The sequence below is a fragment of the Asaia sp. Ae19-3 genome (assembly GCF_059801175.1).
In genome coordinates, this window is record NZ_JBCHWF010000001.1 from 1 (window position 1) to 56,684 (window position 56,684).

A 56,684-nucleotide genomic window follows, 5' to 3' on the forward strand; every position below is an offset into this window, starting at 1 on the left:
ACAAAAATCAATGGGTCTTGAGCCTAAAGATCCAGAACGATTGGCCCTTTGAGGCAGCGTGAGACGCAAACCATCATACTTTTTCCGGCTGCTTTCTCACTCGCGCTCAGCACGCCGTCCCGGTGGTCGATCGTGCCCGATTTTACGGCCGTTTCGCAGGAGCCGCACACGCCTTCCCGGCAGGACAGCGCGACGTCAAAACCCGATCTTTCGAGAACATCACCCAGCGACTCACCCGCCAGAACGGTCAGGGTCATGCCGGATCGGGCGCATTCCACTGTAAAGCTGTCATCCTGCGTGCCCCCGGGCAGGGATTTTGCCGCGAAGCGTTCCAGATGAACCGTCTCCGGGGGGAGATGTGCCGTCGCTGCCTCGAAGGAATCAAGCATCCCCTCAGGACCGCAGCAATAGAAATGCGCACCGGGATGCGCCGCGATAAGCGACGGAAAATCGATGCGCTTGCCCGCTTCGGCGCTCATATGCGGCGTGACGGTGGCAAGTGTCTCGAACACGTCGAGAAAGGCGAGATCCGCCCTGTTGCGCACGGAGTAGTAGATGCGCGTGGTGCGGCCTGACCGGGCCAGGCTGAAAGCCATGGACAGGATGGGTGTTGCGCCGATGCCGCCAGCAATCAGCACGGCCTCGTTATTCGAGGTGTCGAGCGCAAAATGATTGCGCGGCAATGATACCTCGAGCATGTCGCCGGGGCGCAGCGTGTCGAAAACATAGCGCGACCCGCCCCGGCTTGCAGGTGCCCGGCCGATGCCCAGAAGATAATAGCCACGCTCCGCCGGGTCACCGCAAAGGGAGTAGCTGCGGCTTATGCCATTCGGAAAATGCAGATCGATATGCGCCCCGGCCTCGAAAACAGGCAGGGGGGCATTATCCAGCGCGCGGAGCTCAATTGTGAGAACCTCCGGCGCCAGCCAGCGCAGCGCCGCAACACGCAGGGTGAGGCGGGCCTCAGACAATGCCTGCATCCGCAAGCTGCTTTTCGGCTTTCTGCTTGAAGTAGCGGCGTAGCCTCACTAGGCCCATATCGTGCTGGTACAGGATTTCGCGCAGATTGGCGCCTGGCTGATAATCCTCAATCAGGACGCGATCCTGCTCAAGCACCTGCCAGTGGCGATATTCCAGCCGGTTTTTGTACAGAAAGCGCCAGGCATCCCGCTGCCAGCCCGAGACCTTGCGCGCGCGCCAGTGGAATACGGCAGTCCAGCCATCCTGCATGGGGGTGTAGCTGCCGATAATCATGAAATTGCCGCCCGGCCCGCCCGTTTTCGGATAAGGGATTTCGAGCTTGAGCCAATGGGCGCCCGTATCGACAAACTCGGTCCAGTCGAAATTCACGCCGCGCTGGCCGTCTTTTTCAAAAACGAAGCCGTTATCGATCTCGCGCACCTTGAAGCTGGCCTGTGTCGAGCCCTCGGTCATGGAATGGGAATGGTGATGCAGGAAAGTGCCATGCATCGGGTCCATGACATTGTCATAGACATAGCGATAATCACCGCCCCACTCGGTGTAGCACAGGAAATGGCTGTAGGTTTCGTCCTCGAGTTCCGGGGCAAGGATCAGCGGACCCGGCTCGGTATTGGGCTTTTCCGACACGAAAAGGAAAATGGCGCCGGCGCGTTCCTGAACCGGAAAGGAGCGCGTGGCGCGCATGCCCTCGAGGCGGCATCCGGGGCTGCCCGGTACCGAGACCGCAACGCCCGTGGCATCCACCTGTACGCCATGATAGGGGCAGGCGATCTTGTCATCCATCGGCGTTCCCTGCGACAGCGGGGCACCGCGATGCGGACAATGATCTTCCAGGGCGATGGCGCGTCCCTTGTCGTCGCGCCACAGCACGATGCGAAACCCGCAACGAAAGATCGAACGGGGAGTCTCGGTGACGAAGCGCGCGGGCAGAACCGGATGCCACATGTCGCGATGTCCGACACGAAGGCGGGTTTCGAGAACGTCGGCAGAAACGGTCATGGCAGTTTCCTCAGAAGGGCGAGCAAAAAATCGGGGCGGGGCCAGGATCAGGGAGCCGGTGTCAGGCGGCCAGGGTCACGCCGAGAGGCGTTTGAGTTCTGCGGCAAAGCTCTCCTCGGTCCAGGTCTCGCGCGGTCCCTCTCCCTCGGGGGAGGGGATGGCGGCCTCGTTCATGAAGCTTACGAGCTCGGGCAGGGTGGTCAGTCCAGAGGCAAAGGCTTTCTCGAGAGCGTCGCCCAGTGCATTTTCATAGGCATTGGGCTCGCGCTCCCGATTCTGATAGGGCTCGTTATAAGCGATGAAGGGTTTCATGGTCGTTGCAACTCCATTTGAGTCGAGACTCTAACCAAATATGGACAATGTGCCTAAATATCGTTACGTTATCGTTCCTGTCCTGTAAAGAAAAATCGTGAGGATACCCCCGATATGAGCGACAGTGAGAGCGATCGATATCTTGTTCCTGCCCTGTTGCATGGTCTTTCGCTCCTGGAATGCTTTGGCGAGGAGACACCTGAGCTGAGTCTGGCTGATATGACGCGACGCACAGGGCTGCCGCGGGCCAGCGCCTTTCGTCTGGTGCAGACACTGCGTCAGGCAGGATATCTCGCGCCTGGTTCGTCGGCGCGTCTTTTCCGCCTTGGCGCGCGCAGCCTGTCTCTCGGGCGCAAGGCCGAGGCGGGGCAGAATCTGATTCAGGCTGCCATTCCGATTCTCGAGGCGCTGCGTGACGAGACGGCCTGTTCTACCCATCTCGCCCAGCGCGACGGGCATGATGTCCTGTACGTTGCGCGCTGTGCGGCCCCTGGCCATGAGCGCGGCAGTGTCGCGACGGGCACGAGACTGCCCGCTCATGCCACGGTTATCGGTCGCGCCATGCTCGCGCAGATGCTGACAGCCGATGTTGTGGCGCTTTATCAGGACTACGCCTTTCCCCGCTTCACGGCGGCGACACCGGGTGATCTGAGCGCGCTTGTGCGTCAGGTCGAGGCGGATAGAAGCCATAAGAGCGTGGCAAGCTGGGGGTATTTCGAGACGGATGTCGTGAGCATGGCCGCTGTGGTGCGCGATCGAGCCGGGCATGTGATCGCGGCCATCAGTGCTGTGTGCGATTACGGGCAGCATGATCGCGCCGTGCTCGAGGATCGTATTCGTCCCTGTGTTGAGGATGCCGCCTGTCATCTCTCCGCTCGCCTCGCCTCGGGAAGCTGAACGCGCCCTTCTCCCTGTCGACGGCGCTGGCACGCCATTGTGATGCGGCGTTCATGCGGCGAGCCCCGCCATAACGGCGCTTGTGAAGCCCGCAGGATTTTCCAGATAGGAGGCGTGGCCTGCATCTGTAATGACCAGGGGCGGTGCCAGTCCGTGATGCGCGGCAAGATCATGGACACGATCTGGCAGGATGATGCGATCCTGAGCAGCCGTGATCATGCCGATACGACCGGCGGGCAGGGTTGCGAGATCGCCAGCAAGATCGCCCGAGGCAAGAAGCGCCACAGCATCGCGATAGCCCGCAATGCTGACGCGCCCCATGGCCTCGGCGGCGTGGGCGACCAGCACTGCATCGGCGTGAGGGGACAGGGTTCGCGCCGCTCTTTTCTGTGCCATGCCCTGCGGGCCGAGTGTGAGAACATCGTTCAGCCGCTCCTGAAGCGCTGGCAGGAGTGGGGCTTCTGGCGTTTGTGCATAGCCACTTGCAGGGCTCGACAGCAGAAGCCGCCCCACGCGCGCAGGGTGCCCGCGCATGAAGCGCGCGGCGGTCAGCGCGCCGAGGGAATGCGCGACAATGTCGCAATCATCTATACCCAACGCGTCAAGGCTTGCGGCCAGAAGCGCAGCGTAACGATCGCTCGTGGCAGGTGGCCCTTCCAGCGTGCTGCTTTGTCCGTATCCCGGCGCATTCCAGGCCAGAACACGCCGAACCGGACTGAGCGCGTCGAGTTGACCGCTCCACGACGCTGCATCCGACCCGATGCCATGCAGCAGGACCAGCGGTCTGCCTTGCCCCTGTTCCAGCCAGACCAGCGCGCCCGGAACGCCGTCTTCCCCCGGTGTCAGACCGGTGAGCTTTAGGCGACGGCTATGAATCATGCCGGTTTAAAGGGCAGAAATGCCGGATCGCCCGGATGTGGGGTGCCAATGGCGCTGAACAGCGTCACCGGGGCAACGCCATCATTGCGAAAATAATGCGCGCGACCGGCTGGGGACAGAAGAACATCGCGCGGGCCGATCTGTCGCTCGGTCCGGTGGCCATTTTCCTCCCAGCCGACGATCAGATGACCCTCAATGACCAGCCAGGCTTCCTCGCAGTCGCGCTGATAGGGCGCGACACCGATGCCGGGCGGAATCAGGAACATTTCCTTGCGAGCCGTCGAGGGCGGTGCGCCGCCTTCTCCCACATAGATCTTTCGGCCAAACCCGGCTTCGGTCCAGTGGGTGGGTGTGTCGTCATAGCGCACCACATGCAGCGCCATGAACCGTTGCAGCGGATGTTCTCCCGTGGCCGATACGGGCAGGACCTGCCCTGGCAGCGCGCCAAAGGCCTGGGCCAGTTCGTCGCCGACTTCCTTGGGGTGATAGGCGTAGCGCGGCGGAAGAGGTTTGCCGACACCGACCATGATGGACATCATGACAGGCTCTACCCCGGCATTGCGAAACCCGTGCGGTATTTCGCGGGCGTTCAGAATGAGGTCCTTTGGCCCGAGATGGACCTCGACCACATGGTTGTGTTCCTCCCACCCTACGGTCAGCACACCCTGAAGCACCAGAAAGGCCTCTTCGATCTCATGCGCATGACAGGCCGCGTATTTGCCGGGGTGCTTGTAGACCAGGCTCAGCGTGAAATGGTCAGGCGCCAGCCTGCCGCTCTCGCCCGCCTTGGGGGAGCCGCCCGAGCCGATGAAGCGCATCTGGGCGCGCTCCAGGTCCGGAAAGCCGGCATTGGAGGGAAAGGCGTTCCAGTCGAAGCTCTTATCCACGAAATATTGGGTATTGGCGTGGAGAGCGTCGCGGAGCGTATCCGATAATGCTTCACTCATGAAACATAGATTCCTCTGTAAAGAGTCGATATGTCTTAACCATCCCATATGATCCTGAAGTCCATGACACTGCAACGGAAATATCGTTTCCAAAACGATTGCATATTCCTTAAACTCGCCTTCGTGCAGGAATAGCGCTTTTGGCCATTTTTGCTTCATATATAAAACAAACAGGTGCGAGGAGTGTCGCATGGCCCTGACTGGAATAGATGCAATCACTTTCGGCGTGCATGACATGGACGCCGCTCATCGCTTTCTGGTCGATTGGGGGCTGACCGAGCGTCTCATCACGCCCGATCGCCTGGAATTTACCACGCGCGATGGGGGGCAAGTGGTTGTGCGCCCCCAGGACGCGGCTGATCTGCCTGCCGCCATCGAGTCGGGCAACACGGTCAGGCAGATCGTATGGGGACTGCCATCCGAGGAGGCGCTTGCGGCGCTCGTGTCGCGTCTGGCGTCTTATCCGGGCTTCGAGGCGGGCGGCCCGCAAGACATGCCTCGCCTGTGTGACCCGAACGGCTTGTCGCTGGCTTTTCGCGTGACGCAGCGTCAGGCTGTACCAACCGACCCGACACTGCCCAATGCGCCGGGCAATGCGCATCGTCTCGACAAGCGCTCACCCGTCTATACGCAGGCAACACCGATCCAGATCGGGCATGTGGTTCTGTTCACTGCCGATTACGCTGCCATGCGCGCATTTTATCTGGATGTGCTCGGGTTTATCGTCAGTGATGAGTATCCAGGCCATGGCTGTTTCATGCGGTGTGCACCGCGTGGCGGTCACCACAACCTGTTTATTCTGAACCGTCCCAACCGCCCCGGGGTCAATCATGTCGCTTTCACGCTCAATGATGTGCATGAGGTGATTGGCGGCGGGCTGGCCATGAGCCGAAAAGGCTGGAAGACCGAAATCGGGCCGGGTCGTCACCCGATTTCCTCGGCCTATTTCTGGTATTTTGAAAATCCCCTTGCAGCGCCGCTCGAATATTATGCGGATGAGGATTATTGTACCGAAGCGTGGCAGTCGCAGATTTTCGAGCGTCGGCCCGAGCTTTTTGCCGAATGGGCGGTTGCGGGTGGTCTGGATGGGACGACACGCCGACAGGTCATCCGTGGCAGCGATAGCGAGCGGGGACATAACTGAGCGGCCCTGTTCGGGTTGCTGCATGTGAAAACCGGGCAGGGAAACCTGCCCGGTTTTTTATTATGCCGGAGAACTACGACATATGCGCCCTGATTGGCGCTGCGGCGGCATATTCAGGGCTCTATAATGTCGGTCAAACAAGGGGCCATAGAGGCCCCTTTTCCTTGGTGGTCTCAGCAGCGCGTGAGATGCTCCTTGCGGGCATGGCGTGGTTCGCGTGCGGACAGGAACACACCGAGTGCCGCTAGGCTGTAAGGCACGAGAAACAGGGTAAATCCGCCCTGGGCATGATTGTGAAACCCTGTCCCTGTCGCGGCAACGAAGAGATACCCGGATATCGCTGCACCCAGATAATAAATGGTCAGCAGCACACCAATGGCAAAAGCGCCGTCCTGTGCCGGGGCCTGCTCGCGAATGAGGGCGTAACAATTGCCGTAAACACCGCTGACCCAGAGCCCCAGAAGCAGCGAGAGCCAGGCGGCAATGCCCGGTGTGAGCGTTGTGCGGAGCAGGACCATACCTGTAACGCCCGTCATGAACACCACGCAGGCAAGGCCGATCTGTCGGTTTGTACGGTCCAGAAGATATCCGATAGGCGTGCTGCCGATCACCGTGCCGATACCGAAACAACCGAGGGCGAATGAAGCGTCATGGGGTGTGATGTGAAAGCTCAGCCGCGCGTAGGTCTGAAAGAGCGACATATAGGCATAACAGCCCACACCGTTCACCAGTGCGACAAACAGGGTGGCGAGCGAGGCAGGGCGCAGCAGCCAGCGATAGGATTGCGGCATGACCTGCTGTGACGGTGCTGTGCGCGCATCGCGTGGTAAAAAGGCCAGCAGCGCCAGCGCGCCTAGAATACCCATGGCGCCAAACAGATAAAACGGGCCGCGCCAGGTCTGGAGCGACGCCTGGAGCGCCACGACAATCATCGGACCAATGAACATGGAGACGCCAAAAACCGCCAGTGTCGCCCCGATTGCGGTGCCGCTATGGCGGGGAAATCGTGACGAAATGAAGGTGAACAGCGCAATGCTGAACACGGCCTCTCCCATGCCGGTAGCAATGCGACCTATCACCAGAACCGCTATTCCGGGCGCGAGACCCGAGAGCACGGTGCCGCCGGAAAACAGCAACATGCTCAGCCCGATGGCAAGCCGCAGACCTGCCCGTGACACGATCAGACCGGCAGGAATCGACATGATGGCGATTCCGAGCGTGAAGATGCTGGCGAGTAATCCTGCGACTCGTGGCGTGAGCGACAGATCGCGGCTTAGTTCCACCAGCTCGACCGGCATGACCTGCCTGTCCCAGCCATACAGCATATAGGCGAAAGCCAGCAGGGCGAAGCTGATGATGAGGGAAGTGGAGCGTGTGGAGCTCCTGACGTCTCGTGGGCGGATCATTCGGTGTTCCTCCGGTATATTCCGTTAACGTAATCAAATCCTGCGTTTCCGGCTGTAGGCGGGCGCTTCGGTGCGGGGAAGCGACTGTAACGAATATTCCGGGAAGCCAGATTTTGTTTTGACGTCGGCTCGATTGGCGATTAGTCATATAAGAACGATGTGGCCGTATATGGTCAACTTAAATCGAGAGGTCAGGATGTCTGCAGTCGCGCACCCTCAAATACCGCCCGGAGCGGTCTCTCTCGCAGGGCGTCGTCTTGTCTTGACGGGTGCCGCGCGCGGCCTCGGTCTGGAAATCGCCCGTTATTGCGCCGCTGCCGGAGCGCGGCTCTGGCTTGCCGATATTCTCGAGGAAGGGCGCGAGGTTGCCGAGTCCCTTGCCGCTGAAGGGGGTGAGGTCAGGTTCTCACGCATCGATCTGTCTAACCCTGCATCCATATCCTCCGTCTGTGAGGAAATCGGGTCTGTCTGGGGTGAGGTGGATGGTCTGGTCAATAATGCGGCCATCGCCACAAATGTTGGCGGCAAGACATTCGAGGAAATCGATCTTGCACTCTGGGATCGCGTGCAGAGTGTCAATGTGCGCGGGACATGGCTTGTGACGCGTGGCCTCAGTCCGCATTTCTCTTCAAGCGGTCGTATTGTGAATGTGGCCTCGGATACGGCACTATGGGGCGCGCCCCGTCTTCTGGCCTATACGGCGAGCAAAGGGGCCGTTCTGGCCATGACACGCTCGCTCAGTCGTGAACTCGGCCCGCGTGGCATTGGTGTCACGGCGGTCGCGCCGGGCATCCTGCGCTGCGAGGCTACTGAATATGTACCACCCGCGCGGCATGAACTCTACGAGTCCGGACGCTCTGTTCCGGGTGCGCAATATCCTGCCGATGTTGTCGGGGTGATCGGGTTTCTTCTCACGCCCGAGGCCCTCGTATTGACGGGGCAAACCCTGCCGGTCAATGCAGGATTCGTGTTTGCATGACTGACACGGCACATCATCACGAAAGAGAGTTTCGACATGTCTGACCAGGCGGCAGAAAACAGCATTTCGCCACCGCTTCATCGTGCGGCGCGGCTGTTGCGTTATATTGGCGACGGTGGGTCCTGCGCCAATATCCGCAAGGTTTGCGAGGAGCTCGACATCAGCCGTTCCACATTGCTGCGCCTATTGCAGGCGCTCGAAATGGAGCGCTTCATCGAGCGTGTCGTTGGGGATGAATACCGGATCGGGATCGGTTTGATCAGTCTGATCGGTGAGAATGCGTCCGGTCAGGATCTTGTTCGTACGGCGCTCCCCATCGTCTCGCAGTTGGCCGAGGAAAGCGGGCTTTCGGCTCATCTGGGCGTGCTTGACCGTCACGAGGTGGTGTATCTCGCCCGGCGCGTGCCGAATGTGCCGCTTGCAAGCAATATCACTGTTGGCTCGCGTGTTGCGGCTCATGCCACAACGCTCGGTCGTGCCATTCTGGCATTCATGGAGCCCGCTCAGGTCGAGGCGCTTTATGCTGACCGTGTTCTGAATTCCTATACCGCACGCACGCCCACTTCTCTGACGGACCTGCAGCGCACACTCCGCCATGAGCGGCAGGTCGGGTTCGCGGAAAGCGACGGTATTTTCAGTGAAGGTGTGAGCTCGATCGCCGCGCCCATTTTCGGTCAGGACCGTGAGGTGCGTGCAGCAATCAACGTGACGGGCCCCACCACACTATTCGATCTCGGTGAGGGGCGCCGTCGCAAGATCGTGTCTCTGGTCGTTGCAGCGGCCCATGAGGTTTCGCTGCGTCTTGGTTATCGCGATACGGCGCTCGGCGCGCAGGATAAGGGCTGAATCCCATGGATTTCGGGCTTGCTGGCAAGGTTGCCGTTGTAACGGGTGGAAGCTCCGGTATCGGTTTGGCCACGGCCCGCGCGCTCTTGCAGGAGGGCGTTTCCGTGGTGATCTGCGGGCGTGATGCAGGGCGGCTCGAGGCCGCACGCCAGTCGCTCTCGGATCATGGCGCCGTGCTGGCCCGCCAGTGCGATGTGCTTGTCGAGCGTGAGGTGGAGGATCTGGTGGCCGCCGTCACGCAATGGCGCGGGTCCTGCGATCTGCTGGTGAACAACGCCGGCCAGGGCCGCGTTTCAACCTTCGAATCAACCAGCGACGACGCCTGGCGCGAGGAACTTGAACTGAAGTTCTTCAGCCAGGTCCGGACCATCAGGGCTTTCATGCCGCTGCTGCGTCGCTCAGCCGCGGGCAGTATCGTGGCCGTCAATTCGCTGCTGGCCTATCAGCCCGAGCCCCATATGGTGTGCACATCTGCCGCCCGGGCTGGGGTGCAAAATCTTCTCAAATCCCTTTCCGTCGAGTTCGCCCCCGCTATCCGCGTCAATGCGGTGGTCGTCGGGCTGATCAGCTCCGGACAATGGGAGCGTCGTTTTGCCGCGCGTGCGGATCAGAATATCGGGCGTGACGCCTGGTTCAGTGACCTCGCGCGCGACAAGCATATTCCTCTTGGCCGTCTTGGCGCCGCCGAAGAGGTCGCCCGCGCGATCGTTTTCCTCGGGGCTCCGGTCTCGGCCTACACGACAGGGGCAACACTCGAGATTTCGGGCGGTTTGTCACGCCATTTCTGAATGGAACAGATTGCAATGTCAGCTCTCAATGTCGATCCTGCCTCTGCGGATCTGATGACCGCCGGTGAAGCTGTGGCCCAGTGGCTGGCCGAAACCGGCGTGAAGGTAGTTTTCGGGGTTATATCCATCCACAACATGCCCATTCTGGATGCCATCGCGCGACAGGGGCTGATCCGCTTCGTACCCGCGCGTGGTGAGGCGGGCGCGATGAACATGGCGGACGCCTATGCCCGCGTTACCAGCGGTCTGGGTGTGGTGCTCACAAGCACCGGCACGGCTGCGGGCAATGCTGCAGGCTCGCAGGTGGAAGCCCTGACTGCCTGCTCGCCCGTGTTGCACATCACGACGCAGATCGATCGGCCTTATGTCGACCGGGACCGTGCGGCCATTCATGACGTGCCGCGCCAGCCCGAAATGCTGCGTGGCGTCTCGAAATCCGTCTGGCGCGTGTGGGATGCCCACGCGGTGCCGACCATGCTGGCTGCCGCTGCGGCCAGTGCCCTGAGCGCACCGCGTGGTCCGGTTGCCATTGAAATTCCTATCGATGTCCAGCGTGACAAGCTCAAGCGCCCCGCGTTCTGGCCCAAGCCCTGCCTAAGCCACGTCACACCCGATGAGGATGCCATCGACGCCCTGGCGGCCCTGATCCGGGCAGCGCGTCGCCCGGTTTTCTGGTTCGGTGGCGGTGCACGCGATGCCGCACCCGAGGCCACAGCGCTGATATCGCGCGGTGCTCTGGCTGTGACGAGCACCAATGGGCGCGCTGTTGTTCCGGAGGACCATCCATGGTCGCTCGGTGCGTTCAATATGACACCAGAGGCCCAAGCTCTTTACGATCAGGCAGATCTGACCGTTGTCATCGGCTCAAAGCTACGTGGCAACGAGACACGTAACAACCAGATGGTACTGGGGGCGAGGCTCGCCCAGATCGATATCGATGCCAGTCAGGGCGGGCGCAATTATCCGGTTGATCTTTTCGTTCAGGGTGAGGCTGCAGAAATCATTCAGGCGCTCCTTGCAAAACTGCCCGAACGTCTCGATACGGACCCGGAATTTCTCGCAGGAGCAACAATTGCGCGGGCACATTCCGAAGCTGCACTTCTCACGACACTTGGCCCCTACAGCCATCTCGCCAAGATACTGCGTGACCGCGTGGGAGGGCAGGCGCTGACATTCGTCAGGGACGTGACAATTGCCAATTCCACATTCGGCAATCGTTATGTGACACTCGCCCAGCCCAATCTGGGTGTTCATGCCCTTGGCGGCGGTATTGGTCAGGGCATCGCCATGGCGATAGGCGCGTCCATGGCGCGACCGGGCCGTACGATTGCTCTGGTGGGAGATGGCGGTGCCATGCTCTATCTGGGTGAACTGGCCGCTGCCGTGGAAGAGCAGGCAGAGATCGTGTTCATTTTGATGAATGACCGTGGGTACGGCGTGATCCGCAATATTCAGGATGCCCAGTATGAGGGGCGCAAACACTACACGCTCGACAATATACCCGATTTTGCGAGCCTCGCCAAAGGCATGAACCTGCCTCATCGCCGTGTTTCGTCCATCGAGGCAATTGGCGAGACAATCGATGTCTGTCTGTCGATGTCGGGTCCGGTCATGATCGAGGTGGACATGATCGCGATCGGCCCGTTTGCGACCATATTCTCGGGTCCGCCAGCCGGTGCCGCCGGCAACGCAGTATGAGAGCGTCTCTCGATATCGGGCTGCTTGGCTGCGGTGCCATGACCATGACCGCCATGGGGGCGCTTCTTGGCTCAGGCGCCCGTATCGGACGGTGCATTGTGCTGGTGACACCGCGCAGCCGCGCTGCACGCGCTTCGGTCCTGACAGAATGGGAATCCCGTTCGGATCGTTTTCGGGTGACGGAAACGCTTGATGATCTGTTGTCATGGCGGCCTGAACTCGTGCTCGAAGGCGCCTCCCAGACCGCTCTGGCCTCTCTGGGAGGCGCGCTGATCGCGCGCGGGATTGACGTTGCAGCGACCTCGGTGGGCGTGCTCGCCATGCCGGACGTCCAGAGCCGCCTGGAAAGTGGTCCGGGCCGGTTCATGGCCGCGCCGGGGGCTATTGGCGGGCTCGATGCGCTGGCGGCGGCCCGCCTGTCGGGGCTGACCTCGGTCAGCTACACGGCACGAAAGCCCTTTCATGCCTGGGGACTGGCTCCCGAGCCCGATGGCGCCGAGCGCAAGGTCCTGTTTCAGGGCACAGCGCGGGATGCGGCGCTTCGTTTTCCGCAAAACGCCAATGTTGCCGCAACCATAGCCCTTGCTGGCCTTGGATTTGAGGGAACGCAGGTCACGCTTCTTGCAGATGCGCGTGCTGGCGGCAACACGCATGAAATCACCTTCACCTCGGCCTGTGTCGATGCCAGCCTGACGCTGCGTGGCGTGCCGACACCTGAAAATCCCAAAACATCTCTCACCGCAGGGTTCAGTCTCGCGCATGTCGCGCTGACCCACGCCTCATGGCGGCGTTGAACGGAGTAATGCGCATGTTGACGGACCCTCCCGCACCGGGTGTCTTTCCCGGCGATGCTCTCTATGTCGGTGGCACATTCCGTCAGGGCGGTGGCGAGCCGATACGGTCGCTTTTCCCGGCCGATGGGGCGCTGAATACGATCGTTCATGCCGCGTCGCAGGAGGACGTGACCGAGGCACTGGCGCGCGCGCGCCGGGCGCTTGATAACCCATCCTGGCGCGACATGCTGCCGCATCGCCGCGCCGCCTGTCTGGCGCGCATTGCCGATGCCATTGACGCCAATCGCGCCTATCTCGCTTGGCTACAGAGCCGCGACACTGGGAAAACACTGCGCGAAACCACGATACTTGTCGGTAGCGCGGCTGATACGATGCGCTATTACGCCGCGGTGGCCGAAACGGCAGAGGAAGCCATCACCCCGAGCCGGGGTGACTATCTGACCCTGTCGCGTTTCGAGCCGATTGGCATTATCGCGGCCATTACGCCGTGGAATTCGCCGATTGCCAGCGACGTGCAGAAACTCGCCCCGGCGCTGGCTGCCGGTAATGCGGTTATTCTCAAGCCGTCTCCCTGGAGCCCGCTGACCTCACTTGCGCTGGCGCGTATCATTGATGAATCCGGCCTGCCCAAGGGGCTTGTTTCCGTGTTGCCGGGAGGCGCCGAGATCGGGGCACGACTGGTTGAGGACCCAGCGATAGGGCGTATTGTCTTTACAGGTGGAACAACCGTAGGGCGGCGCATTGCCGAAACGGCAGGCAGGCGTCTGGTGCCTGTATCGCTTGAATTGGGTGGGAAGTCGCCCACCATCGTCAGAGCCGATGCCGATCTCGATCTGGCATTGTCAGGCGTGCTTTTCGGCATTTTTTCGTCTTCAGGTCAGTCCTGCATCGCAGGCTCGCGGCTTTTCGTGCATCGCTCGGTTTACGAGGTATTTCGCAAGAGACTGGTCGCGGCGACCGAAGCCCTGGTCGTCGGGCACCCTTTTTCGGAAAATACGCAAGTGGCGCCGATGATCCATGCTGATCATCGTGATGCGGTAGAGCGCTGGGTGGAACGTGCCCGCGCCGAAGGCGGGACCATCCTGACAGGTGGTGCGCGGCCCGAAGGCGCGTCGCATCGCGACGGGTATTATTACCTTCCCACGATTATCGAGGGGCTGACCAATGAGAGCACCTGTTGCCGTGAGGAAATATTCGGCCCCGTCCTGGCGCTGCTGCCTTACGACGATGATGAGACCATGATCGCCCAGGCCAATGATAATCGCTACGGTCTGGCATGCGGTATATGGAGCACCGATCTGCTCGCCGCACTGGCCTTAGGGCGTCGCATCACGACAGGCACGGTCTGGATCAATACCTACAAGCAGTTTTCGGCATCGACCCCATTTGGCGGCGAAAAGGATAGTGGTCTCGGCCGCGAAAAAGGGCTTGAGGGTATGCGGGCCTATATGGTGCAGAAATCCTATTATATCGGCACTTCCGCAACGCCCCATCCCTGGGCAGGAATCGTGGCGGGAAGTGTCGGACGCTCAGATGTCTGAGCCTACATCATGACGGGTGCGGGGCGGCGGCGATGGCATTGCCGTTTCACCGCTGGTCCATCCTGTCATTCCGGATGCTGACCGATCAGGGGGACGCTTTTTCTGTTGCACGACCCAAACGATGACCGTCTCTCTGCGTTCTGAACGGCATATAAGTATAGAGGAAGTCTTGTGGCGTTCGAGTTCGATCGGAGTAAAGCAGTGAGTGCCCGATTTGCGGGATATCCATTCAAGAGGCAGGTCGTTTTTCAGAAATAATATATTATCATCGAGCTGACTTATAAATAAATCATACTAAAACTGGATTTGAATAATTGACTGATACCAAGAGTGAATGGCAACCGCGGGCCAATCCGTGGCTGATCGCTGCTGTCGTAACCATGGCCGCATTCATGGAAGTGCTCGACACCACGATCGTCAACGTAGCGCTTCCGCACATAGCAGGCGCACTCGGGTGCTCCTATGATGACGCGACATGGTCATTGACTTCCTATCTCGTTGCAAATGGCATTGTGCTGACTGTTTCGGGCTGGCTCTCGAAAAGACTGGGCAGAAAGCGCTATTTCCTGATCTGTATCGCGAGCTTCACCTTGTGTTCCCTTCTTTGCGGTCTTTCGCAGAGCTTGCCGATGCTGGTCCTTTGCCGACTTTTGCAAGGGTTGTTCGGCGGGGGGCTTCAGCCTTCGCAACAGGCGATTATCCTGGATACGTTTCCCCCGGCCAAGCGCGGGGCTGCCTTTGGCCTTGCCGCCATCGCGACAGTGATTGGGCCTATTCTTGGCCCCTCACTCGGGGGGTGGCTGACCGATAATTTCTCATGGCGGTGGATATTTTTCGTGAATATCCCCTTTGGTATTGTCACCATGATCAGTGTCAGTGCACTGGTCGAAGATCCTCCATGGGCCGAAAAGAAGGTGGTGCCAATCGACAGGATCGGAATTGCCCTGATCACTCTGGGTCTGGGTTCAATCGAGATCATGTGCGATCGGGGTGAAGACGCGGACTGGTTCGGGTCGACCTTTATCGTTACGCTAGCTGTTATTGCTCTCATCAGCGTTCCCGCTGCAATATGGTGGATGTCCAGATCGAAAAATCCGTTGATCGATCTGAATATTTTCAAAGACAGAAATTTCGCTGTCGGGACATTCCTGATCGCAATGGTCGGTGGTGTTCTCTACGCGTCAGAAATTATCGTGCCTCAATTTGCCCAGCAGATTCAGGGTTACACTGCGACAAAATCCGGCATGATCCTGGCTCCGGGAGGGGTTGTGGTCATGCTTCTCATTCCGCTTGTGCAGCGAATGATGGGGAAGATACAGACTAGGTTCCTGATTGCCTTTGGTTTTTCCTTTATGGGAATATCGATGTTCATATCAGCCAATCTGGTGCCGTACACCGATTACTATCATCTTGTCTATTATCGTATCCTGCAAACAGCTGCGCTGTCATTTCTGTTTGTCCCGCTATCCACCATTGCCTATTCAACGCTTCCGAAGGAGCTCAATAACGATGCCTCGGCTATATTTTCCATGGCACGTAATTATGTGGGGTCGCTCGGTATTTCTCTCGCGACAGCCATCGTAACAGAGACCCAGCAAAAGCAGCGCGCGCACCTCGTTGATAAGATGACCGAGCTGCGTGAGGCGTTTCAGGACTATCTCTCTCAGGTTGAAGCCCTCGCAAAATCGCATGGTTTCACCAGTGGGCAGGCTAAATCCTATGCCGTCCAACGCCTCTATCAGGAATACGAAAACCAGGCATCGCTTCTCGCCTATAATGAAGTATTTATCATCGTAGGAATTCTTGCGTTGTCCGTAGTACCCTTCTGCTTTCTGCTGACAGCAAAAAAATAGGGCGGGTCATAGGTTGCTCCCTACCTGTCAGCCCAGACCGCTAAAGGGGAGAAGATCCAAAAGGGATTGCCCTCTCGATATCTGGCGCGGCTCTGGCCAAAGGGGTTTATCCACGCCATTTCATCAAGACACACAACCAGCCGGCATGGCCATGACGCCTAACATGACAGGCTTCGTGGCGACAGCTGCAGACGGTCATTTTCCCTTGATAACCATCGAAATATTGGCCTGCGGCTCTGGCATGTCTCATGCCCGGCAAGCGTCCGTTCGCGAGCGATTCGCTGACATGTTTCGTTGACAAACCGGAATAAAGAAAATAGTCTGAGCAAACTGACCAAATATGGATAGATAGCCCAAATGAGGTTGTCTCCATGACGGAGTGGTACTCATGACCAAGATATGTCACGCTGTATCCGTGATGACGCCCGGACAGATCTGTCCCGTGGCCATAGTCGTTCCGCTGCTTTCATTTGTTGCCTTTGTTCCCTCAGCACATGCCAGGACAGCAGGGAAAATCGAACGCCATGGCGCGTCGGCAATGGTTGGCCATGCGGCGCCCCGTCATGCCCCTAAACCTCTTTTTGCCAGGTCGGTCGAGGGTATTACCGTGATGTCGCCAGTGCATCGCTCGCCAAGTGGCAGAAATGGGCGCGATATTGGTGGCGGTCTCATGACACGTCAGACCGCGACCACAGCACTCAGCACTGTGACCCGCGATTTCGTTGCCACCCAGTCTCCAGCCACGTCGACCTATGAAGTGCTCAGGCTTGTTCCGGGCGTGAACGTCGCGATGACAGACCCTTATAATATGCAGACCGGCAACATCATCGTACGCGGGCTGAGCGGCGATGAGATCGGTTTCATGATGGAGGGCGTGCCGCTCAACAACGTCGGCACCTATGTGACACTGCCGTCGCAATATCCCGATGGTGACAGTATTGAAAAGGAGACCTTGCAACCGACATCGGTCGATCTGACAGCGCCAATGATCGGCGCCGCTGGCGGTCTGACCAAGGTGGATTTGCGTGATCCAGCCGATCACCGGGGCGGAATGCTCAGTGCTTCTTTTGGCTCATATAATATGTACCGTCAGTTCCTGCGCCTCGATAGCGGCAAGATCGGACACAGCGGCGTCAAGTTCTTTTTGGGGTACTCGCATATTCTGGGCGATAACTGGCGTGGTCCCGCTGCGCCATACAGACGCGATCATATCGATTTCAAACTGGTCAAGGACTGGGGCGCAATCGGCCGCAGTCGTCTCGTGGTCGCCTATACCGATTTCAACATGGACCTGCTGACCACACCGACCCTCGCGCAGTATCGTTCCACGGGTGGGAACTACAATTTTGCCAGCAGCTATGCGGGTCAGAATCCTCTCTATTACAAGCTGAGGGGGCAGAATGCGAGCACGGTCATCGTGAGCGCACCGACCGATCTGACACTCAATCATGGTGTCGATGTTTCGCTCACCCCCTATTTTTATGGCGCCTGGGGCGGTTTCGCCTATGGTGCGACGCTGCCGAATTCGGGACGTGCCTATTTCGGCAACCAGCTCGGCACGCTCGATCTCTCAGCGCTAAACAAGGGCACTGGAACCACCACCACCACAAATGTGCCGACCGTTTTTGCCATCGAGCATCCTGGCGTCAATACGCTGCTCTCCTGGAAGAGAGGGATCAACACGCTGCGCGCCGGATACTGGTTTGACTACACGCGTCAGACTTATCAGAACAGTTTTGGCTCGGTCTATAATGACGGGTCACCAGTCGCGAAACTGAATAACGACGACCAGGTTGCCCGCGTGAAGGATGGCAGGATCTATCGCTCGACGGACTGGCTGGCACAGACCTTTACCAATGCCGTTTATCTGGGTGACCGGATTTCGGCTTTTCAGGACCGTTTTCTGGCAGAGGGCGGGATAAAGGCCGTGTGGATCCATCGTCCGGGGCAGAATTTCCTGCCCGGACCGCAGAGCGATGTGGGCCAGAACGCCTTTCAGGTCACACCGCAGATAGGGCTGCGCTATCAGATTACCTCAGAACACCAGATATTCCTGAGCGGCAATACCGCCTTTCGCGTGCCGACAGCCAATTCGATGTTCAATTCCTATAACGGCACGACCGGAACGCTCCTGATTGCAGGCAACAGCAAGCAGAAAAACGAATATTCGATTTCCGAGGAAATTGGCTATCGCTATAGCGGGCATATCCTGTCGGGCAGCGTGTCGTTTTTCAATTACAATTTTACCAATCGTCAGATCTCGACGGCGGCAATCATCAATGGTGGTTCTGTCAGCACCTTTATCAATGCAGGTGGCGAGACCGGGCGTGGCGTCGATATCCAGCTTGGTACAAGGCCGTGGCATCATCTTCGACCTTATGTCTCGGCAGAATATCTGCGCGTGACAACCGATAATAATCTGCTGAACGGGTCGGATTACCTGCCGACCAAAGGCAAGATCGCGCCGCGTGCGCCCAAATATAGTGCGGGCATTGGCCTGACTTACGATGATCATGCCGTGTTTGGTAATGTTGTCGTAAAGTATATGGATAGTCAGTACAGTACTTTTATGAACGATGAGTCGATACCTGCCCATACCAACCTTGATCTCTCGATCGGTTATCGCTTTCACTCCGTTTCTTTCCTGAAGGAGCCTGAATTGCGCCTGAATATCCAGAATCTCGTTGGTGCGACCTATCTTAGCGGATCGAATTCGGTCACAGGTAATGCGCGTGCCGTACGCGGTGTCTATGGCCAGATGATTTCGGGTTCGGCGCCCACTTATCTGCAAGGCGCAGGGCGCGCCTTCATTGGAACCGTGACCGCCGGGTTCTGAAAAGCCATGCCCCCGGAGACATGTATCCCTGACGGATCTAGCTAAGCGAGCCCAATATGAGCCTCAGATATCCCCTGACCTCGATAGAGGATCTACGCCTCGCTGCCAGGCAGCGCCTGCCACGTCTTTTCTACGATTTTGTCGATTCCGGCTCCTGGACAGGATCAACCTATCGCGCGAACGAAGCTGATTTCGAGCGGCTCTTTCTCAGGCAGCGTGTGGGCAAGGATGTACGTGAGCGTACATTGCTCACTCGCCTTCTGGGTCGCCCGGCCAGGATGCCCGTCGTGATTGCGCCAACCGGCGGTGCAGGCTTTCTATATCCTGACGCTGAAATCGCCGCGGCACGTGCTGCGGCGGCAGCCGGAATATCCTATGGCCTCTCGGTTGGTAGTGCCTGTTCACTTGAGGATGTCCGGGCTGGGAGCAACGCTGATATCTGGCTGCAGGTTTCGCTGTTCAAGGATCGGGCCTTTCTAAAGCGTCTGATTGATCGCGCCATTGCGGCTGAATGCGGCGCCCTGATCCTGACGCTTGATTACCATGTAGTAGGGCAGAGGCATTGCGACCTGAAAAATGGGGTTGGCTTCCCACCGCCGGTGACGCCACGCCTTGTGGCCGATATTGCGTCTCATCCGCGTTGGGCGCTGGGTATGGCACGGGCAAAGCATCGCGGTTTCGGCAATGTCATCGGGCATATACCGGGGGTGACGGATATCAAGAGTTTCGGCAAATGGCAGGCCAGCCAACCGTTTGACCTCAATCTTGACTGGGACGCGCTGCGGGTCATCCGGGATCGCTGGCCGGGCAAGCTGCTCATCAAGGGAATTCTCGACCCTGACGACGCTGAAGAGGCGTTGAGGATCGGCGCGGACGGAATCAGCGTGAGCAACCAGGGGGGGCGCCAGATCGATGGCGGGCCATCTTCCATCTCCATGCTGCCAGCCATTGCCGAGCGGGTGGGAGGACGGGCAGAAATGTTTCTTGATGGCGGTATCCGTACTGGCCAGCATATTCTCAAGGCACTGTGTTCGGGCGCCTCAGGCGTGCTGATCGGGCGTGCCGCGCTGTATGGCCTGGCGGCGGGGGGAGAGGCCGGTATGACCAGGTCTCTCTCTTTCCTGCGCAAGGAGCTTGACCATGCGATGGCTTTCTGCGGGATAACGGATATCAGGACCTGCTCGGAGCATCACCTTGTCATGCCGCCAGGGTTTTGAGCATGCTCCTAGTATCCAGCGTGCAAGTTGGGATTTATCTTCATCTTCCGATAATTACAGGAAAATGCTGATGAGCGAGGCGGAGATGCAGAGTAACATGGTCTTGCACAGCCCTATTGGCGACGCGCTTTACAAGGCATTGATCGGCACCTGGCGTCTAATTTCCTACAGCGTTGAAGACCAGGGCACCGCCAGCCTCATCCCTGCCATGGGAAATACACCCCGCGGGCGCGTGATTTTTACCGACGATGGGTGGGTTGCTTTCAACCTCGAGGGAGAAGGGCGCCTGCCCGCGCGATCTGAGGGGGATCGTGCGGCGCTGCTTCAGACGCTGGTTTCGTATATCGGCCGTTTCCGGATAGAGGACGACGCGTGGATCACTTCGATCGAAACAGCGTGGGTTCCTGAGTGGGTGGGGTCCGAACAAAAGCGCTACGTCAGGATTGAGGGGGATGTGGCCCATGTTTCTACCCCTTGGCGTCAGATGCCGAACTGGGCCCCCGACCGGCTGACACGTAGCCTGATTCGTTTCCGCAGGATCCTCGTTTGAAGAGTAGCTGGATGTGACGGTTCGCCGCTGAGGGATCCTTTCTGCCGCATCTACGTTCTGTTGACCTCAAAAATCCGAGTGAGGATATCCATATTATGTCGAACAAATCATGTGTCGCAGCGATCGTTACCTTTGAGCCCAAGGCACGCGATGAGGGCCGAGCCATTCTGAAGGATATTTCCGTCAAGGCAAGGCAGGACGCTGGGTGTTTGCGTTTCGTTGTTTATGAGGACAAGGAAAGGCCTGGTCATTTTGCAATTAACGAAGAATGGGAAACCGATCACCATTTGCAAGATCACCTTTCCTCCGCTCATGTCAAAAGCGCTTTTGATGCGATCGGCAAGGCGGGTGGTGTCATTGTTAACGTCTGGTGCGAAGAAATTTGATCACCGGCCAAGATTGTCCAAGTATATGGACGATCGACGGTTGCAGCAGAGCAAAAGGCACCCAGAAAAATAAGGGGGCTTTGCGTATGCGTTGCGCCTGTTTCCATGTCTCGATCAAGATTTCTTAAATCTTGATTGTTTGGATGTTTGGATAGCTCTGGGCTTAGGACTTATAGCGAGAACATAACGGGCGCGGCGAGGCAGACGGTGGAGGAGAGGACGGTTGGGCATCGGTAGTAGCGTGTGGCGACGCGCCTTCAATCCTTGAGCGGGCCGAACATGATCTCGATATGAGTGCGGCGCCGGTATTTGCGTTTGTCGTAGCTCACGGGCATCGTGCGAGGTCTCCGGCCTGGAATGCAGGGTCAGATCCTTTTTCTCCCAACCCGTCCCTGAACCAATCGGTATTATAGCCGCGATCAACCAGGAGCCATTTTGCCGCGGGAAGAGTGTCCAGCAAGGCAGCAGCCCCAGTGTAATTGCTGATCTGGCCTGCCGTTATGAAGAACCTGATCGGGCGTCCATTTCTGTCCGTCACCGCGTGCAGCTTCATGTTCATGTTGCTCTTGGTCCGCCCGATCAGGCGGCCTGAAGCCCTTTTTGTATCCGCAGGCTCGAGGCCGTGCGATGCGCCCTCAGGTGGGTCGCGTCGATCATGATCGGCTGGTGATCGAGTCTGCCAGCCGCCAGACCATCCATCATCCGGGCAAAGATCCCCATTGCGCACCAACGTTTTCAACGATTGTAAGCGTCTAATGCGAGCCATACTCTCGCGGAGCATCTCGCCAGCGCGCCCGTTGTCGTTCACAAAGATGATGCCGCTCAGCACGTGGCAGTCATCAACGCGAGGTTTACCATGGCTCTTGGGAAATAACGGCCGCAGACGCGCAATATATTCGTCCGTCAGCCAAAGCAGGTCGCTCGACTTTAGTCTTCTTTAGAATTCTGAACCAGGCTTGCCTACTCAAATCAATGGGTCCTGATTCTGAATGATATCCTTCAATTAATAGATGTTAACGAAATCCATTGGTATAATCGTCCTGATGGTCAGTATGAGTCTAGTCAGCTGAAGTCGAAGCCGAGAGGTGCTTTTTCTGACGGGAAAATAAGAGTTTCGATAATTGACATAGCTTTCTCACTCTTAAACGCCGTTGCCAGTCGCTCTGCCTCAGCCTCGTCCAACTTCCTCAAAGCGACCCGCGTCACGTATTTAGCCTTTTCAAGATTGCCGGTCAGCTTGCATTTCATGATCTCTGCCTGTGTCTCACGAGGCAGTTTTGCTGGCGGCATCCAGATGGTCTTCAGCAGGTCCAGATCTCTCCTGGCCCTATCGCACTGGACGACATGGCGTGCTTTCCATGCGGTGATCTCCTCCTGCCTTCGCCTGTCGGCCTCGCGGCAGAGCGTGACAAGCCATTCCCTGCATGTCTCCCGCCTGACGATCTGCTGAAGCAGCTCACGGTTCTCTCTCCGCAGCTGCGCATTGGCTTCTTCGCGTTCGGTCGGCACAGGCAGGCAAAGCGGTTCAGGCGGTGTAGAGCGCAGGCCGAGATGCCAGAATACGGTCTCCAGCAGATAGCGCAGGATCTCGGCCAGCATTTTCGAAAGCCGTTCGATTTCCTCATCGAGATGAGAAAGGCGTTTCTTCTTCGAGAGGACGAACACCTTCTCATGCAGAGCGTCACGCTCCCGCCGTGTTTCCTGCAACTGTTTTCCGGTCTGCCAGAGCTGCCTGCGCGTGTCTTCTATCTGCGCAAACAGCGCTGCGCCTTGTTCATCGACAGAGCGCCGCGGACCATACGCCATGGGCGGTCTTGCATTGAGTACCGTACGGCATGCCCTGGCTTCACATTTCCACTGCCGGATGTAGTGAGCAAAGTTCGGTGGCAGCAAATCGATGCGATCCAGCGAAACGATCTTCGGCTGTTTGGGCGAGGGATGTGACGGCTTTGTTTTTGCAGCCGCTATCGCAAATGCTTCAGGGTCACGCGTCAGTTCCTCGAAGGGCGGTAGAAGCACACCGCTTTGCTCAGCATGACGTTCTATCGCAGCCGTCTCCAGAGCGGCTCGCTCCGTGAGCGGTCTGACCACTGTTCTGATATCACCGTGTTTTGGCCGGGCGGCTTCCTCTACGAGGAGTTGGCGGAAATCCTTCATGCGTGTCTTCGTCAGGCGCGTGAAAGACCCGATCAGCACACCATCAACCGTCTCGATGATATGCGCGCCCTTGCGCGTATCCTGCCGATCTCCAGCACGCATGACCCAACTCTTCGTTTTCAGCAGAGCCCGAAAACGATGCAGCTGATTATCCGACTGAGCCCAGAGGGAAGCGATGGTCTTCTTCGCTTCTACAAGATCCAGCCCCTGTCGTTCGGCCATACGACGTGATTGCGAGGTGTAGGCTGCACGTGGAAGGGGCTGAGGTCCGCGTTTGAATGAGGCTGGAGAGAGTATTTTGTCAGAAGATGCAGGGGCAGGGGCGGTGAGGTTTGCAGTATCAGCCGCCGGTCCCTGCAGGACCGCCTCAACGCGCTCCGCTTCTGCCGTCTTCCCCTCCTGACGCAGGGCTTTGACAATGGCCCGGTCATGTCGACCCGGCACCAGCTGATGCCCGAGACGGATTTCCTCGAGACGGGCGCATTTCTCCAGACGCTGCCAGGAGAAGCGCGAGCTCAGCACATGATTGTCCTGCCATTCGGGCAGAAGAAGATGACCATGGGTGCTGCCATCCTTCTGATGTACGACGAGCGTCATGCGTTCCCTGTCCGCCTGCAGCTCATCGCAGAGCCTGGCGGCAAAAGACGCAAGGGCTTCGTCACTCATGGGCTCGGCAGGGTTGAAGGCGATGTGACGCAGACCATAGCGTATGCCCTCACGTCTTGCTTCCTTCATCCAGTCCGCAAGACACCAATCACTGCCAGAGAGAACGCGTATGGCCTCATTCCTCGCGCTCTGTAGCACATGGCGTGAGACGGCCTGATGGCCGCTGGTCGTCCGGATGCGGGTTTCCTGCACAATCATGCGTTCCCCTCCAGACTATGAGGAGGCTTAGTGCAGTGTTGTGGGCAAGGTCGCTATTGGCTGGGACACTTCCGCCTCTGTCCCTGTCTCCGGTTCGACCATCTTCCGCTGTCGGGACGTCCTTCTTGTCCTCGTCACGCGCATGGATTTGAGCAGGCCATCGACGCGGTCCTTTGTCTTTTCCAGCGCATCCAGAACATCCCCCGCCCGGACGGCATCACCACAATGCGCAGAATGAGCCAGCTGGTTGAGGTTGTTGCCAATGCGCCCGAGCTCGCCCCGCAGCTTGCGCAGTGAGGCACCCACCGCCATCCCGTCGTGACCGGTCAGGGCGGCCTCCTGCAGCAGGGAGCGCACCCAGAGGGCGGTGGTCTCATGACCCAGAAGACGCGCTGTATCGGCCCACGCAGCCAGTTCGTCAGGCGAGGCACGGACGGACAGACGCGAGGAGCGGGCAGGGCGGGTCAGGCTGAGGACAGGATGCGTCACGGGCACAGGAACATGGGGCGAGGCAGACATGGGATGCGCTTTCCATCAAGGGGGTCAACGGGGGCGACAGCCCCCTTGCCAGCTGCTTCGTGCACCCAACGGGTAGCCACGAAGCACTGCTGGCTCAGGGGAGCCAACCCATGTCCTCATGATAGAACAGGACAGGAACAGATGCCGGACAGAACAGGCAGCCTCTGACAAACTCCGTGCAGAATGAGAGGATTTTTCTGCCTTCCGTCTGAGAAGAAACCGCTCTCTTGCGGGCTGTCCCCTCCGCCCTCCCGGAGGGCTTTCCTCAGTTTTCCGCGGTCTCCTGTGAGGCAGTCTCGGCGGTATCAACATTGGCAGCGGCATCGGCGGCAGTCTTAGGTTCCTCGACGGCCTTCAGTCTCACACCGGGACCGAACTGCGCATCCGCCGGGATGAACACCGCCCCGCAGGCTTCGAGCGTTTCGCGCATCGCCCGCAGGGTGCGGATATGGGGTGTGCGGGCATTGGTCTCGAAATCGGCCACCGTGCGATGCGCCATCTCGGCCATCCTGGCCAGGTCACGCTGCGAGAGACCCAGCATGGCGCGGGCGGCACGGCATTGCGAAGCAACAAGCGTCATGGAGGGCTCCGTAGAGGTAAGGGCAAGGGATGGAAGAGATGAGCGAGAGGAAGAGGAAGAGGGACAGGCGATAGGGGACTGGGACAGAAAGCAGGGCAGGAAAATAGATGCCGACACTGCCTCATATGCGTCGCTTTCGAAAGACGCTCGGACGGTTTTCTGGAAAAAAGCCGGGGTTTTTACGTGGTTTAGTGCGCCAAGTGGGAAACAAAGAGTCCAAATGAGATTGTAGGGAGTCCAAATATGGTTTGGAGTCCAAATACGTTGACCATGACATAAGAACGCAGCCATCTGTCGTCTCGAGAAGGAGAACGCAGTTATGGCGCGCTTTGGATATGCCCGTGTGTCGACCGATACGCAGAGTGTCGATGCCCAGCTTCCCACCCTCGAAGCCGAGAAGCTGGACATGATTTTCGTCGAGACCGTGTCAGGTGCTGTTCCTGCCAGAGAGCGTCCCGTCCTTGCCTCGCTGCTGGACCGGCTTCAGCCTCACGACAGTCTTGTGGTGGTGCGTCTCGACAGGCTCGGGCGGGATGCAATCGATATGCTGCAGCTCATCTCCGCGCTGGATGAGCGCAACGTCAGAGTGCGTATTCTTGCGCTGGGCATCGAGACGGGCACGGCCAATGGTCGCCTGTTCCTCACTATCCTGATGGCGATAGCGGAGTTTGAACGCGAGCTCATTCGCGAACGTACCCGTGCAGGGATTGCGGCAGCGCGGGCGGCAGGGCGTCGCATCGGACGGCCCCGTGCACTGACACCGGCGCAGACCCGGCATGTCAGGGCATTGGCGGCACAGGGTCTGTCCATCCGGCACATCGCGTCCGTCATGAATGTCGGACGCGCCACAGTGCATCGAGCGCTAAAGGGCGAGGCTGGACCGCAGCGGGCTGGGCAATCATCCAGCGCCGCTGCCTGAGCCTGACGCTGGGGGTTGCTGTTGCTTCAGTGGCGAGCCCTGTGCATCAGCGCGAGACCTGCCAGACCGCAGGCGGCGACAAGCGCAATCCAGTAGCCGCTATTCCATGAGGTGGCATCAATCAGCGCGGCCGCCTGTTTCTGTACCATGGCCTGCAAATCATGCTGCATCGCGGCGTTGCCGCCGAAACCGCCAAGAAGCTGACCCGTGCTCTGGGCTGCCTCGGCTGCGAGATGATGCAGCCGTGCATGCACGACCAGAGGCAGGGCGAGTAGCAGGAGCAGCGGCAGGGTATTGAGCAGACGCGCCCGGGTAAAACCGAGCCATGGGGTCACCCAGGGCAGGAGCGTGATGGCACAGCCGACCAGGCGCCAGAAGCCGAACGTCACAGTGATGTCCGCGCCACCCGTCTGCACACCGAGTAGCTGGCTCAGCGTGTAATCGAGCCTCATGCCCAGCATGGTATTGCCTGCATCGAGCGTCCATCCCGGCAGAACGTGGAACCCGAGCAGCAAGCCACCCGACATGACCATGCCGGGCAGGGTCATGCGCTCCTTCTGCTGGCGCAGGTAGGGCAACATCACAGCTCCCAGTGAGCCACCATTGCTGCGCAGGGTCTGACCGAATGCGCTCAGCGTCTCATTGGCCAGGACATCGCGCCCCAGAACATGGATGGACGCGATGCGTCCTTCCGGTGTCAGGGTGAAGCTGACTTTCTGGTTCAGGGCGGGGGCTGCCGGTCCCTGCCAGATACCGGAGAGCGTGAACGCGTGTTGTTTCCCGTCAGACACGAGAAGGCCCGGCTGGGTGTCGGGAATACGGATGATTGTGCCGCGATTGGTATCATCAGCATTGACGGTGCCGGGCGAAGAGGAGGGATGGTTCATCGGTCTGTCCTCACAGGGCGGGCTTAACGGTGGCATGCGCGAGTTTGGCGTCAATGGCCGCATTGAGCTGCCGGATGATCTCGGCTGTGATCGCCTGTTCGGCACCGATATCCTCGGCCGTCAGGGTCAGGCTGCGCACGGCGGACGGATTTTGCGGGACGACGCTGACAGCGATGCGCAGCCAGGCCTGTGTCGTGGCAGCGCGCGGGTCTGACGAGGGCGAAGGATCAATCCCGGTGCCATCCGCTTTCTCGATGACGTTGCCGTTTTTGAGAGCGTAGAGCGCGGTTGCGGCACTCCAACCCGATAGCGGCGGCAGATGCGCCGTGTAGTGCGTGGTGAGTTCGGCTCTGAGGGCATCGTATCCGGGCGCATTGAGGGGCGGGTAGGAGACAGTGCGCTCGATGCGGGTCACCACGCCGCCCATGACCGGCGGGGCGAGGGTGACATCGATCCTGTCGTTCCCGCGCTGGCAGGCCAGCGATGCCGGGTAGGACTGGCTCTCGATATCAATGCCCTTATGCGATGTCCGCAATGTCTCGGTCCGGATGCTCGGTTCTGTCTGGCAGTACTGGCGCAGAACACTGGTGGCTTCCGGGGCGGACATGCTGAGCGAGAGGCCCAGTATGGAAGCCTGACCGAGCGCATTGCTCATTCTGGAATAGGTGAGCTTCTGCGTCAGTGCGACGCCGCCATTATCCTGTGTCGCAGGAGCAGTCGGGGGTTCCGTGACGTGCCCCTGACCAAGCGCATTCGCTACATTGACCATGTTGCGGCGGAAAGCTTCCATATCCTGGGCCTGAGCGAGCGGCGTTGGAGCCGCAGACAGCAAGAGGCAGGCGATGACGCGTTTCATGGTTTCTCCCGGAGTGATGTGACGCAGGCCAACACAGGGTCGGGACAGGTGTCAGTCAGAGCCGCCCCGAAAGCCATGACAGGGCAATCATGGGGTTATGGGTGAGCGGGAGCCCGACCATGCGAAACTCTTGCCCTGACTGACTTTCTGGCGGTTCGACCTTGCCCTGGCCGGTTGTGATGACCGGTTCACAATCCGTCGGTTTTGGGACTGCACGGCATTGGGCGGTGCGTCCCGTCTCCAAACCGTGTTCCGAAATCAGCGAGGGGGTTTTCATGACACGGTATGGCTATGCACGCGTCTCGACCGATGAACAGACGCATGATCCGCAGCTTCTGGCACTCGAGCGGGAAGGGGTGAGGGAGATCGTGCTCGATACGGTCTCGGGCGGGGTTCCGGCGGCGTCACGACCGGGTCTGTCGGAACTGCTGGCGAAGCTGCAGCCGGGCGACAGTCTCGTTGCAGCACGCCTCGACCGGCTGGGGCGGACCATGCTCGACGTGATGGGGCTGGTGAGCAGTCTTGTGGAACGTCAGATACGCGTGAGGCTTCTCGATGTCGGGATCGAGACCGGTACGGCAAACGGGCAGCTCTTTCTGACCATCCTCGCGGGGTTCGCAGAGTTCGAGCGCGAGATTATCCGCGAGCGAACGCGGGCCGGGCTGGAGGCGGCACGCCGTAGCGGGTCACGGCTGGGACGGCCTGCGCGGCTGACCGAAAGGCAGCGTGGGCACGCGGTTGAACTGCACAAGGCAGGGAAATCTTTTCAGGAAATTGCGCAGATTATGGCCGTCTCGAAAACCACAATCTGGCGCGCGGTTTCCTGCGAGGCAGAGCGTTCCGGAAATGGAGGTTCCGGGACAGGTGCCCGGGCCGCCTGGCCGGTTCGATTGACACCGGCACAATAATGACCGGTTCCGGGACGGAAAACGTGGTGGAGGGCGCGGGGTTCGGTGCGAGAGGTCGGCTATGAGGGGGGAAGCGGTCAGTCCGCTTCCGAACGGAACGGCTTGGAAACGGACGTCATCTCTGATCCCGAGACGGCCCACTTTGCCCCGACGATTGATCGACGGAGAATGTCTGGCGTGTGGCGCGGCTCGATGAACACGTCGCTCTGTTGCAGAATGCCGCTCCTCAACCGCATGATGCGCGCGTTCGGCGTGACACGTAGGCCGGTCGAAGCTTGATTGGTGAAAAGCTGGGTGATCATGCGCTCATAGATCTTTCAAGCTTCCGTCAACTGTTCATCGCCGTCTTTGACAACAGATGCGAAGTGATCGAAATGTGCTGTAATAGAATATAGGGGCCTTTGCTAGGATAGCTGACGGAGCGGGGTGGATGACGCCCTTTGCGGTTCAGGTCGGTATTGCCCGCTGGTAGAGTCGCGAGACAGGCTTCTCCCCCGCAGATTTCTTGAGGTTGCATGGCTCGCACAGCAGCTGGAGATTGGTGACGTCGTTCGCGCCAAAGCGTGCGAGCGGCACGACATGGTCGTAACGCTCGGTCTCAAGGCGGTTGATCAAGGCTGCCAAGCTGCGCTTGCAGGCTCGGCATTCACCCTTGTCGCGGTAGAATACCGCACGCCGCGCCCACACGGGGATGGCCACCCGCTTCAGCGTGCCGCGGCGGGTCTTCAGTTCGTCGCCGAAGCCGGACATCTCGATCAAATCGGCGCAGAGCCGGTTGAATTTCTGCAAGAAGGCCACGTCGCCGAACAGAACATGAAAGACTTCGTCGGTCAGTTCGTCGAGAGCGTCGTGAAAGCGGGTAGATTCTGCCGCAAAGTCGCAGAAACTGTCCTCGTCTTGGAGGGCCTCTTCCGGAAACGGCACCGCGAAGATCCGCAGGAACTCGCGAAGAAAACGGTGGTCTGAGTCAATGTTGTCGACTTCCTCGGTCACGATATCGACAGAAATCTCGCGGACGAAGTGATGGAGATTGGTGTAGTGGTGGAACGGCCGCATCAGCGCTAGCACTCGCATGTCGCCGAGGATATCCTCGATGCCACGAAGATAGGCACCTGAGTCGCTGACAATGTTGAAGACCGCATTTGCCAGATAGTAGACGCTGAACCCACGCGCCTCGTAATAATTCTTTGGCCGCGGCCGTCTTTCGTTCATTGCCGTTACCCTCCGCTTACTGTCGCCGACACACTAGGAAGCCGAGCATTTGCCAGCGCCTCGGCAGAACGCGCTTGCTCCGAGGTCATCGGATCATCCTCGAAAGCCGAGTGCCCGTGCCTCAGCGATGATCTTCTCGCCGTGCATCGCCTGCTTACGCGACGGCTTCTTCCCGTTGCCAGCCAGTCGCCCGAGGCTGAACGCAAGCGACCGCTGCCATGCCTGAAGGGACTGCGTGTCCTTCGCCCAGGCGGCAAGGTCGAACCAAGTCTGTGACGGGATAGCCGACACGCGCTCGACCTGTTCGGACTCGGCTTCACTTGCCTGTTCCTCGAGGACGCTGGTCGATTTGCTGGTGTGCGCCTTGTCCCCGGACAGCAGGCTGGCTCCGACATCGGCAGAGATTTCGATCTGCGTATCACGGAAGCGCTCCCAGCAGGCTTCTTTCTTGCACCATTCGGTGACGTTCTGGCCCCCGGGCGGGGTTGTGACATGCGCATGGGCGTGGATGCTCAGCACCTCGATGAAGGCCGCAAGCGGCACGGTAAGCTCCTGCGCTAACCAGATAGCATCAAGATCGATGCGCTTGGCCGTGTGGTGGGACAGCCAAGCCAGAAGATAGGTCACGATGTTGGCACGGTAGCCGCCAAACTTCTGCCGAGACACGATCCGCTCAGACTGTCGGAACAGAATCGCGCGCGCCACGCATCGCTCGAAATAACGTCCGTCCGGTTCGAACGCACCGCGCTGGTTCAGCGCGTCCATAAAATCCAGATAGCATTTCTGACCGCCGCGGCTGACAATGTGCGGCAGCTGAGACCAGCTGTGCTCGTATTTGGCGAGGTCGGTCTTCGTGATGAGCTGGTTGCGCGGGTGGATGAGCTCCCACTTTCGACGTTCGGCCTCGGTGCGGTTCTCCGCCAGCGCGTCGTGATACTGTCCGCGCGCGCGCTCGTAGAACCATCGCGACTGCCGCTGCATGCTACCGGACGGCGGCGCCCAGATCGACCGCGACAGCTCCTGCATCCGCCGATGAAACGGATGGTTGGAGGAGAAGTCGGCCATGTTGACCTTGTTCTGGTTGTTCGCCGACTGAGAGATTCTCGGCGCGATCTCCTCGATGTCGCCGTCGCCCAGAATTTCGGTGATCTTGACCGGCACCTGCAGCTGGCTGGCGTCGACCTTATCCTTGCGCCACGCCCGGAAGATCGATCCCGTAGTCTGTCCGCCGTTGACGATCTGGAAGTCATCGACGGACATGAGTTCGGCCGTACCGTCGCCGTGATCCTCGAAGTGAAGACCGGTCGCGGTGACGGAAAGCCCGTTGTTGAACGCCAGAAACATCTGGGGCTCGTCGATGATCGTCTTGCGAATGCCTTGGTTCACCTTGCCCTTCAGCTGGAGAAAGCTGCGCACGTTGCGTTCGAGGAGTCTGGGACCGTGCTGGCGGTACATCTCCACGAGTATGTTGCCGGGGATCATGGTGAGAAGGCAGCGATAGCCGCCGCCGGGCGGTGTTGCGATCACGCAGCGAAGCGTCGCGCCGAGCTTCGGGAAATCGACATGGATCGGCTCACGGCTGGTGCCGGACGACACCGCGCGATGCAGCCGGCGCAGGTCCCAGAGGTGGCTCGACACCTCGATCGAACCGATCATCTGGCTCTCGATCTGGTCGATCGTCGCAAGTCCGTCCGTGATGACGAAGAGGCGGACATGGCTCAGCTCTTCCCGCGCCTCCCAGATCGCCCGGGTCATGTCATACCCGGACAGTGCCTCCTCGCGCTCGCGATGCAAACCGCCCAGCGCCTTTTCGAGATAGGTGCCGATGCGCCTGAACGCCGTATCGATGTCGGCCTTCGCAACGGTTCCTGCGACACCGTCGAGACGCGGCACCACAAGGAAAAGGTCGAGACGGTCGTTGTCTTCGGAGAGGAAGTATCCCGAACAGCGGATGCCACGCGCTTCGACGGGACAGCCGATGCCATCGTCGATCTCGCCCGCATCCACCAGATGCTCGAACATCAGTTCGGCGAACGCCTCGGCGCGCAGCGCGCCATCCTCTGCGGCATCGGCACGGGCAATCACATCCTGCAGGATGTTGACCGCATAGGCTTGGAGTTCGTCCGCCTCAGCCACCGACCGCCTCCACCAGTCCGGCGACGTCATCGTCCCCGATCTCGTAGGAGCCCAGATCGTCGGCGATGATCGAATAGCCGATGTCGCCGACTCCGGCCGGCAGATTGGCATCGGTCAGACGCGGAAACACACCTTCGACGCGAAAATATCGGGCATCGCCGGCCCGCCAGCGGTTGCGGTCGTAGATCGGCGCATGGACGTCGAGATACCCGCCGGCGAGTAGCCGGTCGTTGAGAATGCAGGATGCGGCCGGGTCACCGGCGGCCAGCGCGCGCACGCGCTCGACAACCATGGGGAGCGAGTCCCCGTGCGCCATGCTCTCGTCGAGGTTGAGATAGGCGAGCAGAAGGTTTTCGTGGGAGCGCTCGTCGAGCTGCTTCTCGTTCGCGATCCTGAGACGGGCATGGCGCTTGGCGAGGCTTGTCTTGACCTCAATCGCCAGACCCGATCGGATGAAATCCTGATGCGCAGGATCGGGGCCTGTCCAGCATTCGGCGGCAGCAAGAGGCCCCAGAATCGGGACGAGCAGCCTTTCCATGACAAGCAGCTCGCCGAGCATGCCCCGCTGCCTTTCTTCCGAAAGGCCCTCGACCGGCACCCGCTCGAACAGGCCCTGCCACATGCACAGCCGGTCGATCGCGCAACGCAGCGCAAGAGCTGTGCTTGTCTGAGGCGCGACTATGCCTACGAGGTCGGCCGACATCACGGCAAAGATGTCGAGCAGACGCTCGTCTTCCAGCATGATGCGGATCAGCGTCCTCGGCTCGGCGCTCACCTCGTGGACCACGCGGACGCCGCGACAGGTCGGTATCCTGTCTCCTCCGGGCCGGTGCTCGCCGGCGCCTTCGATCAGCAGTCCCGGACGCCGGCTGGGCCAGAAGACGCAGGCGAATATGTCAGCCGCGGCGTCCACGTCGAGCCGGATGCGCTGCGCCCCGGACGGACTCGGAGCCGCTCCGCCAAGCTCGGCCCACGTCGCGAGAAGCGCTTCGGGGCTCAATCGAAGATCCTTTCGAGCTGCTTCACGCTGTTCTCGGCATAGTCGATGAGCGGCGCATCTTCGTCGAACGGGAAGCTGATCGCGAACCCCATGATCGGCATCCTGTCAGGCATCGCCGCATCGATCGGGTAGATCAGCAGAAGTCCGCGATCCCGGCTTCGCTGTCTGCGGATGAATGGTCCGCTGGCCGTCTTTGGCTCATCCTTCTTGGGGTCCGCCTTCTTCTCCCAGGCGTCGATGGTCTGCTGCATCGCGCGCAGTCTGGCCGAATGATCGAGATCGGCGACTTCGTCTGCCGGGCTGACAAGTCGGCCGATCGTGATGCGTCCGTCGCCGCTCTTTTCGTACTCACGCTGGGTGAGCATGATGGCATATGGCCCCAGACGGCAGGGAATGTCCGTCCGCCCCTGGCCTGCGAGCACGATGGTCCAAGTCTTCAGCTGACCGTTCAAGACGCGATTGCCGACATATTCGGCCAGTGCCTGCGCGTTGGCCTTCCACGAATCGCGGGATGTCTGCAGCTGTCGAAGAAGCGACGTCACGCGCGATCCTTCGACGTCGTCCCACTGGTGACGCCCGGTGCCGGTGCTCCGTGGCAGGTCGTTGATGAAATCAGAGAACGCGTCGAAGTTCGCCTTGGTGTGTGCTGCCTCGAACGACACGGTTTCGGAGATGGTGCCGGAGAAGCCGGCCCGGACCCGGGTTCCGGACCGCATCTTGTTCGCGGCGGTGATCAGCAGGCCGTCGGGATGCGCCCTGACGCGGTGGCCGAACTCCAGCGGCGTCTGGCCGTTGTTGAACGCCAGATCGAACTCCTCGCGCAGTTCGGCGGTCGCGGTCGCAATGTGCCGATACCAGCGGATGAGGGTCGGCGAGGTGTACAGCCTGCACAGGTCGGCATAGCGCGGGCGATAGCCGAACCAGCGGCCCATCTGCATGAGCGTGTCGTACATCTTGGTGGTGCGAATGAAGTAGCTGACCGAAAGACCTTCGAGCGTCAGGCCGCGCGACAGCTTGTCGCCGCCGACGGCGATGACCGAGAGGCCGTCCGGATGATCGGCATAGTCGAGCGTGTCCTTCGCGGACCCGTTGATCTGTCGGACCCGAACCCGCTTGGCCGCGTCGAACAGCTGATCGCGGACCGCTGACCATGCGACCGGCTGGAGATCATGATCGGCTAGCAGAGCGCGCAACTCATCCCCCTTGGTTTCGAACTCCTTCTTCCACAACGCCTCCAACTCGACGATGACAGTGCCGCCAGTGCCAGGAAACTCGAGCTGGCGCACGACATCGACAAGAAACTCGTCGACGAGCCGCGCGACCTTCTCTTGAATGGCGACCAGTCGCGTAACGTGGATGAGCATCGAATTGTCGACGTTGACGTCGCCGCGCACCCGTCGCGCCGCACAGACTAGCAGGAAGGCCAGCATCGCTTCCTCGAGCGAGGCCGGCAGCTCCGTCACCGGATGGTTTTTCTTGTGGCCGGGCGGGAAAATGGCCACGGCGTCGGAAATGCGCCTGATGATCGACAGTCCCGTTGCATCGCCGTTCGCGCCCGGCCGATCGACGCCGAAGACGCGCTCGGGGCCGATGTAGTTCGAGGGTGCCGGCAGATTGACGATGAAGCTCGCCGGGAACAGGTCCCTGCCAGCATCCCGATGCGTCGCCTCATGGTGCATGAACACGTTGGCAAAGGGCGTCGCGGTGTAACCGACGTAAGCGCTCTTCTCGAACGTGACGAGCAGCTTGCGGATGAGCATGTTGGTCTTCGTCGGATCGGCATCCTCGTCGATAGTGCCGTCGTCATTGCGATATTCGTTGGTGTTCGCTGATGCGTTGTCGGCCTCGTCGTCGATGACGAGCATGGGCACGTCCCGGACGATCTTGCCGCCGGGCGTCCCGGGATCGTCAGTGCCGCGGACTGACTTCACCCACGCCAGCAGGTTCTCGAGGATACTGACACGTTTCTTGACCACCAGGATGATCGGGTCGCGACCGCCGGGCACGAGACGCGTGCCGTTGGCGGTGGCCGCCTTGAAGTCCCCGCCATCCGCGCTGCTGGTCAGGGAATGCGCGACTAGGAACGGCGCGCTCGGCATCTTCCCGGCACCGATGCGCTGATTTTCCTGATCGTCGGCGAGCAGGCTCAGCCGGGTGTCGAAGCCGAGAAAGCCTTCGTCGATACGCAGCTGGGTCTGGCTCCGGAGGCTGTTGTGGACGCCTGCAAGGACGATGACGAGGGGATAGCCGGCGTCGACTGCCTTGCAGATGAGCGCGGTGTAGTTCGAGGTCTTTCCGGACTGGACGTCACCAACGACCAGACCGCGTCGGTCCCAGGCACCAGCCGTCTCCGGATTTCGAAGCCTATCGAGGATGTCGTCGGTCATTCGGTCGAGCTGCACGAGCGGACCGCTTGCCCATCGCTTGCCCCGATCCATCCAGTGCCGATACCGCTCCCAGAACTGGAACGGGCGATTTTCCCGCGCGGTCTTGATCCAGGCGACGAACTCTTTGTCGTCGATGATCGAATAGCCGCCGACCAAGGTGTTGTTGCGGGCTTCCAGTTCGCGCAGCAGCCGGGTGCGATCGACAGTCGTATAGGGCGGCATTGCCAAGATGATGTCGACCGTGCGCTCGAGAGCCTCCTGCGTGATCCGCGGCTCCAGTTCGAGCAGCGCGTTCGCGGCGCCATAGGCGCTGCGAAGCTGCTGTTCTGGTGTTCCTGTCGACATCCTTCCCCCCGATTCCGCTTCTATTTCTTTCTGCCCGCCGTCTCGCGTGCAACCTTGTCGAGGAACGCCGTCACGATGTCGGGATGGTTGTTGAACGGCTCCATCGCCAGAAGCGTCCGCGCCGCCTCGACCCTATCGCGGCCTCCCTCGATCAAAGCGTCGAACACTGCCTTCATAGCGAGCTGCAGTTCCTTTGCAGCCCCTTCGAACGGCTGCCCGAACGCATCCGGCTTCTCGGCATTCTTGATGACGATCAGCGGCGCCGGAATGGTCTGCTCGATGAGGCTGAAGAGCGCCTGTACTGGCGCGCGCTCCTCCGCGCCGTCGAGAACCTTCCGGACCAGCGGATGGTCGCGATTGATCCGATAGAACGACTTTCCGTGCTTCGTTAGATGGGTCCACAGGAACGCTTCCGTGGCACTGAGCTGACGCTGGATGATCTTGCCGCGATGCCGGTAGATGCTCGAAGCGCGGGTGCGCGCGGCCCGCGCGATCCGCTGCAGATCGCGACGCAGCGCTGCGGGCGGCCGTGCGCGCGACTTCTTCACGTCGATCTGCCACAGCAGGTCGGCGGTGTTCGGCAGGTCGATGCGGATGCGGGCGAGCTTGAAATGCTCCTCTTTCTGCATGCCGAGGCCAAGCCAGTCACCTGCGACCAGCAGCCTACGATTGCGATAGATGTAGAAGCCCTGATGGGCATTCCATCCCTTCGGGCCGGCAGCCGCCTGGTGCTGGTCGGCAGTGATCCGGCTGTGATGTGGTAGGATGTAGGGCTTCACCTCCGCCCGCTGGCCATCCGAGATCAGGGTCTCGGCCGAAAGCGGCTCGGTGAACTTGATGTCCTCGAGGAACGGATCCCATGGTTCGATGGCCCGCCCGTTCATGTGGATCGTGATGGCGCCACGACCGCGCAAGAAGCGGTGAAAGACCATCGCCAGATGCTGCTTCACGGCATCGGCACGCTCCCGGAAATGCTTCTGTGCGGTGTCGTCGTTGGCGGGCGCCGTTCCGACGAGCACATCCAGTCGATCCCAGAAGAGGATCGTGCCGCTCGGCTGTCCCTTCAAAAGTTCATGGTCCGCATCGTCGAGCAGGTCCGGACGCTTGAGCAGCCGCCACTCGCTGGTTCCTGTCGATGCGATGTAGTCAAGATCCCAGCGACGCAGCGCCTGATCGAATCCGGCGGCCTTCGTCAGGACCGTCAGGCATCGGCACTGCGAGATCGAAGCGGTCTTCATGCCAAGGCCGAAGCGCCCGAGATCGTTCTTCAACCGATCGGCCAGCGGACTGTGACTACCCGGCTTCATCGCCTGCAACAGCTCGGCCTCCGCCATGCCGCGCCCATCGTCGCGGATGATGATGCGCGATTCCGGCCCGGCCCACTTCATGTCGATCCAGACGTTACGCGCCTGCGCGCTGATGCTGTTGTCTATGATGTCGGCAAGAGCCGTCGGCAGATCATATCCGAACGCGCGAAGCGATTCGAAAAGCTCGGCCGCGCCGGGGCTGGCGAGATCATAGTCAGCCGACACTGCTCAGCCTCGACTCCTCGGCCACTTCTTCGGCCTCGGCGGTGCCAGCATTGAGGATCATCCAGAGCGCTTCGCCGATCCAGCGTGCGAGCAGCGGCGGCACCGCGTTGCCGACTTGGATGTACTGCTGGGTGCGATTTCCCTTGAAGAAATAGTTGTCCGGGAATGTCTGGAGCCGCGCCGCTTCGCGGACCGATAGGCTGCGACACTGGAGCGGGTCCGGATGGATGAAATAATGGCCATCCTTCGAGATGTGGCTCGTGACGGTGGTCGAAGGGCCGCCGGAGAGCTGGACACGGAATCGGTCGGCGAACTTGCCGGAGTTCCAGTTGTCGTGATCCGGTGCGAGTTCTTCCGGAAAGTCGGCGGCCTTCGGCGATCGGACAGCGACCTCCGCGAACACCGCCGCGAAGAAATACCGCGCGAGATCGCTCGCCATGTGGCTGCGCGACGCGTGGTTGGGCAGATTGCGGAGCCGATCGTCGACCAGCCATGAACGCAGGTCCGCCGGACAAGCGGCGGCAATGCCGGTCCCGACGCCTTCGCGGCCGGGAAGCCCGTTCAGGCCGCGAAGGCGCGAGAGATAGTCCTTCGCCAGCGCCTCGAACCTCTCCTGCTGATCGTCGTCGAGGCCGGTTTCCATCTCGGCGACGAAGGCCATGGCCGTCTCGACCACGCGCCGCCACTCGGTCTCGTCGTCCGGCTCTCGGCTCAGGCCGCTGCGGAGGCGCGGCATCCCGTCGATGACGTTCCCGACGGTCGCCTTTAGCGTGTGCCGCGTCATCAGGTCGGCGAGCGAATTGTCCGGCAGACCTTCGGCAAGATCGGCGCGCAGTCCGACCACGATGACGCGGTGGCGCGCCTGCGGAACTCCAAAATCCTCGGCGCGGACGATGAAATCCGATGCCCGGGGTTCGAACGGCGTGAGGTCGAGCTGCCGGCGCGAGCGCGGATCAAGCGCGATCAGCTTGTAGCGCGTCGCGCCGGGTCGTTCTCCCCGGAGATCGCGCAGCACCTGATCGAAGATGCGGTTCTGGCCGTCTACCGACGACGACAGCATGCCCTTCACATTTTCCATGACGAAGGCGGCAGGGCGCAGACGGTCGAGGATGCGGATGTATTCCCGGTAGAGGAAGTGTTTCTCGTCCTCGCTTGCGACGTAGTCCTTCTTGCCCTGATTGCGGGCGCGTCCGACGAGCGAATAGGCCTGACACGGCGGCCCGCCGATCAGGATGGCATTGCCCTCGCTCTCGGCACGGATCGCGTCGAGCCGCGCATTCAGGCGGGTCTCGGGATTCTCTTGGCCCAGCTCCATCAGCCATGCCTCGTCGACCGCCGCGGCCCACTGCTCTGGGTGGGTCTCCGACCAGTCCGGCTCGTCGCCGCCATAGTTTATGAAGGTGTAGTATGCGTCGGGAAGGGCGTCGGGGAACTGCCGCAGAAAGCTTCTCAGGCGAAGCGTCGAATGTGCCGACGGTTCCTTCTCGATCGACAAGGAGATGTGGAAGGCGCGCTCGCCATCGCCCGCTTGAACGCTCGAAAATCCTTCGGCGAGCCCCCCCGGACCTGCAAAAATGTCAACGACGGAATATGTTGGCAAGAATCGTGCGCTCTCGGTTCCTGTTGTATGTGCCATAGAGAATAACAGGTCCAGATGAGAACGATAGAGCGAAGTCCATGGCGGATGTAGTTGATCCGGAAACAAGATCGCGAATGATGGCAGGCATCCGAGGCAGGAACACGTCTCCGGAGCTGGTGCTGCGCAGGAAGCTCCATGCTGCGGGACTTCGATATCGACTGCATGGTTCGAAGGTGCCCGGCAGGCCGGACATCGTGCTCGCAGGCAGAGGGATCGCGATATTCGTTCACGGCTGCTTCTGGCATCGGCATGATGGCTGCCACTGGTGTTCGACACCGTCATCGAACGCTGACTTCTGGTCCAGCAAGTTCGAGCGCAACATCGCTAGGGACAGGCAGGTGCTAAAGGCGCTATTGGCTGAGGACTGGCGCGTCGCCGTGGTTTGGGAATGCGGACTGCGCCCGACTCACGTCGACCGCACTGTCGAGGCGCTGCTGGACTGGATCAAGGATCCCAAATTATCGCCGTGTTTCGAAAGCGATCTCGTCAGACCGCGAGGCACCACCGTTCGTTGAGGCCTTTTTGCAAAGTTTGTGCCTGCGATCGAAACACGGAGGCATGCGAGGTGTCGGAGGCGCGGCGCCTGCAGGCTCTGGAGAAATATAAAACGAAGCTGAAGCGACTTTAGGTGTTTGGTCCCGGGTTCTGATGGTGCATTCTTTTCGGCGGAATGGAAGGAAGCACTATGGGGCAGGTTCACCACGGGAGCGCCATAACGACAGCGGCAGTCCGTCGAGCGATACAAGATAGTCAAGCGAGCCTGAAGACACTGCGGGGCCTGACACCCTACGAATTTATTTGCCAGCAATGGCAGCAAGAGCCATCAAGGTTCGTGCAAAACCCGCACCATCAAAACCCGGGACCAAACACCTAAAGCAACCGGCGAAAAGTAATGCGTCGCTGATGGCAAAAATTCAGTTTATGATTGAAAGGTTTTGTCCCATAGCTGAAAAATTGGAACGCTCCGCCGATATCATCGATAGAATATTTCAAGAGGTCTGGCTTACAACTAACGGTTATAGCGTGTCGCACTAGAGTCTGCCGTTCACCTGAATAAGCAGTGGCTTGCCGGAGCTTGAGACATTCGAAGGCTATTACATGTAAACCTGTGAGGGATGTGTCGTAGCTCTAACCAATCTTCAGCGACGCGTGGCCCTGCTAAACCGCTCCTGAATTGGAAGAGACTATTTTTTATAGCCGTGCGCCACGTCCGCTTCGAGCAGGTATGAAATTGTACTCCTACGTCAGGAAAGAGGCGGAAGCGGACGAACTGATGTCTAAAGATGAGTCTCCGCTCAACTTTCGGGAATTGCTAAATCAAGCGTCTCGTAACCGATCGCGTCGACAACACGCTTGAGGTTAGGGACGTCAATCGCGGATGTGTAGTTCATGGTCCCCTGGCTGCGATGCGTCGCCTCATGCCCCAAGAGACGGTCAATCCAGATCTCCCGTAGTTCATGCCCGGTATTGCGCAGCTTGGTCGAGACTGTGTGGCGGAAGCTATGGAAACAGACTTCCCTGGGGAGTCCGGCTCTGCTTCGCAGGCGCGCAAAGGCCTGAGAGAAGCTTGCCGAGCGGTCGCCGGTTTTCGTAACGACAAGATCCGGGAACAGCCAGACCTGATCGGGCTTCATGAAAGACAGAATACCCTTTGCAATCAGCTCAGGGTGGATTGGTACGATGCGTGTGCCTGCCTGTGTCTTCGGGGACCATCCATTCTCGTCGTGCGGGCGGATCTGAAAGCAGGCGACACCTTCGATATTCTTGATGTCGGCGCAGCGCAGGTTGCAGATCTCACCGAGTCTCATACCTGTATAGGCCGCAATATTGATGATTGCGGCTGCCGTGCGTGCAGAGGGAATGCGGCTCGACCATGGTGTCGTACTGAGCTGCGCCAGCTCAGCATCGCTGAAGCAGCGTCGTTCGACCTTCTTCGTGACATGGTAGTCCCAGCCTGCCCAGACATTGCGTGACACCAGATCACGCTGCAACAGGAGCGCCCAAAGAGCGGAGAGACGAGAGAAGTGGTTCTTGACCGTCTTGGCGCTGATGGTCTCGAGCTTCTCGGTTTCAGCGCGCGCGACCTCGTCACGGATCGAACGACCGTTGCGCTCCTTGCCGTGGGTGGAGGGAAGACGGAAGAGGAGATCACGGAACTCGCCAGCCGTCTCGCCGGTAATCCGTTCAACCTCCATGTCGCCGAAGGCATCGATGAACATAGTAAGCGCTTTGCGCGTGCCGCGTTTCGTATCCTCTGAGCGATTGGTATCCGGGTAAATAAAACGCTCCGCAGCCATGCTGACCGTCAGAAGCTTTGAGCGGGAGCCGGAGCTTGCAAGCTTTTTCCTTGGCGTGGATGGTTTGCGTGGGTCTGGTTCAGCAGTCAGCGGCACTGGGGCGATAGGTTCGCTCTTCGTAGCGGTTCCAATGTCGACAACGATGCTTTTCAGGAGATCGACCTGAGCGGCCAGATTGGCGGCCTCCGCACGCGCTTCAGGCAGATCCTTCTTCACGATTTTCCGCATCGTTTCGAGCCGCTCGGTATCCTTGGCAAGATAGGGGCCGATGATGGAGAGAAAACGCGTTACAAGGTTGTTGAACTCGAGGAAGCGTACCTGAACCTCTGTCATTTCCCTTTCATGCTTGAGTTCGAGCAGGCGCATTTCGATGGCATGGGCAGACTCGGTATCGCGAACGAAGCTTTCATAAAAAGTGATGATCTCATCCGGTGTGGGCGGTCGGGCTTTCGAGTCACTCATGGCGCGCACCTTGTCGAAGAACTGTCCGGTCCGGTCATATAGCTGTGCCGCCCGTCTGCGAGCCTCGAGTTTAGCCGAAGTATCAAGCGAAAGGGAGATCTCGGACCGCCTCAGGAGAGGCTGAATATCCTTCGGCACGGCCCTGCGAAAATGGTAGCGGGACCCGATCAGACGCAGCATCAAAATTTCCCATTCTGGGAAGAATTCCGGGAAAACCCCGGTTTGACGCGATGAGAGACAAAAAACCCATCAATTTCAATGAGATAGTGGTGCGAACTATGGGACTCGAACCCATACGCCCCGAAGGACTCGAGATTTTAAGTCTCGTGCGTCTACCATTCCGCCAAGTTCGCACAGCACGGGCTTGCCTCTAGCACGGGGGAGGGGGTGTGCAAATCCCCAATGGTCAGCCTAGGGCGAGCAGTCCTGCACCGTGCTTCTTGAGCCAGTTCTGTGCAGTGCGCCTTTCGGGATGAAAACGCTCTACATGGCGCCAGAATGCACGGCTGTGGTCGGAATGCGTAAGATGAGCGAGTTCATGAATCATGACATAGTCGCGCACGTTTCGGGGCATCAGGGCGAGGCGCCAATTGAGCATGATCCGGCCCGTGCGGGCGCAGCTTCCCCAGCGTGTCCGGGCATTGCCGCACACGATACTGGTGGGGTGACATCCCATTGTAATGGCATGCTGGCTGAGTTGCGGGGGCAGGCTGATGGCTGACTGATGTTTGATGAAAAACAGGACGCGCGTCTCGAAGCGGTCGATCGCACCGCCTATCGTCAGGCGTGACGCTTCCAGTAACGCCGGCCGGCGCTGATCCGGGTCGTGATGCAGGGTGATTTCATGGTCATTGAGTGTGATCGTCTGCAAAGGCACAAGCCTCGGCGCTGCAGGCAGTGCAGCGAGTTTCTCGTCTATCCAGACCGAATGCGCAGAAACAAACTCCTCGGCGCGTTTGGGCGAGAGCGAGAGGGGGCAGGTAACCACGGCTTGTCGCAGCACAGGGTCTATGCGCAGCGAGAGGCGGCGCGCTCGCGCAGAGCGACGCCAGAGGATGGGACGGTCTCCCGTATTTACCACGGGGTCTTGCGCGGCTTGCGCCTGCGTTTTTTGCGCGCAACGCCTGCGGGGATCTCCGCGGGCCAGTCGACAAGATGATCTTCGAGCAAACCAGCTTCGCGTTCGCTGATCATCTTGCCGCGTCCGGAAATACTCGCTTCATGGATGGATTCTGCAGAGCCGGATCGCAACGGATGCCATTCAGGCAGATCCTGACCATCGCGTATCAGAATATAGGCGCAGCTTGGCGGCAACCAGTCGATATCGGCCAGAATGTCCGGGGTAAGCGAGACGCAGTCCGGCACCTTGCGAAAACGGGTCTCATAGCTGGAGCAGCGGCAGGATTCGAGGTCGAGCAGGCGGCATGCGACATTTGTAAAATAGATCGCATCGGTTTCCTCATCGCGCAGCTTGTGCAGGCAGCATTTGCCGCAGCCATCGCAGAGTGATTCCCACTGCTCTTTGCTCATGTCTGAAAGAGAGGTGGTCTGCCAGAAGGGGAGCGCAGAGTCAGCCATGGGTGAAGCTCGCAAGAAACAGGCAAAGCGTCAGACAGAAGGCAAAGCAAAGGCCGGACAGGGCTACTGGCAGACGCAACAGCGGCAGCCATAAATGGCGTATCCTGGCTGAACGCCCCATCCCCAACCCCGCTGCGGCGCGGGAAAGCCCCTCGATTTTGCCTGAAAGACGCAGGGTGACGGGTAACAGACAGAAGGGAACAATCAGAAAGCCCGCGCCAAACAGCGCGCCCTTATGCACAGCCCCTGTCCGGATGACGCTCAGCCAGCATGCGCCGACCAACCCGCCGGAGGCACTTGCAACGAGAAGGCGTGGCAAGGCCCCTGGTGCGATCACCCGTAACAGGGCAAGAACAACAAGACAGAAGGCCGCTCCTGCAACAAGGAGCGCAAGCGCGACCATCATGGCGTCGCGGTCAGCCAGGTCTGAAAACGTTTTTGCAGGGCGTCGAAGTTGATGGCCCAGAAACTGTCGCTCATCGCTAGACTGCCCAGATCGCGTCCATCCTGAGGGGCATCCTGCGTGTCGTCATGCAGCGGCGTCTGATCGCGCAGCATCTTGATGATTGCGTCTGTCTGATCGGAGGGCACATTGCGAGGGATCGCCCAGGACAGCTTCTGGCGAAGCGACTGACGCCACTGGGTCGCAAACGAGACTTTTGGACCCAGATCGGCCAGTCGGTCGAATGGGGTTGAGAGCATCAGGGCTGCACCGCTGTTCATGATGCGGCTTGCTTCTTCGGCGGTGCGCCACCACACGAGATAGGGTTTGAGCTGGTCGAGCTTGCGAAAGGCACGTTCAACCCCTGAAGGGGAGGAAAGAACGCTATAGACGTCGCGCGGTGCGACCCCGTCCGCCATGAGCGCGATCTCCAGCGTGCCACGCGGGTCAAGGCGCAGGGCGCGCTTGCCCGGATGGCGGGCAATATCCCAGAAATCGCTCCAGTCCGGTGCCGTATCCCCCAGACGCCCGCGATCCCAGGCCAGAACGATGCTTTCTTCCCCAGCCTGAATACCGCAGGGAGACGTGGCGGCCATATGTGAGGCAGGCGATGGGCTCGGCGCAGGCAGGGTCTGCACCACGCCATCACGGCAGGCAGCATAAAGCGTGGTGTTGTCGATCATGGCGGCCAGCCAGGGGGCCGTACGCGCCTGAGCGGTCGCACGCAATGTGGCGAGACTGCCATCCCACTCGCGCAGCGGATAGGGCTGGTCGGGCATCAGAAGCGAATGCGCGTCGATACTGCCCGATATGACGGCTAGAACGGGCCGGGCTGTGGCGGCTGTGCGGCTGGCTTTCTTTGCCTTGGCATGACGCACGACATGATGCGCGGCGTGATGCGGCGTCGCCAGGGCAGAGAGGGGCAGGCACAATGTCAGCGCCATCACCCAGCCTACGCGTCGCAGCAAAGCAGGGCGCAGGCGGCCATGTCTGGAAGAGGGTGAAGACGCGTGCAGGAAACACCCTTTCCGGGCTGGAGGTGAAAGCAGGACTGCCCTTATAGATCGTCTTTCATGGGAAAGGCCACAGCCTGACTGGCCTGCCATGCAAGTTGCAGCGAGGCACCCTGGGTGACGCCGCGCATCGACTGCAGAAGCGGGCGGCGCATCTCGATTTCACCGCCATCGGCCAGACGCAATCTGAAGCGGATATGCTCACCCGTATGCAGAACCGACTGGATGTTTGCCAGCAAAGGGGCTGGCTCGTCGTCGCCTGCCATGGGAGCGCCGAAAAGAGGGGTCATGCGGTCAGGACGTATGCAGAGAATACACAGCGCATCCTCGGCAAGTTCGGCATCGGCCATGGCCTCGACCACACCGCCACAGGCGAGGTGAATGCGGGCGATATCATCCTCAATCTCAAGCACTCGCCCGGTAAGGAGATTGGCCTCGCCGAACAGGCTGGCACTGCGGGCGTCACTGGGGCGCTCCATCAATATGGTTGCGTCGGCACATTGAACCAGCGCGTGCCGGTCAAACAGGGCGATGCGTCCGCCAAGCCAGAGCGCATCCTCGCGACTGCGGGCAGCATGAACAAGAGTCAGCCCCAGCGCCCGTTGCAGTCTGGCGACCAGATCGCGCGTCTTGCCGGCCGCACGCAGGTCGAGTTCGCTCAACAATCCGTCGAGAACAAGCACTGATGGCGCCCCGGCCAGAGCCCGGGCGAGCTTGAGTCTGACGGCTTGCTCCGGCGTCAGCAGATCCGCACGCTGGTCGCTCTGGGCATCAAGGCCGACAAGGGCCAGCATTTTCCTGACGGTCGTATCGACAAGCTGTGCCGTAGCGCCTTTGGCGCGCAGAGCCAGGGCGATATTGTCGGCAACGTCGAGATGGCCAAAAACCGGGTCTCTCGGTGAGACCAGCACAATGCCCCGCTGCTCCGGAGGAATACCGGTAATGTCCTGCCCGTCGAGGAAAATGCTTCCGCCTTCTGGTATCGCAAAACCCGCAAGCACATCGCAGAACAGGCTGAGACCCTGAGGGTCATTGCTCAGAAGGCTGAGCGCTTCTCCCTGACCGAGGCGCAGGGAGAACGACTCCGCAGCCTTTGCAAGGGCAAGCGCCTCGATCACGAGAGGAAATTTGCGATCACGTGATGACGCAGACATGAAACCTCGCCTCTCTTCAGAGCGTTTGAGCCTCAACCAGTAAACGCGGTTCTCGCCGCGCAAGGAGTTGTGACATGAGCAAGACAGACGTCAAGCACACCGCCGATGCCGCTGCCAAGTCGGCGCAGGAGCAGATCGACAGCCTCAAGAGCCAGCTTGAACAGCTTCTGAAGGACCGCATCAACCCGGCCCTGCTCGATGTTGCCGACCGTGCCGATCAGGCAGTTGCCAATGCACGCGAGATCACCGATGTTCAGCTGCACAATGCTGAAGCACGCGTTCGGGCCCGTCCGATCGCTGCTGTTTTGATTTCTGCCGTCATTGGCTTTATTGCAGGACGTGTCTCCAAATAGGCTGTCCTCTCGGAGACAGGGCGGCCTCTCGTTCCAACCCGTATACGGGGCGGGCAAGGGGGTCTGTCCTGTTTCAGACCCGATCTTGTGGCTTCGCCCCTGATACGATCACACGATAAAGGCTAGCGAATCTCCATGAAGGTCATCGATGTCGGGCAGGAAGCCCTCAAGGCACAGGGTGAGGTGATGCAGCGCGTGGCCATGCGCATCGGTCGCCGTGTTGCCTATTTCATCATTGCCGCCATCTTCGGCCTGTTCGCCCTGGTTTCATTTCATGCGGTACTCTGGGCTTTCGCCTATAGCGTATTGCACTTCTCGGCCTTCGCCGCTGCCTGTTCGGTGCTCGGGGTCGATCTGCTTTTCGTGATCATCTTCGCGCTTCTGGGTACGCGCAACATTGCCGACCCGGTTGAGTTCGAAGCCCGTCTGCGCCGCGACCGCAAGATGATCGAGTTCAAGCAGACACTTGCGCTCTCGACCCTGATGGGTCTGCTCATTGGTCCGGTGGGGCGTTTTACCGGCAAGCAGATTTTCGTTGCATTGCGGAATATCTTCGCCCGACGGTAGGTGCCATAAAGCGCTTGTGACTATTCCTGCCGGAAATCTAATGCAAAATTCAGGTTTGCCTTCTGGCAGGAGCGTTCTGTTTCTTCTATGACCTGTCGGCAGGTGCTTCAGATCGGTTGTCCGAAGCGCCCCGGGTTCGGTCAGGTCGTATCATCTGGTGTCCGCATCCTGGCGAGATGATGAAGAACTGCGCTTTTCCATCAAGCCGGGCCATGCTCTCCTTTTTCTGATCCCGAAAGGTCGATGCTGAAAGGGAAGAGGGAGGCAGATGCTCGCAGAATTCAATCTTTTCGGCGTATTGATCTCTCCCATCGCCGTCTATTCGCTTGCCGCGATCCCCGTGACCCTGTTCATCCGTTTCCTGCTCTGGCGCACCGGCGCCATCGAGTGGTTCTGGCATGTCGCCCTTTTCGAGGTGGCGCTTTATGTGTGCGTGCTGTGCCTGATGGTGCTGTATGTCTGAACAGCCAGAGCCTCTTACGGGTTCCCATGTAAGCCGATCCACCCCCTCACACCATGGCAAGGAATCTCCTTCGTGCTGCTCGCCCGTACGCTGATCCGTGTTTTCCTGACATTAGCAGTGCTCGGGGTGACGCTCCTTCTGGGCTACACGCTGTGGGAAACTTACATGATTGCCCCTTGGACGCGTGACGGGCGCGTGCGTGTCTATGTTGTGGACGCAGCGCCTGAGGTCTCGGGTACGGTTGTCAGCGTGCCGGTGCATGACAATGATTTCGTCCATCGTGGCGATCCGCTTTTCGTCATCGATCCGGTCAGGTTCCGCCTCGCCATCAGAGAGGCTGAAGCCCATCTCGCCAGTGCGGAAGAAGACCTGAAACTGCGGCGTAATGACGCCAAGCGTCGCATGGGGCTGAACGGTATCGTCTCTGCCGAAGAGCAGGAAATCTACAATTCGAATGTCGAGACGCAGGAGGACGCGGTCAATGCGGCTCGGGCGACGCTCGATGTGGCGCGTCTGAACCTCCAGCGTTCGATCGTCTATTCACCTGTCGAAGGCTATGTGACCAACCTCAACCTGCGTGTGGGCGATTACGCGCATGAGGGCCAGTCGCGCATGGCGGTGATCGATGCCGACAGCTTCTGGATCAACGCCTATTTCGAAGAGACGAAGATGTGGGGCGTGCATGTGGGGGACGTCGCCCGCGTCAAGCTCATGGGGTATCGCGAGATCGTGCCTGCGCATGTGGTCTCCATTGCCCGCGGCATCAATGACCAGAACGGCTCGCCGGACAAGCTCGGCCTGCAGGACGTCAACCCGATCTTCACCTGGGTGCGCCTGGCGCAGCGCATCCCGGTGCGTATCCATCTCGATCGTGTCCCGCCTGAGGTCATTCTTGCTGCAGGCATGACCTGCACCGTCACGGTCGGCACGCCTCCCCAAGGGCAGCGTGGGCGACTGACCACCTGGCTCCAGAACCATCTCTGATCATGGTTCCTCTCCCACGCAGGCTCGCCGCCGTCGCCCTCGCAGCCTCTCTCCTTGCCGGCTGCACGGTTGGTCCGAACTACACCCCTGACCGCATGAAGCTGCCGGACGGGTTTGTCGAGGCCGATCACGCCGCCACCCCTGAGGAAATCGCGCGCACGGAAGCGGAGATGAAGGAGTGGTGGGGGCAATATAACGACCCTCTGCTCAACAAGCTGGTCGCTCAGGCCATTAAGGGCAATTACGATCTGCTCATTGCCGATCAGCGCATCATCGCCGGGCGCGCAATGCGTGAAGAGGCGGCTTCAGCCTGGTATCCGCAGCTTGATGCCAATGCAGGTGGTGGTTCGAGCCGTTACTCGATCAACATCGATAACTGGCCGATCCGCCCGGGCAATCCCCAGAACCGCCCCGAGGCGTCAGTGCTCACCTATGGCGCTCAGGCCAGCTGGGAGATCGACGCATTCGGCCGTATCCGTCGTGAGGTTGAGGCCAGCGAGCGCGCCATCGATGTCAGTATCGAAGATCGACGCGCCACGCTCATGACGCTGCTTTCCGATCTGGTGCGGGCTTATATCTCGCTCAGAGGGGCGCAGCTGCGTCTGGCGATCGCGCAGGCCAATGTGAAGAATGCCCAGAGCGAGGTCGATCTCACCAAGCGACTCTATCTCGAGGGTATCGGCAATACGCTGCAGACGGCGCAGGCGCAGAGCGAACTCGACAGCGAACTGGCGTCGCTCGAGCCGCTGAAATCCCAGGTCGATACGTTGAGCCACGGGGTGAGCGTGCTGCTTGGTGACATGCCGGGCGACCTCAAGGCAGAGCTTGAGGCGTTGCCGAACGGCACGGCCTCGCTGCCGGTCATGCCGCAATTCCCGGCTACGCTGCCATCCATCGTCGTGGCCAACCGTCCCGATATCCGCGCGGCCGAGCGTGGCTACGCCGAGGCGACGGCACGTATCGGCGTGGCTGTTGCCCAGCTCTATCCGAAATTCTCGATCCCGCTGACATTCAACCCGAATGCCTCGGCCATGTATCAGGCGTTTCAGGTCAACGCGATGAGCTGGTCCTTCATGATGCTGGCGACCCTGCCGGTCATGCATGGCGGGCGTTTCACCTCGCAGGTTGTCGAGGCGCGTGCCCGTGCGGAGGCGAGCAGGCTTACCTACCGCAAGACAGTACTCAATGCCTTCCGCGAGGTTGAGGACGCCATGACGTCATGGCTGCATAATGATCATTACGTGGCCCAATTGCATCAGGCATCCATCGATAGCGGGCTCGCTGCAGACCGTGCGCGGCGTCTCTATGCGGCAGGTCTGACAGATTACATCAATGTGCTGACCACCCAGCGTACGCTTCTGGGCGCACAGGATCGCGAAGCTGTTGCCCGCACTGCCCGCCTGCACGATACGGTGGCTCTTTATACCGCCATGGGGGCGGGGTGGCAGGGTCTGGCCCTGCGTGACACGGCCTTGCCAATCGATGCCGCCAAGCAGAGTATTCTGGCCAAGGCGTTTTCCCGCTAGGGCCGGTCTCGATGGCTTGTGGTTCCAGGATGAGGGACGCTCTTGAATTGTTTCGCGCCGGACCGATATAAAACGCATGAATTCTGTAGTATTCACGAATAATGAGGAGAAACAGGCGTGAAAGATCCTTATGCAGCGCTTGGCCTGACGCGCGGCGCCACGGATAAGGAGATCCGCAGCGCCTATCGCAAGCTCGCCAAGGAGCATCATCCAGACCACAACCCGCACAACAAAAAGGCCGAAGAGGCCTTCAAGGCCGTCGGTGCTGCCTATGGTATTCTGGGCGACAAGGAAAAGCGGGCGCGTTTCGACCGCGGTGAGATCGATGCCGAGGGTAATGAGCGCGGTCCGTTCGGCCCGGGCGGTGGCGGCGGTTTCCGCGGTGGTCAGGGTTTCCCTGGCGGCGGTGGCGGTCAGTTCAACCAGGAAGATCTGGGAGCATTCTTTTCCGACATGTTCAGCGGTGGCGGCACCGGGGCCGATTTCGGAGGCGGACCTTTCGGCGGTGGCGGCCGTCGTCGCAGCCGTCGCGGTGCCGATCGCTCCTATACGCTGACTGTCTCGTTCGAGGATTCCGTGCTGGGTACGACCAGCCGTGTGACCTTGCCGGAAGCCGGAACGGTTGAGGTCAAGATCCCTGCCGGTATTGAAGATGGTCAGACCCTGCGCCTGAGTGGCAAGGGCGCTGCGGGAATGGGTGAGGGCGCTCCGGCCGGTGATGCCCTCATCACCATCTCGGTGACGCCAAGCACCGTCTATACGCGAGAGGGGCGTGATCTGCGGGCAAGTGTGCCAGTCGATCTTAGCACGGCCATTCTGGGTGGAAAGATCGTGGTGCCGACGCCCAAAGGTCAGGTGACCATGAAAGTGCCGCCCCATTCCGATACAGGCACGGTACTGCGCCTCGGTGGGCGCGGTGTCGCCGAGCATGGCGGACACAAGGCGGGTAACCTCTATGTTACGTTGCAGGTCCGGATCGGCAAGGTCGATCCGGCACTTGAGGAGTTTCTGGCCAAGCAGCAGGCGCTTCAGGGCGAACAGGCCTGATCCATGCCCGTGAAGAGCAGCTTTTTCGACTGGAAACTGGTCTTTACCCGCGAAGTGATGGGAGCGGTTGTGGCGCTTCTTGCCACGGCGCTTCTGGTCCTGCTCTGCTATGGCGGGATGCGTATCTCGGGTGTCTGGGCGGGACTTTAGACTTTCGCTCCCTCATGAGTGTGATATCTCCGGGCAACTGATTTTCATTTGTCCGGACATTCCTCATGAGTTCACTCCCCTCATCCGCGCTGCCGACACGACGACAATCCTTTTCGGTCGTGTTTGCCATCGAGCTGTGGGAACGCTTCGGCTATTACGGCATGCAGGCGGTTCTCACGCTCTATCTGGTGCAGCGTCTTGGGCTGAGCGATGTGGCTGCGAACGTCATGATCGCAGCCTTTGTCGGACTGACCTACATCACGCCAGTACTCGGTGGCTATGCGGGGGATCGTATTCTCGGGCCGCGCCGCACCATGCTCATGGGGGCCTTTGCGCTGATCTTCGGCTATGCTGCGCTCGCTCTGGCTGACCAGCATCGCCCCTTGCTCTTCTTCGCGATGGCCCTGATTTCTGCAGGCAACGGGTTGTTCAAGCCCAACGCCGCCAATCTGGTGCGACGGATCTATGAGGGCGACGATGCGGCGCTCGATGCCGCCTTCACCATCTATTACATGTCGGTCAATGTGGGCTCGACGGTTTCGATGCTCATTACGCCGCTGCTTCAGGATCGCTATGGCCCGGCCAGTGCGTTTCTGACCTGCTCCGGCGGTCTGGTTGTAGGGCTGCTCTATTATTTCTGGCGTCGCCAGTGGATCCACCATGCAGGGTCTGCTCTGGACCAGGGGCCGTTCCAGATGCGGCCTTTCCTGATCGTTCTTGGCGGCTTCGTGCTGACCGTTCTGGTTCTGACCGGTATCATTGCAAGCCCTGGCATCGCGCGGCTCTGTGTCTGGGCAGCCAGTATCGCCATCGTTATTCTGTGGGGGCGGCTCTATTTCCGTTCCGGGGCGCAGGCCCGTCCGGGTCTGCGTCTGACCTTTCTGCTCTGCCTCGAGAGCATGGCCTATCTGATTTTCTACCAGCAGATGATGACCTCGCTCACGCTCTTTGCCCTGCGTGCGGTCGATGGTGATCTGCGTATCGGCGGCGTGACCCTGGTGCATCTGCGTGCCGGACAGTTTCAGGCGCTCAACCCGATCTGGATCATGCTGGCCAGCCCGGTTCTGGCAGCGCTTTACAACCGTCTGGCCGCCCAGGGACGCGATCTGTCTCTGGCGCACAAGATGGTGCTGGGTTTCGGACTGGTCACGCTCGGGTTTTTCATCTGGTGGATTGCCGCGTCCCATACGCAAGATCTGGTATCGGCCTGGGTCATGGTGCTTGGCTATGGTCTCATTTCCATTGCCGAATTGCTGACCATGGCGCTCGGCCTCGCCATTATCGCGCGTTATACCGCAGCCGAGAGCAGCGGTTTCATGATGGGGTCGCTCTATCTGGTCTGGGGCATAGCCATGTATGTGGGCAGCCTCGTGGCCAATTTCGCGGCATCGACGGGCGAGCCCGCTTCTGGCGCTGCTGCCGCAGCCCTCTATGTGCCGCTTTTCCGCGATCTCTTTATCGCCGGTCTGATACTGACCGGGCTGCTAATCTGTCTCCTGCCTTTGGCCAAACGCTGGGATCGCGAACATATGGCGGCGATGGGTGGTTCGGCGATACCGGGCGTCCGTCCGGCCATGCCGCTCGAGGTCGAAGACTGATCTGTTGCACGGCCCTGCCCGTAGGGGCAGGGTTTTGCCAATCGGTCGGGAAGATGCCTATCATCCCTGCGCTCATAACGAGCCTGTTCAGAAGGACGACATCATGAAGCCGAGCTCACGTTACGCCCTCGCCGGTCTGGCCCTTATTGCCGGAACTGTTGCATCGCCCTGCCTGCCTGTGATCGGCGCCGCGACGCCTGCCATGGCCGCCAGTGCACCGGCTGCAGACGCACCGCTTACGCTCAAGATTCTCAAGGTCGAAGGCAATAATGCCATCACCACCGCAGATATCATGGCGGCTCTTCCCTACCATGTGGGCGACACCGTTACGCGCGAGCAGCTTGATGCCGGGGTGCAGAAAGTGGCCGACCTCTACAAGGCCAAGAATCTCGGGGCGAAATTCAGCGAGAAAGAGCGCTTCGTAAAGAACACGGTGCAGTTCTATCTCGTGATCGAGGAGCAGGCTCCGAGTGCGGCTCCGGCCCCGGCCCCGTTTGTTCTCGACAAGGTCGAGTTCGTCGGAAACAAGCAGGTGCCCACGGCTGAACTCGAAGCAGCAACAAAGCTGCATCCGGGCGCGACCGTCACGGCAGAAGCGGCGACGGCTGACACGGTTGCTATTCAGAAAGTCTATCAGAAGCACAATCTTGGCGTGCAGATCCAGCCTGTAGCCACGCAGCCCAATCACGACAATCACGTCGTGCTGACCTATCAGATCACCGAGAAGTAAAAAGGCGGGCCCCTCAGGGGGCTCATCTCGCCTTAAGGCACATCGTCTTTAGACTATTCGCGTCGGCCGCGTATGAGCGGTATCGCCACGCTCTGCAAAGAGCGTGGCATTCATGATCCATCGGATCGTCTAATCCGATGCCAGCGTAGAAAAAAACGTATCTTCCAGTAGGGTTGGTTCCAGCGTTCCCGGCAGGTAGAGCGGATGTTCCGGGCGTCCACCCTTGCTCAGGCGCATCACGTACAGACGGATCCCGGCCTCGTGCAGGGCAAGAGCCACTTCGTTGCCCTGCGCGCGCAGGGTAGGGTGGGTCGGGGAGCCATAGGCGAGAATGACCTTGTCGGCTTCCTTTGCCATGGCGAGTAGCGCCTCATTATTTCCAGGCCCTACCGGATCGTCCACTTCGAGCAGACGTTTCTGATCGGTACAGCGATAAGCGAAACTATTACCCACAAACATCGCGCCATAGCCCCAGCTGCGCGCATAGCGCTGGCATTTGGCAACGGTACGATCATCGCCGTATTCGGTCGCGACAGATGGGTTCATCATCAGCCACATGATGCTGGGCTTGCGCTCGTCCCAGACGCGATGAAGCCTGTAACGATAACAATCATGCGGACCGTCATAGACAGCCGTGCTGACAACATCGTCCTGAAGGCGCAGGGCCTTGGAAGACCCTACGTGATGAGTCGGGGTTTTCTGATCCATAGGCGGCAGACGCGCTTTCCCATGCCGTGAGAAAGCGCGGAAATCCTTATTTCTTTCTGTTCTTCATCGTGTCGGCCTTGAACGTCTTCAGCGCTGCGAGAGCTTTCTCGACGTGATTGCCGGGGGATTCCGAACTGATCGTCGCGATGATCTGGCCTTCCGGCGCGATCACATACGTCACGCGCTGGGCGATATCGAGCATCGGCATCTTGGCGTCGTAAAGCCGTGTGACCTTGCCCTCGCTGTCAGAGGCGACAGGAAACTGGCCCTTGATCTGACTGACCGAAAAATCATCGAGCTTGCTGATCTTGTCCATGGACACGCCAATGACGCTGGCACCGAGTGCGGAGAACTGCGGCATGGCGTCGGCAAAACCATGGGCTTCCATGGTGCAGCCCTTGGTGAAGGCTGCCGGATAGAAATAGAGAACCACCGGTCCTTTGGCGAGGGCGTCACGCAGGGTGTACTGCATCTCCTTGCCATTCTGGGTGGCTGGCAGGGTAAAATTGGGGGCTTCAGCGCCCTGCTTGAGTTCCGCCCTTGCAGCAGGTGCTGCAAGTATCAGGGAAAGGCCAAGCAGGGTCTTCAGGGGCACAAAGGCTAGACGACGAGGCATGCGATCTCCGCACAAGATCAGGGTCAGAACGATGATCCCGGAGAGACGACCACGCAGGGCGTGTCGCGGCCCATCTTCCGGCAGGCTGCCACGGCATCGTCATGGGAGAGATTGAGCAGACGCGCTCTGTAGAGATGGGCCCGCCCGGACTGCACCGTGGAAACCTGACTACGTGCGCCAGAGAGCGAAGTTCCAGCATGAGTCTGCGCCTGCGCGACGGCGCGCGTTGCCTGGACGGCAGAATTATAGGCACCGACCTGAATGGCCCAGTTCCCGGGCTGCACGCTGCGCGGTGCTGATTGCGTCCGGGTTTCGCGCTGCGCAGGTCGTGGTGTCATGACAGCAAGCACGGGCTCAGCCGAAAGGCGGCGTCCGACCGGAATCGGCTGCACGGGCGCACGACCCGCCCATGCCTGGGCAACGCTGTCGGATGAGGCGCCGTCGTCGTCCTGCGTGTTCGCGCTTGCCATCTGCACCGGAGCGCTACGTGACGGCGTGGTTGCTACGACACCACGGGCAGCCCAGGCAGCACTGACTGACGAATTGCTGGCTGCGGGCGCTTCGGCCACCTGCATTTCCTGCTGGTCGGCACGATAGGTCGCTGTCTGTGCCTGCTGGCGCCACGCCGCACGGACAGACGCCGTCTCGCTGTCACTCTGCGCCACCATCGTCGCAGCAGAGGGGTCGTGTTGGGACACGAGAAGATCGGCAGCGGATCGGTTGCGGGGCCAGATGCCAGCGATCTGTGGCCCGACATGGGCGACGTAACGCCGTGTCTCGCGCGGCAGGGAACGACCGCGACGCAGATAGGAGTCAAGGCTTCCGGGGCCGTCATTATAGGCGGCAAGAAAGCCCGGCGAGCCATAGATGTTGTACATCTGCCGGATATAGGCCGTGCCCGCCATGATATTGTCATGCGGGTCATAGGCGTCATCGCCCAGATTATACTGCGAGCGCATGTCGTCATAGGTGGGCGGCATAAGCTGCATCAGCCCCATGGCGCCGGGCGCTGACGTGGTAAACTGTCCGTTGCGGTCATACAGCCGTCCGCCGGATTCCTGCATCATCACCGAGCGGATCCACGTGCCGGGTACATCGAATCGCGCTGAGGCTTCCTCGATATACGGGCCCCATGGGTCTTCCGGCGGGCCCGGCGGCGCGTAATACGATTTTGCGTGTTCGCGGTAATCGGCTGCCTCCTGGGCAACAGGAATCTGCGGTCTCTGAGGGCCGTTGGCGCAGGCCGACAGCAGGGCCGCAGCGCCCGTAATCATCAGCAGGCGTGAAGATTTCAGCCCCGAAAACAGGAACCGGCCGGCTTCTTCTTGTCCGACCTTGGCATTCAAACGGCGAAAACGGGTCATGATGGGCTTCACCTGATGCAAACCGAGCGTGAACCGCATTCTGCGGCAGGAATGCGGCAAAACTACGGAGCCCTGTTCGAGAAAGATAGCAATAAATTGACGGGAACTCTTTCGATTTCTGTCAGTGCTGCGCGGCAGGCCTCGATGGTTGCGGAAACGGGGCTTATCCGGTAGGGCGAAACCCTCGAAACGTCGCAGAATATGAACCTGCAAAATCCCTTGGAGGGACATGAGCCAGAGTCGATATGCCCGAGCATGGGATGATCTAGCATCAGGTCTGCGCTCCTGGCGGCTCGCCGCCACCCTCGGCTGGACCGATGTCAGGCTGCGCTATCGCGGCTCCGTGCTTGGCCCGTTCTGGCTGACGCTCTCTGCACTGGTCATGGTGGTCTCGATGGGCGTGATCTATGCCCGTCTTTTCCACATGAATCTGCGCGAATATCTGCCTTTCCTGTCTCTTTCCATGGCGCTCTGGCAGGTCGGCTTGTCGAGCCTGCTGCTAGAGTCCTGCACCTGCTTCATTGATGCCGAAGCCAGTATTCATGCGATGAAGCTGCCCTTTTCACTTCAGGCGCTGCGTCTTCTGGTGCGTAATGCCATCGTGTTCGCCCATAGCATTGTCGTGCCGATCGGTGTTT

General features: G+C 59.9%; 53 protein-coding genes, 1 tRNA gene and 2 pseudogenes (1 of these 56 running past the window's edge). 27 read left to right on the forward strand and 29 right to left on the reverse strand.

Annotation, left to right across the window (positions count from 1 at the left end):
- Positions 1-23: 23 nt before the first annotated feature.
- From AAID99_RS00005 to AAID99_RS00015, 3 genes are all read right to left on the reverse strand, one after another.
- Positions 24-971, reverse strand: coding sequence for a PDR/VanB family oxidoreductase (locus AAID99_RS00005; protein ID WP_498492570.1), 948 nt, complete (start codon positions 969-971; stop codon positions 24-26).
- Entirely contained in the window at positions 964-1,980 is a 1,017-nt protein-coding gene (locus AAID99_RS00010) for a Rieske 2Fe-2S domain-containing protein (protein WP_498492572.1), read from the reverse strand. The genes AAID99_RS00005 and AAID99_RS00010 overlap by 8 nt, the downstream gene beginning before the upstream one ends.
- 75 nt (positions 1,981-2,055) lie before the next feature.
- Positions 2,056-2,292 carry a recombinase-like helix-turn-helix domain-containing protein gene (locus AAID99_RS00015; RefSeq protein WP_498492574.1) on the reverse strand — a complete coding sequence of 79 codons (237 nt, stop codon included), beginning with the start codon at positions 2,290-2,292 and terminating at the stop codon, positions 2,056-2,058.
- 114 nt (positions 2,293-2,406) lie between these two features.
- On the opposite strand from AAID99_RS00015, the gene AAID99_RS00020 reads away from it, so the two are divergent.
- The gene (locus AAID99_RS00020) at positions 2,407-3,189 is read left to right on the forward strand and encodes an IclR family transcriptional regulator (protein ID WP_498492576.1); all 783 of its coding nucleotides are present in this window, start codon (positions 2,407-2,409) and stop codon (positions 3,187-3,189) included.
- A 51-nt stretch (positions 3,190-3,240) separates the two neighbouring features.
- Here the strand turns inward: AAID99_RS00020 and AAID99_RS00025 are convergent, their stop codons facing one another.
- The gene (locus tag AAID99_RS00025) at positions 3,241-4,068 is read right to left on the reverse strand and encodes an alpha/beta fold hydrolase (protein ID WP_498492578.1); all 828 of its coding nucleotides are present in this window, start codon (positions 4,066-4,068) and stop codon (positions 3,241-3,243) included.
- Positions 4,065-5,015 carry a cupin domain-containing protein gene (locus tag AAID99_RS00030; RefSeq protein WP_498492580.1) on the reverse strand — a complete coding sequence of 317 codons (951 nt, stop codon included), beginning with the start codon at positions 5,013-5,015 and terminating at the stop codon, positions 4,065-4,067. Before AAID99_RS00030 ends, AAID99_RS00025 begins: the two co-directional genes overlap by 4 nt.
- A 190-nt stretch (positions 5,016-5,205) precedes the next feature.
- Here AAID99_RS00030 and AAID99_RS00035 point away from each other — a divergent pair, with 190 nt between their 5' ends.
- The gene (locus tag AAID99_RS00035) at positions 5,206-6,159 is read left to right on the forward strand and encodes a VOC family protein (protein WP_498492582.1); all 954 of its coding nucleotides are present in this window, start codon (positions 5,206-5,208) and stop codon (positions 6,157-6,159) included.
- A gap of 173 nt (positions 6,160-6,332) precedes the next feature.
- Here the strand turns inward: AAID99_RS00035 and AAID99_RS00040 are convergent, their stop codons facing one another.
- Positions 6,333-7,565 carry an MFS transporter gene (locus tag AAID99_RS00040; protein WP_498492584.1) on the reverse strand — a complete coding sequence of 411 codons (1,233 nt, stop codon included), beginning with the start codon at positions 7,563-7,565 and terminating at the stop codon, positions 6,333-6,335.
- 196 nt (positions 7,566-7,761) lie between these two features.
- Between AAID99_RS00040 and AAID99_RS00045 the strand changes: the two genes are divergently transcribed.
- From AAID99_RS00045 to AAID99_RS00095, 11 genes are all read left to right on the forward strand, one after another.
- The gene (locus AAID99_RS00045) at positions 7,762-8,544 is read left to right on the forward strand and encodes an SDR family oxidoreductase (RefSeq protein WP_498492586.1); all 783 of its coding nucleotides are present in this window, start codon (positions 7,762-7,764) and stop codon (positions 8,542-8,544) included.
- Positions 8,545-8,580: 36 nt separating this feature from the next.
- Entirely contained in the window at positions 8,581-9,390 is an 810-nt protein-coding gene (locus AAID99_RS00050; RefSeq protein ID WP_498492588.1) for an IclR family transcriptional regulator, read from the forward strand.
- Positions 9,391-9,395: 5 nt separating this feature from the next.
- Positions 9,396-10,178, forward strand: coding sequence for an SDR family oxidoreductase (locus tag AAID99_RS00055; protein WP_498492590.1), 783 nt, complete (start codon positions 9,396-9,398; stop codon positions 10,176-10,178).
- A 15-nt stretch (positions 10,179-10,193) separates the two neighbouring features.
- Complete coding sequence (locus AAID99_RS00060; protein WP_498492592.1) at positions 10,194-11,876, forward strand: thiamine pyrophosphate-binding protein; 1,683 nt, start codon at positions 10,194-10,196, stop codon at positions 11,874-11,876.
- Positions 11,873-12,670 (forward strand): aspartate dehydrogenase domain-containing protein, encoded by a 798-nt coding sequence (locus AAID99_RS00065; RefSeq protein ID WP_498492594.1) that lies wholly within the window; start codon positions 11,873-11,875, stop codon positions 12,668-12,670. Before AAID99_RS00060 ends, AAID99_RS00065 begins: the two co-directional genes overlap by 4 nt.
- A gap of 14 nt (positions 12,671-12,684) precedes the next feature.
- On the forward strand, positions 12,685-14,211 hold the full coding sequence (locus AAID99_RS00070) for an aldehyde dehydrogenase (protein ID WP_498492596.1): 1,527 nt from the start codon (positions 12,685-12,687) through the stop codon (positions 14,209-14,211).
- Between the two features lie 314 nt (positions 14,212-14,525).
- The gene (locus AAID99_RS00075) at positions 14,526-16,064 is read left to right on the forward strand and encodes a DHA2 family efflux MFS transporter permease subunit (RefSeq protein WP_498492598.1); all 1,539 of its coding nucleotides are present in this window, start codon (positions 14,526-14,528) and stop codon (positions 16,062-16,064) included.
- 388 nt (positions 16,065-16,452) lie between these two features.
- The gene (locus tag AAID99_RS00080; protein WP_498492600.1) at positions 16,453-18,900 is read left to right on the forward strand and encodes a TonB-dependent receptor; all 2,448 of its coding nucleotides are present in this window, start codon (positions 16,453-16,455) and stop codon (positions 18,898-18,900) included.
- A gap of 56 nt (positions 18,901-18,956) precedes the next feature.
- Complete coding sequence (locus AAID99_RS00085; RefSeq protein WP_498492602.1) at positions 18,957-20,117, forward strand: alpha-hydroxy acid oxidase; 1,161 nt, start codon at positions 18,957-18,959, stop codon at positions 20,115-20,117.
- A gap of 70 nt (positions 20,118-20,187) precedes the next feature.
- A complete protein-coding gene (locus tag AAID99_RS00090) occupies positions 20,188-20,667 on the forward strand; it encodes a lipocalin-like domain-containing protein (RefSeq protein ID WP_498492604.1) in 480 nt (159 codons plus the stop codon).
- A 95-nt stretch (positions 20,668-20,762) separates the two neighbouring features.
- The gene (locus tag AAID99_RS00095) at positions 20,763-21,053 is read left to right on the forward strand and encodes a putative quinol monooxygenase (protein WP_498492606.1); all 291 of its coding nucleotides are present in this window, start codon (positions 20,763-20,765) and stop codon (positions 21,051-21,053) included.
- A 170-nt stretch (positions 21,054-21,223) separates the two neighbouring features.
- Here the strand turns inward: AAID99_RS00095 and AAID99_RS00100 are convergent.
- The 4 genes and pseudogenes from AAID99_RS00100 to AAID99_RS00115 form a co-directional block, all read right to left on the reverse strand.
- Positions 21,224-21,969 (reverse strand): annotated as a pseudogene (locus tag AAID99_RS00100) (IS5 family transposase).
- A gap of 146 nt (positions 21,970-22,115) precedes the next feature.
- Positions 22,116-24,074 carry a hypothetical protein gene (locus AAID99_RS00105; RefSeq protein ID WP_498492608.1) on the reverse strand — a complete coding sequence of 653 codons (1,959 nt, stop codon included), beginning with the start codon at positions 24,072-24,074 and terminating at the stop codon, positions 22,116-22,118.
- A 27-nt stretch (positions 24,075-24,101) separates the two neighbouring features.
- Positions 24,102-24,593: a MobC family plasmid mobilization relaxosome protein gene (locus AAID99_RS00110; protein WP_498492610.1), complete on the reverse strand. Its 492-nt coding sequence runs from the start codon at positions 24,591-24,593 to the stop codon at positions 24,102-24,104.
- Between the two features lie 265 nt (positions 24,594-24,858).
- Entirely contained in the window at positions 24,859-25,173 is a 315-nt protein-coding gene (locus tag AAID99_RS00115; RefSeq protein ID WP_498492612.1) for a helix-turn-helix domain-containing protein, read from the reverse strand.
- Between the two features lie 319 nt (positions 25,174-25,492).
- On the opposite strand from AAID99_RS00115, the gene AAID99_RS00120 reads away from it, so the two are divergent.
- The gene (locus tag AAID99_RS00120) at positions 25,493-26,092 is read left to right on the forward strand and encodes a recombinase family protein (protein ID WP_498492614.1); all 600 of its coding nucleotides are present in this window, start codon (positions 25,493-25,495) and stop codon (positions 26,090-26,092) included.
- Between the two features lie 26 nt (positions 26,093-26,118).
- Here the strand turns inward: AAID99_RS00120 and AAID99_RS00125 are convergent, their stop codons facing one another.
- Positions 26,119-26,979, reverse strand: coding sequence for a hypothetical protein (locus AAID99_RS00125; RefSeq protein WP_498492616.1), 861 nt, complete (start codon positions 26,977-26,979; stop codon positions 26,119-26,121).
- 10 nt (positions 26,980-26,989) lie between these two features.
- On the reverse strand, positions 26,990-27,835 hold the full coding sequence (locus tag AAID99_RS00130; RefSeq protein ID WP_498492618.1) for a hypothetical protein: 846 nt from the start codon (positions 27,833-27,835) through the stop codon (positions 26,990-26,992).
- A 275-nt stretch (positions 27,836-28,110) separates the two neighbouring features.
- On the opposite strand from AAID99_RS00130, the gene AAID99_RS00135 reads away from it, so the two are divergent.
- A complete protein-coding gene (locus AAID99_RS00135) occupies positions 28,111-28,743 on the forward strand; it encodes a recombinase family protein (protein ID WP_498492620.1) in 633 nt (210 codons plus the stop codon).
- Between the two features lie 77 nt (positions 28,744-28,820).
- Here AAID99_RS00135 and AAID99_RS00140 read toward each other — a convergent pair whose 3' ends face one another.
- From AAID99_RS00140 to AAID99_RS00170, 7 genes are all read right to left on the reverse strand, one after another.
- A complete protein-coding gene (locus AAID99_RS00140) occupies positions 28,821-29,045 on the reverse strand; it encodes a hypothetical protein (protein ID WP_498492622.1) in 225 nt (74 codons plus the stop codon).
- Positions 29,046-29,190: 145 nt separating this feature from the next.
- Positions 29,191-29,955, reverse strand: a complete 765-nt coding sequence (locus tag AAID99_RS00145; RefSeq protein WP_498492624.1) for an HNH endonuclease — start codon at positions 29,953-29,955, stop codon at positions 29,191-29,193.
- 93 nt (positions 29,956-30,048) lie between these two features.
- Complete coding sequence (locus AAID99_RS00150) at positions 30,049-32,091, reverse strand: AIPR family protein (RefSeq protein ID WP_498492626.1); 2,043 nt, start codon at positions 32,089-32,091, stop codon at positions 30,049-30,051.
- Positions 32,084-33,091 (reverse strand): PD-(D/E)XK motif protein, encoded by a 1,008-nt coding sequence (locus AAID99_RS00155; RefSeq protein ID WP_498492628.1) that lies wholly within the window; start codon positions 33,089-33,091, stop codon positions 32,084-32,086. The genes AAID99_RS00150 and AAID99_RS00155 overlap by 8 nt, the downstream gene beginning before the upstream one ends.
- Positions 33,088-35,823, reverse strand: a complete 2,736-nt coding sequence (locus AAID99_RS00160; protein ID WP_498492630.1) for a Z1 domain-containing protein — start codon at positions 35,821-35,823, stop codon at positions 33,088-33,090. Before AAID99_RS00160 ends, AAID99_RS00155 begins: the two co-directional genes overlap by 4 nt.
- A gap of 20 nt (positions 35,824-35,843) precedes the next feature.
- Positions 35,844-37,355 (reverse strand): ATP-binding protein, encoded by a 1,512-nt coding sequence (locus AAID99_RS00165; RefSeq protein ID WP_498492632.1) that lies wholly within the window; start codon positions 37,353-37,355, stop codon positions 35,844-35,846.
- Entirely contained in the window at positions 37,345-38,955 is a 1,611-nt protein-coding gene (locus tag AAID99_RS00170) for a DNA cytosine methyltransferase (protein ID WP_498492634.1), read from the reverse strand. Before AAID99_RS00170 ends, AAID99_RS00165 begins: the two co-directional genes overlap by 11 nt.
- A gap of 77 nt (positions 38,956-39,032) precedes the next feature.
- On the opposite strand from AAID99_RS00170, the gene AAID99_RS00175 reads away from it, so the two are divergent.
- Together AAID99_RS00175 and AAID99_RS00180 are read left to right on the forward strand one after the other, a co-directional pair.
- Entirely contained in the window at positions 39,033-39,509 is a 477-nt protein-coding gene (locus tag AAID99_RS00175; protein ID WP_498492636.1) for a very short patch repair endonuclease, read from the forward strand.
- 245 nt (positions 39,510-39,754) lie between these two features.
- Positions 39,755-39,868, forward strand: a pseudogene (locus AAID99_RS00180) (IS481 family transposase); the annotation flags it as partial.
- A 421-nt stretch (positions 39,869-40,289) separates the two neighbouring features.
- Here AAID99_RS00180 and AAID99_RS00185 read toward each other — a convergent pair.
- From AAID99_RS00185 to AAID99_RS00215, 7 genes are all read right to left on the reverse strand, one after another.
- Complete coding sequence (locus AAID99_RS00185; protein ID WP_498492638.1) at positions 40,290-41,933, reverse strand: DUF6538 domain-containing protein; 1,644 nt, start codon at positions 41,931-41,933, stop codon at positions 40,290-40,292.
- Positions 41,934-42,020: 87 nt separating this feature from the next.
- A tRNA-Leu gene (locus AAID99_RS00190) sits at positions 42,021-42,106 on the reverse strand.
- A 53-nt stretch (positions 42,107-42,159) separates the two neighbouring features.
- On the reverse strand, positions 42,160-42,834 hold the full coding sequence (locus tag AAID99_RS00195; protein WP_498492640.1) for a M48 family metallopeptidase: 675 nt from the start codon (positions 42,832-42,834) through the stop codon (positions 42,160-42,162).
- Positions 42,828-43,331, reverse strand: coding sequence for a YcgN family cysteine cluster protein (locus tag AAID99_RS00200; protein ID WP_498492642.1), 504 nt, complete (start codon positions 43,329-43,331; stop codon positions 42,828-42,830). The genes AAID99_RS00195 and AAID99_RS00200 overlap by 7 nt, the downstream gene beginning before the upstream one ends.
- Entirely contained in the window at positions 43,324-43,737 is a 414-nt protein-coding gene (locus AAID99_RS00205) for a hypothetical protein (RefSeq protein ID WP_188424472.1), read from the reverse strand. Before AAID99_RS00205 ends, AAID99_RS00200 begins: the two co-directional genes overlap by 8 nt.
- Positions 43,734-44,717, reverse strand: a complete 984-nt coding sequence (locus AAID99_RS00210) for an extracellular solute-binding protein (protein ID WP_498492644.1) — start codon at positions 44,715-44,717, stop codon at positions 43,734-43,736. The genes AAID99_RS00205 and AAID99_RS00210 overlap by 4 nt, the downstream gene beginning before the upstream one ends.
- Positions 44,718-44,830: 113 nt before the next feature.
- Positions 44,831-45,940, reverse strand: coding sequence for an ABC transporter ATP-binding protein (locus AAID99_RS00215; RefSeq protein WP_498492646.1), 1,110 nt, complete (start codon positions 45,938-45,940; stop codon positions 44,831-44,833).
- A gap of 74 nt (positions 45,941-46,014) precedes the next feature.
- On the opposite strand from AAID99_RS00215, the gene AAID99_RS00220 reads away from it, so the two are divergent.
- From AAID99_RS00220 to AAID99_RS00260, 9 genes are all read left to right on the forward strand, one after another.
- Positions 46,015-46,293, forward strand: a complete 279-nt coding sequence (locus AAID99_RS00220) for a hypothetical protein (protein WP_188424478.1) — start codon at positions 46,015-46,017, stop codon at positions 46,291-46,293.
- Positions 46,294-46,428: 135 nt separating this feature from the next.
- The gene (locus AAID99_RS00225; protein WP_498492648.1) at positions 46,429-46,860 is read left to right on the forward strand and encodes a hypothetical protein; all 432 of its coding nucleotides are present in this window, start codon (positions 46,429-46,431) and stop codon (positions 46,858-46,860) included.
- A gap of 268 nt (positions 46,861-47,128) precedes the next feature.
- The gene (locus AAID99_RS00230) at positions 47,129-47,323 is read left to right on the forward strand and encodes a DUF1656 domain-containing protein (RefSeq protein ID WP_025840443.1); all 195 of its coding nucleotides are present in this window, start codon (positions 47,129-47,131) and stop codon (positions 47,321-47,323) included.
- Between the two features lie 72 nt (positions 47,324-47,395).
- Positions 47,396-48,307 carry an HlyD family secretion protein gene (locus AAID99_RS00235; RefSeq protein WP_188424482.1) on the forward strand — a complete coding sequence of 304 codons (912 nt, stop codon included), beginning with the start codon at positions 47,396-47,398 and terminating at the stop codon, positions 48,305-48,307.
- 2 nt (positions 48,308-48,309) lie between these two features.
- Entirely contained in the window at positions 48,310-49,833 is a 1,524-nt protein-coding gene (locus AAID99_RS00240; protein WP_498492651.1) for an efflux transporter outer membrane subunit, read from the forward strand.
- A gap of 117 nt (positions 49,834-49,950) precedes the next feature.
- Positions 49,951-50,880: a DnaJ C-terminal domain-containing protein gene (locus AAID99_RS00245; protein ID WP_498492653.1), complete on the forward strand. Its 930-nt coding sequence runs from the start codon at positions 49,951-49,953 to the stop codon at positions 50,878-50,880.
- A 3-nt stretch (positions 50,881-50,883) separates the two neighbouring features.
- On the forward strand, positions 50,884-51,030 hold the full coding sequence (locus AAID99_RS00250; RefSeq protein ID WP_188424488.1) for a hypothetical protein: 147 nt from the start codon (positions 50,884-50,886) through the stop codon (positions 51,028-51,030).
- Between the two features lie 65 nt (positions 51,031-51,095).
- The gene (locus AAID99_RS00255; RefSeq protein ID WP_498492655.1) at positions 51,096-52,628 is read left to right on the forward strand and encodes a peptide MFS transporter; all 1,533 of its coding nucleotides are present in this window, start codon (positions 51,096-51,098) and stop codon (positions 52,626-52,628) included.
- A 103-nt stretch (positions 52,629-52,731) separates the two neighbouring features.
- Entirely contained in the window at positions 52,732-53,358 is a 627-nt protein-coding gene (locus AAID99_RS00260; RefSeq protein ID WP_188424492.1) for a POTRA domain-containing protein, read from the forward strand.
- Positions 53,359-53,487: 129 nt separating this feature from the next.
- Here AAID99_RS00260 and AAID99_RS00265 read toward each other — a convergent pair whose 3' ends face one another.
- The 3 genes from AAID99_RS00265 to AAID99_RS00275 are packed head-to-tail and all read right to left on the reverse strand — an operon-like array spanning position 53,488 to position 56,046.
- Positions 53,488-54,066, reverse strand: coding sequence for a DUF1643 domain-containing protein (locus AAID99_RS00265; protein WP_498492657.1), 579 nt, complete (start codon positions 54,064-54,066; stop codon positions 53,488-53,490).
- A gap of 46 nt (positions 54,067-54,112) precedes the next feature.
- Positions 54,113-54,682: a peroxiredoxin gene (locus AAID99_RS00270; protein WP_498492659.1), complete on the reverse strand. Its 570-nt coding sequence runs from the start codon at positions 54,680-54,682 to the stop codon at positions 54,113-54,115.
- A 23-nt stretch (positions 54,683-54,705) separates the two neighbouring features.
- Complete coding sequence (locus AAID99_RS00275) at positions 54,706-56,046, reverse strand: transglycosylase SLT domain-containing protein (protein WP_498492661.1); 1,341 nt, start codon at positions 56,044-56,046, stop codon at positions 54,706-54,708.
- A gap of 229 nt (positions 56,047-56,275) precedes the next feature.
- Between AAID99_RS00275 and AAID99_RS00280 the strand changes: the two genes are divergently transcribed.
- Positions 56,276-56,684: the 5' portion of an ABC transporter permease gene (locus tag AAID99_RS00280; RefSeq protein ID WP_188424498.1), read on the forward strand. The gene runs 392 nt beyond the window's last position; only the first 409 of its 801 coding nucleotides appear in the window; its start codon is at positions 56,276-56,278; the stop codon falls past the right edge of the window.

What these genes read in the sequence shown, in the direction of transcription:
- AAID99_RS00010 (WP_498492572.1), bottom strand. Translation starts at nt 1,980, where the DNA reads ATGACCGTTTCTGCCGACGTTCTCGAAACCCGCCTTCGTGTCGGACAT.
- AAID99_RS00015 (WP_498492574.1), bottom strand. Translation starts at nt 2,292, where the DNA reads ATGAAACCCTTCATCGCTTATAACGAGCCCTATCAGAATCGGGAGCGC.
- AAID99_RS00020 (WP_498492576.1), top strand. Translation starts at nt 2,407, where the DNA reads ATGAGCGACAGTGAGAGCGATCGATATCTTGTTCCTGCCCTGTTGCAT.
- AAID99_RS00025 (WP_498492578.1), bottom strand. Translation starts at nt 4,068, where the DNA reads ATGATTCATAGCCGTCGCCTAAAGCTCACCGGTCTGACACCGGGGGAA.
- AAID99_RS00030 (WP_498492580.1), bottom strand. Translation starts at nt 5,015, where the DNA reads ATGAGTGAAGCATTATCGGATACGCTCCGCGACGCTCTCCACGCCAAT.
- AAID99_RS00035 (WP_498492582.1), top strand. Translation starts at nt 5,206, where the DNA reads ATGGCCCTGACTGGAATAGATGCAATCACTTTCGGCGTGCATGACATG.
- AAID99_RS00040 (WP_498492584.1), bottom strand. Translation starts at nt 7,565, where the DNA reads ATGATCCGCCCACGAGACGTCAGGAGCTCCACACGCTCCACTTCCCTC.
- AAID99_RS00045 (WP_498492586.1), top strand. Translation starts at nt 7,762, where the DNA reads ATGTCTGCAGTCGCGCACCCTCAAATACCGCCCGGAGCGGTCTCTCTC.
- AAID99_RS00050 (WP_498492588.1), top strand. Translation starts at nt 8,581, where the DNA reads ATGTCTGACCAGGCGGCAGAAAACAGCATTTCGCCACCGCTTCATCGT.
- AAID99_RS00055 (WP_498492590.1), top strand. Translation starts at nt 9,396, where the DNA reads ATGGATTTCGGGCTTGCTGGCAAGGTTGCCGTTGTAACGGGTGGAAGC.
- AAID99_RS00060 (WP_498492592.1), top strand. Translation starts at nt 10,194, where the DNA reads ATGTCAGCTCTCAATGTCGATCCTGCCTCTGCGGATCTGATGACCGCC.
- AAID99_RS00065 (WP_498492594.1), top strand. Translation starts at nt 11,873, where the DNA reads ATGAGAGCGTCTCTCGATATCGGGCTGCTTGGCTGCGGTGCCATGACC.
- AAID99_RS00070 (WP_498492596.1), top strand. Translation starts at nt 12,685, where the DNA reads ATGTTGACGGACCCTCCCGCACCGGGTGTCTTTCCCGGCGATGCTCTC.
- AAID99_RS00080 (WP_498492600.1), top strand. Translation starts at nt 16,453, where the DNA reads ATGACCAAGATATGTCACGCTGTATCCGTGATGACGCCCGGACAGATC.
- AAID99_RS00085 (WP_498492602.1), top strand. Translation starts at nt 18,957, where the DNA reads ATGAGCCTCAGATATCCCCTGACCTCGATAGAGGATCTACGCCTCGCT.
- AAID99_RS00090 (WP_498492604.1), top strand. Translation starts at nt 20,188, where the DNA reads ATGAGCGAGGCGGAGATGCAGAGTAACATGGTCTTGCACAGCCCTATT.
- AAID99_RS00095 (WP_498492606.1), top strand. Translation starts at nt 20,763, where the DNA reads ATGTCGAACAAATCATGTGTCGCAGCGATCGTTACCTTTGAGCCCAAG.
- AAID99_RS00105 (WP_498492608.1), bottom strand. Translation starts at nt 24,074, where the DNA reads ATGATTGTGCAGGAAACCCGCATCCGGACGACCAGCGGCCATCAGGCC.
- AAID99_RS00110 (WP_498492610.1), bottom strand. Translation starts at nt 24,593, where the DNA reads ATGTCTGCCTCGCCCCATGTTCCTGTGCCCGTGACGCATCCTGTCCTC.
- AAID99_RS00115 (WP_498492612.1), bottom strand. Translation starts at nt 25,173, where the DNA reads ATGACGCTTGTTGCTTCGCAATGCCGTGCCGCCCGCGCCATGCTGGGT.
- AAID99_RS00120 (WP_498492614.1), top strand. Translation starts at nt 25,493, where the DNA reads ATGGCGCGCTTTGGATATGCCCGTGTGTCGACCGATACGCAGAGTGTC.
- AAID99_RS00125 (WP_498492616.1), bottom strand. Translation starts at nt 26,979, where the DNA reads ATGAACCATCCCTCCTCTTCGCCCGGCACCGTCAATGCTGATGATACC.
- AAID99_RS00130 (WP_498492618.1), bottom strand. Translation starts at nt 27,835, where the DNA reads ATGAAACGCGTCATCGCCTGCCTCTTGCTGTCTGCGGCTCCAACGCCG.
- AAID99_RS00135 (WP_498492620.1), top strand. Translation starts at nt 28,111, where the DNA reads ATGACACGGTATGGCTATGCACGCGTCTCGACCGATGAACAGACGCAT.
- AAID99_RS00140 (WP_498492622.1), bottom strand. Translation starts at nt 29,045, where the DNA reads ATGATCACCCAGCTTTTCACCAATCAAGCTTCGACCGGCCTACGTGTC.
- AAID99_RS00145 (WP_498492624.1), bottom strand. Translation starts at nt 29,955, where the DNA reads ATGAACGAAAGACGGCCGCGGCCAAAGAATTATTACGAGGCGCGTGGG.
- AAID99_RS00160 (WP_498492630.1), bottom strand. Translation starts at nt 35,823, where the DNA reads ATGTCGACAGGAACACCAGAACAGCAGCTTCGCAGCGCCTATGGCGCC.
- AAID99_RS00175 (WP_498492636.1), top strand. Translation starts at nt 39,033, where the DNA reads ATGGCGGATGTAGTTGATCCGGAAACAAGATCGCGAATGATGGCAGGC.
- AAID99_RS00185 (WP_498492638.1), bottom strand. Translation starts at nt 41,933, where the DNA reads ATGCTGCGTCTGATCGGGTCCCGCTACCATTTTCGCAGGGCCGTGCCG.
- AAID99_RS00200 (WP_498492642.1), bottom strand. Translation starts at nt 43,331, where the DNA reads ATGGCTGACTCTGCGCTCCCCTTCTGGCAGACCACCTCTCTTTCAGAC.
- AAID99_RS00205 (WP_188424472.1), bottom strand. Translation starts at nt 43,737, where the DNA reads ATGATGGTCGCGCTTGCGCTCCTTGTTGCAGGAGCGGCCTTCTGTCTT.
- AAID99_RS00210 (WP_498492644.1), bottom strand. Translation starts at nt 44,717, where the DNA reads ATGGCGCTGACATTGTGCCTGCCCCTCTCTGCCCTGGCGACGCCGCAT.
- AAID99_RS00215 (WP_498492646.1), bottom strand. Translation starts at nt 45,940, where the DNA reads ATGTCTGCGTCATCACGTGATCGCAAATTTCCTCTCGTGATCGAGGCG.
- AAID99_RS00220 (WP_188424478.1), top strand. Translation starts at nt 46,015, where the DNA reads ATGAGCAAGACAGACGTCAAGCACACCGCCGATGCCGCTGCCAAGTCG.
- AAID99_RS00225 (WP_498492648.1), top strand. Translation starts at nt 46,429, where the DNA reads ATGAAGGTCATCGATGTCGGGCAGGAAGCCCTCAAGGCACAGGGTGAG.
- AAID99_RS00230 (WP_025840443.1), top strand. Translation starts at nt 47,129, where the DNA reads ATGCTCGCAGAATTCAATCTTTTCGGCGTATTGATCTCTCCCATCGCC.
- AAID99_RS00240 (WP_498492651.1), top strand. Translation starts at nt 48,310, where the DNA reads ATGGTTCCTCTCCCACGCAGGCTCGCCGCCGTCGCCCTCGCAGCCTCT.
- AAID99_RS00250 (WP_188424488.1), top strand. Translation starts at nt 50,884, where the DNA reads ATGCCCGTGAAGAGCAGCTTTTTCGACTGGAAACTGGTCTTTACCCGC.
- AAID99_RS00255 (WP_498492655.1), top strand. Translation starts at nt 51,096, where the DNA reads ATGAGTTCACTCCCCTCATCCGCGCTGCCGACACGACGACAATCCTTT.
- AAID99_RS00260 (WP_188424492.1), top strand. Translation starts at nt 52,732, where the DNA reads ATGAAGCCGAGCTCACGTTACGCCCTCGCCGGTCTGGCCCTTATTGCC.
- AAID99_RS00265 (WP_498492657.1), bottom strand. Translation starts at nt 54,066, where the DNA reads ATGGATCAGAAAACCCCGACTCATCACGTAGGGTCTTCCAAGGCCCTG.
- AAID99_RS00270 (WP_498492659.1), bottom strand. Translation starts at nt 54,682, where the DNA reads ATGCCTCGTCGTCTAGCCTTTGTGCCCCTGAAGACCCTGCTTGGCCTT.
- AAID99_RS00275 (WP_498492661.1), bottom strand. Translation starts at nt 56,046, where the DNA reads ATGACCCGTTTTCGCCGTTTGAATGCCAAGGTCGGACAAGAAGAAGCC.